This is a genomic window from Variovorax terrae (assembly GCF_022809125.1).
GTDB classification, from domain to species: domain Bacteria; phylum Pseudomonadota; class Gammaproteobacteria; order Burkholderiales; family Burkholderiaceae_C; genus Variovorax_A; species Variovorax_A terrae.
This window is the reverse complement of record NZ_JALGBI010000003.1, coordinates 438,093-495,122: the sequence shown is the minus strand read 5'-3', so window position 1 is coordinate 495,122 and position 57,030 is coordinate 438,093. Positions and strand designations below refer to the sequence as shown.

At 68.1% G+C, this 57,030-nt stretch carries 47 protein-coding genes (2 of these 47 running past the window's edge); 18 read left to right on the top strand and 29 right to left on the bottom strand.

The annotated features are described in order from the left end of the window. From MMF98_RS21725 to MMF98_RS21705, 5 genes are all read right to left on the bottom strand, one after another. Positions 1 to 776: the 5' portion of a DUF1631 family protein gene (locus MMF98_RS21725; RefSeq protein WP_243309433.1), read on the bottom strand. It extends 1,876 nt beyond the left edge of the window; only the first 776 of its 2,652 coding nucleotides appear in the window; it begins with the start codon at positions 774 to 776; its stop codon lies off the left edge, out of view. 12 nt (positions 777 to 788) lie between these two features. Beyond that, positions 789 to 1,742 (bottom strand): protein translocase subunit SecF, encoded by a 954-nt coding sequence (gene secF, locus MMF98_RS21720; RefSeq protein WP_243309432.1) that lies wholly within the window; start codon positions 1,740 to 1,742, stop codon positions 789 to 791. 11 nt (positions 1,743 to 1,753) lie between these two features. After that, on the bottom strand, positions 1,754 to 3,640 hold the full coding sequence (gene secD / locus MMF98_RS21715) for a protein translocase subunit SecD (protein ID WP_243309431.1): 1,887 nt from the start codon (positions 3,638 to 3,640) through the stop codon (positions 1,754 to 1,756). A gap of 55 nt (positions 3,641 to 3,695) precedes the next feature. Next, a complete protein-coding gene (gene yajC, locus MMF98_RS21710) occupies positions 3,696 to 4,028 on the bottom strand; it encodes a preprotein translocase subunit YajC (RefSeq protein ID WP_243309430.1) in 333 nt (110 codons plus the stop codon). 288 nt (positions 4,029 to 4,316) lie between these two features. After that, a complete protein-coding gene (locus MMF98_RS21705) occupies positions 4,317 to 7,880 on the bottom strand; it encodes an indolepyruvate ferredoxin oxidoreductase family protein (protein ID WP_243309429.1) in 3,564 nt (1,187 codons plus the stop codon). Positions 7,881 to 8,061: 181 nt separating this feature from the next. Between MMF98_RS21705 and MMF98_RS21700 the strand changes: the two genes are divergently transcribed. Then, on the top strand, positions 8,062 to 8,568 hold the full coding sequence (locus MMF98_RS21700) for an Lrp/AsnC family transcriptional regulator (RefSeq protein WP_243309428.1): 507 nt from the start codon (positions 8,062 to 8,064) through the stop codon (positions 8,566 to 8,568). Positions 8,569 to 8,689: 121 nt separating this feature from the next. Here the strand turns inward: MMF98_RS21700 and MMF98_RS21695 are convergent, their stop codons facing one another. From MMF98_RS21695 to mltA, 3 genes are all read right to left on the bottom strand, one after another. Beyond that, complete coding sequence (locus MMF98_RS21695; RefSeq protein WP_243309427.1) at positions 8,690 to 10,675, bottom strand: PhoX family protein; 1,986 nt, start codon at positions 10,673 to 10,675, stop codon at positions 8,690 to 8,692. A gap of 284 nt (positions 10,676 to 10,959) precedes the next feature. Beyond that, positions 10,960 to 11,268, bottom strand: a complete 309-nt coding sequence (locus MMF98_RS21690; protein ID WP_243309426.1) for a hypothetical protein — start codon at positions 11,266 to 11,268, stop codon at positions 10,960 to 10,962. 57 nt (positions 11,269 to 11,325) lie between these two features. Then, on the bottom strand, positions 11,326 to 12,531 hold the full coding sequence (mltA, locus tag MMF98_RS21685) for a murein transglycosylase A (protein ID WP_423837664.1): 1,206 nt from the start codon (positions 12,529 to 12,531) through the stop codon (positions 11,326 to 11,328). Here mltA and MMF98_RS21680 point away from each other — a divergent pair. Next, entirely contained in the window at positions 12,464 to 12,601 is a 138-nt protein-coding gene (locus tag MMF98_RS21680; protein ID WP_243309424.1) for a hypothetical protein, read from the top strand. The genes mltA and MMF98_RS21680 overlap by 68 nt on opposite strands. A gap of 13 nt (positions 12,602 to 12,614) precedes the next feature. On the opposite strand, the gene MMF98_RS21675 is transcribed toward MMF98_RS21680, so the two are convergent. The 4 genes from MMF98_RS21675 to MMF98_RS21660 all read right to left on the bottom strand — a co-directional run bounded on the left by MMF98_RS21675 (position 12,615) and on the right by MMF98_RS21660 (position 20,289). Beyond that, a complete protein-coding gene (locus tag MMF98_RS21675) occupies positions 12,615 to 13,241 on the bottom strand; it encodes a response regulator transcription factor (protein ID WP_243309423.1) in 627 nt (208 codons plus the stop codon). Next, positions 13,225 to 15,270: a two-component system sensor histidine kinase NtrB gene (locus tag MMF98_RS21670; RefSeq protein ID WP_243309422.1), complete on the bottom strand. Its 2,046-nt coding sequence runs from the start codon at positions 15,268 to 15,270 to the stop codon at positions 13,225 to 13,227. Before MMF98_RS21670 ends, MMF98_RS21675 begins: the two co-directional genes overlap by 17 nt. Continuing rightward, positions 15,267 to 16,073 carry a carbon-nitrogen hydrolase family protein gene (locus MMF98_RS21665; protein WP_243309421.1) on the bottom strand — a complete coding sequence of 269 codons (807 nt, stop codon included), beginning with the start codon at positions 16,071 to 16,073 and terminating at the stop codon, positions 15,267 to 15,269. Before MMF98_RS21665 ends, MMF98_RS21670 begins: the two co-directional genes overlap by 4 nt. Before the next feature lie 73 nt (positions 16,074 to 16,146). Next, the gene (locus MMF98_RS21660; protein ID WP_423837663.1) at positions 16,147 to 20,289 is read right to left on the bottom strand and encodes a YhdP family protein; all 4,143 of its coding nucleotides are present in this window, start codon (positions 20,287 to 20,289) and stop codon (positions 16,147 to 16,149) included. Positions 20,290 to 20,344: 55 nt separating this feature from the next. Between MMF98_RS21660 and glnE the strand changes: the two genes are divergently transcribed. The 8 genes from glnE to rrtA all read left to right on the top strand — a co-directional run bounded on the left by glnE (position 20,345) and on the right by rrtA (position 32,469). After that, positions 20,345 to 23,182: a bifunctional [glutamate--ammonia ligase]-adenylyl-L-tyrosine phosphorylase/[glutamate--ammonia-ligase] adenylyltransferase gene (glnE, locus tag MMF98_RS21655; protein ID WP_243309419.1), complete on the top strand. Its 2,838-nt coding sequence runs from the start codon at positions 20,345 to 20,347 to the stop codon at positions 23,180 to 23,182. 134 nt (positions 23,183 to 23,316) lie between these two features. Next, a complete protein-coding gene (locus MMF98_RS21650) occupies positions 23,317 to 23,559 on the top strand; it encodes a phosphopantetheine-binding protein (RefSeq protein WP_243309418.1) in 243 nt (80 codons plus the stop codon). Further along, entirely contained in the window at positions 23,556 to 24,806 is a 1,251-nt protein-coding gene (locus MMF98_RS23755) for a beta-ketoacyl-[acyl-carrier-protein] synthase family protein (protein WP_243309417.1), read from the top strand. The genes MMF98_RS21650 and MMF98_RS23755 overlap by 4 nt, the downstream gene beginning before the upstream one ends. Further along, complete coding sequence (locus MMF98_RS21640) at positions 24,806 to 25,909, top strand: SDR family oxidoreductase (RefSeq protein ID WP_243309416.1); 1,104 nt, start codon at positions 24,806 to 24,808, stop codon at positions 25,907 to 25,909. The genes MMF98_RS23755 and MMF98_RS21640 overlap by 1 nt, the downstream gene beginning before the upstream one ends. A 173-nt stretch (positions 25,910 to 26,082) precedes the next feature. Further along, on the top strand, positions 26,083 to 27,537 hold the full coding sequence (locus tag MMF98_RS21635; protein WP_243309415.1) for an efflux transporter outer membrane subunit: 1,455 nt from the start codon (positions 26,083 to 26,085) through the stop codon (positions 27,535 to 27,537). A gap of 7 nt (positions 27,538 to 27,544) precedes the next feature. Further along, positions 27,545 to 28,705, top strand: a complete 1,161-nt coding sequence (locus MMF98_RS21630) for an efflux RND transporter periplasmic adaptor subunit (RefSeq protein WP_243309414.1) — start codon at positions 27,545 to 27,547, stop codon at positions 28,703 to 28,705. 13 nt (positions 28,706 to 28,718) lie between these two features. Further along, positions 28,719 to 31,859 (top strand): efflux RND transporter permease subunit, encoded by a 3,141-nt coding sequence (locus tag MMF98_RS21625; protein WP_243309689.1) that lies wholly within the window; start codon positions 28,719 to 28,721, stop codon positions 31,857 to 31,859. Between the two features lies 1 nt (position 31,860). Beyond that, positions 31,861 to 32,469: a rhombosortase gene (rrtA, locus tag MMF98_RS21620; protein WP_243309413.1), complete on the top strand. Its 609-nt coding sequence runs from the start codon at positions 31,861 to 31,863 to the stop codon at positions 32,467 to 32,469. A gap of 16 nt (positions 32,470 to 32,485) precedes the next feature. On the opposite strand, the gene rfaE2 is transcribed toward rrtA, so the two are convergent. The 3 genes from rfaE2 to MMF98_RS21605 form a co-directional block, all read right to left on the bottom strand. Further along, positions 32,486 to 32,983: a D-glycero-beta-D-manno-heptose 1-phosphate adenylyltransferase gene (gene rfaE2 / locus MMF98_RS21615; protein WP_243309412.1), complete on the bottom strand. Its 498-nt coding sequence runs from the start codon at positions 32,981 to 32,983 to the stop codon at positions 32,486 to 32,488. Positions 32,984 to 33,014: 31 nt separating this feature from the next. Continuing rightward, positions 33,015 to 33,872: a ferritin family protein gene (locus MMF98_RS21610; RefSeq protein ID WP_243309411.1), complete on the bottom strand. Its 858-nt coding sequence runs from the start codon at positions 33,870 to 33,872 to the stop codon at positions 33,015 to 33,017. Positions 33,873 to 34,009: 137 nt separating this feature from the next. Continuing rightward, a complete protein-coding gene (locus tag MMF98_RS21605) occupies positions 34,010 to 34,951 on the bottom strand; it encodes a MerR family transcriptional regulator (protein ID WP_243309410.1) in 942 nt (313 codons plus the stop codon). A gap of 174 nt (positions 34,952 to 35,125) precedes the next feature. Here MMF98_RS21605 and MMF98_RS21600 point away from each other — a divergent pair, with 174 nt between their 5' ends. After that, positions 35,126 to 35,695: a glutathione peroxidase gene (locus MMF98_RS21600; protein ID WP_243309409.1), complete on the top strand. Its 570-nt coding sequence runs from the start codon at positions 35,126 to 35,128 to the stop codon at positions 35,693 to 35,695. Between the two features lie 424 nt (positions 35,696 to 36,119). Then, positions 36,120 to 36,866 carry an SDR family NAD(P)-dependent oxidoreductase gene (locus MMF98_RS21595; protein WP_243309408.1) on the top strand — a complete coding sequence of 249 codons (747 nt, stop codon included), beginning with the start codon at positions 36,120 to 36,122 and terminating at the stop codon, positions 36,864 to 36,866. Positions 36,867 to 36,981: 115 nt separating this feature from the next. Here the strand turns inward: MMF98_RS21595 and MMF98_RS21590 are convergent, their stop codons facing one another. Next, entirely contained in the window at positions 36,982 to 37,596 is a 615-nt protein-coding gene (locus tag MMF98_RS21590; RefSeq protein WP_243309407.1) for a glutathione S-transferase C-terminal domain-containing protein, read from the bottom strand. 107 nt (positions 37,597 to 37,703) lie between these two features. Here MMF98_RS21590 and purB point away from each other — a divergent pair, with 107 nt between their 5' ends. Together purB and MMF98_RS21580 are read left to right on the top strand one after the other, a co-directional pair. Continuing rightward, positions 37,704 to 39,083, top strand: coding sequence for an adenylosuccinate lyase (gene purB / locus MMF98_RS21585; protein ID WP_243309406.1), 1,380 nt, complete (start codon positions 37,704 to 37,706; stop codon positions 39,081 to 39,083). An 80-nt stretch (positions 39,084 to 39,163) separates the two neighbouring features. After that, positions 39,164 to 39,724, top strand: coding sequence for a YaeQ family protein (locus tag MMF98_RS21580; protein ID WP_243309405.1), 561 nt, complete (start codon positions 39,164 to 39,166; stop codon positions 39,722 to 39,724). 9 nt (positions 39,725 to 39,733) lie between these two features. Here the strand turns inward: MMF98_RS21580 and MMF98_RS21575 are convergent, their stop codons facing one another. The 3 genes from MMF98_RS21575 to MMF98_RS21565 form a co-directional block, all read right to left on the bottom strand. Further along, positions 39,734 to 40,372, bottom strand: a complete 639-nt coding sequence (locus MMF98_RS21575; RefSeq protein ID WP_243309404.1) for an N-acetyltransferase — start codon at positions 40,370 to 40,372, stop codon at positions 39,734 to 39,736. A 497-nt stretch (positions 40,373 to 40,869) separates the two neighbouring features. Then, complete coding sequence (locus tag MMF98_RS21570; protein ID WP_243309403.1) at positions 40,870 to 41,172, bottom strand: putative signal transducing protein; 303 nt, start codon at positions 41,170 to 41,172, stop codon at positions 40,870 to 40,872. A gap of 9 nt (positions 41,173 to 41,181) precedes the next feature. After that, complete coding sequence (locus MMF98_RS21565; RefSeq protein WP_243309402.1) at positions 41,182 to 41,610, bottom strand: DUF3717 domain-containing protein; 429 nt, start codon at positions 41,608 to 41,610, stop codon at positions 41,182 to 41,184. 484 nt (positions 41,611 to 42,094) lie between these two features. On the opposite strand from MMF98_RS21565, the gene MMF98_RS21560 reads away from it, so the two are divergent. From MMF98_RS21560 to MMF98_RS21550, 3 genes are all read left to right on the top strand, one after another. Next, the gene (locus tag MMF98_RS21560) at positions 42,095 to 42,808 is read left to right on the top strand and encodes a TerC family protein (RefSeq protein ID WP_243309401.1); all 714 of its coding nucleotides are present in this window, start codon (positions 42,095 to 42,097) and stop codon (positions 42,806 to 42,808) included. Positions 42,809 to 42,855: 47 nt separating this feature from the next. Beyond that, positions 42,856 to 43,302 (top strand): hypothetical protein, encoded by a 447-nt coding sequence (locus MMF98_RS21555; protein WP_243309400.1) that lies wholly within the window; start codon positions 42,856 to 42,858, stop codon positions 43,300 to 43,302. A gap of 90 nt (positions 43,303 to 43,392) precedes the next feature. Next, the gene (locus MMF98_RS21550) at positions 43,393 to 43,746 is read left to right on the top strand and encodes a phage holin family protein (RefSeq protein WP_243309399.1); all 354 of its coding nucleotides are present in this window, start codon (positions 43,393 to 43,395) and stop codon (positions 43,744 to 43,746) included. Here MMF98_RS21550 and MMF98_RS21545 read toward each other — a convergent pair. Together MMF98_RS21545 and tfpZ are read right to left on the bottom strand one after the other, a co-directional pair. Beyond that, a complete protein-coding gene (locus MMF98_RS21545; RefSeq protein WP_243309398.1) occupies positions 43,714 to 45,183 on the bottom strand; it encodes a M48 family metalloprotease in 1,470 nt (489 codons plus the stop codon). The genes MMF98_RS21550 and MMF98_RS21545 overlap by 33 nt on opposite strands. Positions 45,184 to 45,239: 56 nt before the next feature. Continuing rightward, positions 45,240 to 45,998, bottom strand: coding sequence for a TfpX/TfpZ family type IV pilin accessory protein (gene tfpZ, locus MMF98_RS21540; protein WP_243309397.1), 759 nt, complete (start codon positions 45,996 to 45,998; stop codon positions 45,240 to 45,242). Positions 45,999 to 46,062: 64 nt separating this feature from the next. On the opposite strand from tfpZ, the gene moaC reads away from it, so the two are divergent. After that, positions 46,063 to 46,551: a cyclic pyranopterin monophosphate synthase MoaC gene (moaC, locus tag MMF98_RS21535; protein ID WP_243309396.1), complete on the top strand. Its 489-nt coding sequence runs from the start codon at positions 46,063 to 46,065 to the stop codon at positions 46,549 to 46,551. Here moaC and MMF98_RS21530 read toward each other — a convergent pair. From MMF98_RS21530 to MMF98_RS21495, 8 genes are all read right to left on the bottom strand, one after another. After that, complete coding sequence (locus MMF98_RS21530; RefSeq protein WP_243309395.1) at positions 46,545 to 48,131, bottom strand: PglL family O-oligosaccharyltransferase; 1,587 nt, start codon at positions 48,129 to 48,131, stop codon at positions 46,545 to 46,547. The two genes, moaC and MMF98_RS21530, sit on opposite strands and share 7 nt — an antisense overlap. A gap of 52 nt (positions 48,132 to 48,183) precedes the next feature. Then, a complete protein-coding gene (locus MMF98_RS21525; RefSeq protein ID WP_243309394.1) occupies positions 48,184 to 49,965 on the bottom strand; it encodes a PglL family O-oligosaccharyltransferase in 1,782 nt (593 codons plus the stop codon). Between the two features lie 146 nt (positions 49,966 to 50,111). Further along, complete coding sequence (locus MMF98_RS21520) at positions 50,112 to 50,603, bottom strand: pilin (protein ID WP_243309393.1); 492 nt, start codon at positions 50,601 to 50,603, stop codon at positions 50,112 to 50,114. Positions 50,604 to 50,774: 171 nt separating this feature from the next. After that, positions 50,775 to 53,195 carry a GspE/PulE family protein gene (locus MMF98_RS21515; protein ID WP_243309392.1) on the bottom strand — a complete coding sequence of 807 codons (2,421 nt, stop codon included), beginning with the start codon at positions 53,193 to 53,195 and terminating at the stop codon, positions 50,775 to 50,777. Continuing rightward, a complete protein-coding gene (locus MMF98_RS21510) occupies positions 53,192 to 53,983 on the bottom strand; it encodes a 3',5'-cyclic-nucleotide phosphodiesterase (RefSeq protein WP_243309391.1) in 792 nt (263 codons plus the stop codon). The genes MMF98_RS21515 and MMF98_RS21510 overlap by 4 nt, the downstream gene beginning before the upstream one ends. Before the next feature lie 9 nt (positions 53,984 to 53,992). Further along, a complete protein-coding gene (locus MMF98_RS21505; RefSeq protein ID WP_243309390.1) occupies positions 53,993 to 56,242 on the bottom strand; it encodes a CHASE2 domain-containing protein in 2,250 nt (749 codons plus the stop codon). A 37-nt stretch (positions 56,243 to 56,279) separates the two neighbouring features. Beyond that, complete coding sequence (locus MMF98_RS21500; protein ID WP_243309389.1) at positions 56,280 to 56,933, bottom strand: FHA domain-containing protein; 654 nt, start codon at positions 56,931 to 56,933, stop codon at positions 56,280 to 56,282. Positions 56,934 to 56,983: 50 nt separating this feature from the next. Next, positions 56,984 to 57,030, bottom strand: partial view of a Stp1/IreP family PP2C-type Ser/Thr phosphatase gene (locus MMF98_RS21495; RefSeq protein WP_243309688.1) — the 3' end only. 739 nt of this gene lie beyond the right edge of the window; only the last 47 of its 786 coding nucleotides appear in the window; its start codon lies beyond the right edge, outside the window — the gene reads right to left on this strand; it ends in the stop codon at positions 56,984 to 56,986.

Below are 57,030 nucleotides of genomic sequence, written 5' to 3'. Positions count from 1 at the left end.
CCGCCACCGCCACCGCCACCGCCACCAGCGTATCCATGGCCATGGCCGCCTGACGCGGTTGGTGCCGGCCCCGCATCGGGGCCCGTGACGGGGGCATCGTCAGGGGCCTTGTTGCGCCCCCCGAGGGCGCCCGGCGCCGTGCGCTTGACCAGGGGCTTGAGGTCGATCTCGGGCATCACGCCCTGGGCGATCAGGAACTCATTGGTGTGGTGATAGGTTTCGACCAGGCGCTGCACCAGCCCCTGCTGGATCACGTCCTGCACCAGGACCCAGACTTCGCGCGTCAGGCCGGCGGCAAACCACTGTTCCACCAGCAGCTGCGAGGTGACCTCCGGTCGCAGCACGTCGTGGCCGGCCAGTTCCTGCGTGCCTTCGAGCTGCTGGATGCGCAGCCGCAGGTCATTGAGCTCCCAGCTTGCCTTGTCCAGCACCGACAGCGCCAGGCGCGAGGACAGGATCTTGTTCTCCACCACTTCGTCGCCGATCAGCTCGAAGCTCGCGGCTTCGAGCCGGACGCGGGCGGTGGCGGTGGGCGGCGTCAGTGCGCCGCGCCAGGCCTTCTGCGTGCCGTCGGCCCAGGTGCCGCGCAGCTGCTGGAACGCCAGCATGGCATCGCGGCGCTCCTGCATTTCGCGGGTGCTGCCGCTCTGGTCCAGCAGGCCGCCCAGACGGCCCTGCACGGCCGTGACCAGCTCGGCCGTGACCCCTTCCACTTTCGCCACAAATTGCTGGCGCGCCTGGCGCGCCAGTTGCATGCCGGACGTCTGGGGCTGCATCAAGCCCGCTCCCTAGACCACGGCCCCTGCATTGGGGTCGTTCGGGTCTTCGTCCTTCTTCGCCGAGCTCTTGACCAGGTCTTCGCGCTTCACGCCCAGCCACATGGCGATGGCGGCGGCCACGAACACCGAGGAGTAGATGCCGAACAGGATGCCGATGGTCAGCGCCAGCGCAAAGTAGTGCAGGCTGGGGCCGCCGAAGAAGAACATCGACAGCACCATGGCCTCGGTCGAGGCGTGGGTGATGATGGTCCGGCTCATGGTGCTGGTGATGGCGTGGTCGATCACCTCGTGCGTGTTCATCTTGCGGTAGCGCCGGAAGGCCTCGCGGATCCGGTCGAAGATCACCACCGATTCGTTCACCGAGTAGCCCAGCACCGCCAGCACCGCCGCCAGCACCGAGAGCGAGAACTCCCACTGGAAGAAGGCGAAGAAGCCCAGGATGATGACCACGTCGTGCAGGTTGGCGATGATGGCCGCCACCCCGAACTTCCACTCGAAGCGGAAGGCCAGGTAGAGCACGATGCCGATCACCACCATGGCCAGCGCCATCAGGCCGCCGTGCACCAGCTCGTCGCCCACCTGCGGGCCGACGAACTCGGTGCGGCGCAGCGCCGCGTCGGCGTTCGCGGCCTGCAGCGCGGTCAGCACGCGCTCGCTCTGCTGGGCCGAGGTCACGCCCTTTTGCACGGGCAGGCGGATGATCACGTCGCGCGAGGTGCCGAAGTTCTGCACCTGCACGTCGGCATAGCCCAGGCCCGCCACCGTGTCGCGCACCTTGCCGAGGTCGGCCGGCTGGCTGTAGGCCACTTCCATGACCGTGCCGCCGGTGAACTCCACCGACAGGTGCAGGCCGCGGCTGAACAGGAAGAACACCGCCAGCGCGAAGGTGATGAAGGAGATCGCGTTGAAGATCAACGCGTGCTTCATGAAGGGAATGTCTTTTTTGATCCGAAAAAATTCCATGGTCCGTCCCCTCAGTTCGTCTTGGCCACGGCCGTGGCGTCGGCATCCGGCTTCCAGATCTGGCCGATGGAGACGCTCTTGAGCTTCTTCTGGCGACCGTACCAGAGATTGGCCAGCCCGCGCGAGAAGAACACGGCCGAGAACATCGAGGTCAGGATCCCGATGCAGTGCACCACCGCGAAGCCGCGCACCGGGCCGGAGCCGAAGGCCAGCAGCGCCACGCCCGCGATCAGGGTGGTGACGTTGGAGTCCAGGATGGTGGCCCAGGCGCGCTCATAGCCGGCATAGATGGCGGCCTGCGGCGCCGCGCCGGCGCGCAGCTCCTCGCGCACGCGCTCGTTGATCAGCACGTTGGAGTCGATGGCCACGCCCAACGCCAGCGCCATGGCGGCGATGCCGGGCAGGGTCAGCGTGGCCTGCAGCATGGACAACACGGCCACCAGCATCAGCATGTTCACGGCCAGCGCGACGGCGGAGAACACGCCGAACAGCATGTAGTAGGCGCACATGAAGACCGTGATCGCCACGAAGCCCCAGATCACGCTGTGGAAGCCGCGCGAGATGTTCTCGGCGCCCAGGCTCGGGCCGATGGTGCGCTCCTCGATGATTTCCATCGGCGCGGCCAGCGAGCCGGCGCGCAGCAGCAGCGCCGTGTCGTTGGCTTCCACCGTGCTCATGCGGCCCGAGATCTGCACCCGGCCGCCGGCGATCTCGGTGCGGATCACCGGCGCGGTGACCACTTCGCCCTTGCCCTTTTCGAACAGGATGATGGCCATGCGCTTGCCAACGTTCTCGCGCGTCACGTCCTTGAAGATGCGCGAGCCCTTGGCGTCGAGCGTGAGGTTGACGGTCGGCTCCTGGGTCTGGCCATCGAAGCCGGGCTGGGCGTCGGTCAGGTTCTCGCCGGTCAGGATGACCTGCTTCTTCACGATCACGGCCTGGCCATTGCGGTCCAGGTAGCGTTCGTCGCCGAAGGGCACAGCGCCGCTGCCGGCCTCGGCCGCGCGGGCCTCGGTGCTCTCGTCCACCAGGCGCACCTCCAGCGTGGCGGTGCGGCCCAGGATGTCCTTGGCCTTGGCCGTGTCCTGCACGCCGGGCAGCTGCACGACGATGCGGTCCAGGCCCTGCTGCTGGATCACCGGTTCGGTCACGCCGAGTTCGTTGATGCGGTTGTGCAGCGTGGTGATGTTCTGCTTGAGCGCCAGCTCCTGCACCTTGCGCGCCGCCTCGGGCTTGATGGTGGCGGTCAGCCGGTACTCGATGCCGTCGGGCGCGTCCACGGTCTGCAGGTCGGGGAACTGGTCGGCGATGATGCGCTTGGCCGCCTCCAGCGTCTGCGCGTCGCGAAAGCGCACCTCGATCGTCTGGCCGTTGCGGTTGATGCCGCTGTGGCGCACGTTCTTTTCGCGCAGCGAGCTGCGGATGTCGCCCGACAGCGATTCGGCCTTCTTGTCCAGCGCCGCGGCCATGTCCACCTGCAGCATGAAGTGCACGCCGCCGCGCAGGTCCAGCCCCAGGTACATCGGCTCGGCGCGCAGCGCCGTGAGCCACGCGGGCGAGCGCGACAGCAGGTTCAGCGCCACCACGTAGGGCGGGTCGGACGGGTCGGGGATCAGCGCCTTCTGGATCGCGTCCTTGGCCTTGAGCTGGGTGTCGGTGGTGTCGAAGCGGGCCTTGATCGAGTTGCCGTCGTAGGTGATGGCATCGGCCGTGATGCCGGCGGCCTTGAGGGCGTCCTCGACCCGGGTGTGCGTGGTGCTGTCGATCTTGACCGACGACTTGACGGCCGACACCTGCACCGCAGGCGCCTCGCCAAAGAAATTGGGCAGGGTATAGAGGGCCCCCACCAGGAGCGCGATCACGATGATCGCGTACTTCCAGACCGGATAACGGTTCATGATCTCGCTTCTTCTGATGCCGGCAGACGCGGCGGATGGCTGGAACAGCCGGTTGTTACTTCATCGTGCCCTTGGGCAGCACCTGGACCACGGCGCTGCGCTGCACCTGGACCTCCACGCCGGAAGCGATTTCCACCGACAGGTAGCCGTCGCCCAGCTTGGTGACCTTGCCCAGCAGGCCGCCGGCCGTGACCACCTCGTCGCCCTTGGCGAGCGCCTCGATCATGGAGCGGTGCTCCTTCTGCTTCTTCATCTGCGGGCGGATCATCACGAAGTACAGCACCACGAACATCAGCACCAGCGGCAGCATGCTCATGAGCGACGACGACATGTCGCCCCCGGCGGCTGCGGCGGGTGCGGTCTGGGCAAAGGCGGAAGAAATAAACACGGGCTACTCCACAACGGATGGTCGATACGGGACACCTCCCGGCCTGGGCGGGCACCTGACTGTGCCGCATGGGGAAGGATGGAGGATTGTATTCGGGGGGCTCGTGAGTAAGAAGTTGTAACCCCACGCCGCGCCCGGTCAGGCGGGCCGCGGGCCTGGCGGATGGCGCCGGGGCTGCCGCAGCCACGGCCAGCCGGGTCCGCGCCAGCGCGCGTCGCGTCTCCCGGTTGCTACCAATTCAATAGCTACAAAGCACCGCTGCACGCGGACATCTGGCCTGTTTGAGGCTCAAGCCGCCTGTTGCAGCGGCTTCGGGCTGCGCCAGGCCGCCAGCAGCTGCGTCCACTTCACGCGGGCCTCGGCCAGATGGCGTTCCTTGACGTGGCCATACCCCTTGATCTGCTCGGGAATGCGCGCGATCTCGACCGCGGCCGCGTGGTTGCCGGCCTCCAGCGTTTGCAGCAGCTCCTCGATGCTGGCGCGGTATTCGCCGATCAGCGCGCGCTCGGTCTTGCGCTCTGCGGTCCTGCCGAAGAGGTCAAGCGCGGTGCCGCGCAGGCCCTTGAGCCGGGCCAGCAGCCTGAAGCCCGTCAGCATGGCCGGGCCGAACTGCTGCTTCTGCAGCTCGCCCTTGGCATTCTTCTTGGCGATGATCGGCGGCGCGAGGTGGTAGTTGAGCTTGAAGTCGCCCTCGAACATGGCGTTGACCTTGGCCAGGAAGGCGGTGTCGGTGTGCAGGCGCGCCACCTCGTACTCGTCCTTGTAGGCCATCAGCTTGAACAGGTAGCGCGCCACGGACTCGGCCAGCGTGGTCTTGCCCAGGCGTGCCTCGGCCTGGCGCACCCGGTCGACGAACTGCCGGTACTGCTCGGCATAGGCCGCATTCTGGTAGCCGGTGAGGAACTCGACGCGGCGCGCCACCAGGCCGTCCAGCGTTTCGCGCTTCTTGAACGTCACCACCTGGGCCGGGGTGAACAGTTTCTCGACCGCCGCCCAGTCGTGCGCCGCATGGCGGCCCCAGGCGAACGCCGCCTTGTTGTTGTCCACCGCCACGGCGTTGAGCTCGATGGCGCGCAGCAGCGATTCGAGCGACAGCGGCACCCAGCCCTTCTGCCAGGCATAGCCCAGCATCATCGGGTTGGCGTACAGGCTGTCGCCCATCAGCCGGGTGGCGGCGGTGTCGGCGTCGAAGGTGCCGACGGCGGAAGCGCCCACGGCCTTCGCGATCTCGGCGGCGCAGGCCTCGGCCGGGTTCTGCCAGTCGGCGTTGTGCACGAAGGCCGCGGTGGGCGCGCTGTGCGAGTTGAGCGCCACATGGGTGCGGCCTTCGCGCATGCGCATCGCGGTCTCCTTGCCGGCGGCGACGATGGGGTCGCAGCCGAGGATCAGGTCCGCCGCCGCCATGCTCACGCGCGTGGTGCGGATGTCATCCTGCCGCTCGCCGATCAGCACGTGGCTCCAGGTGGCGCCGCCCTTTTGCGCGAGGCCCGCCGCGTCCTGCGTGACGATGCCCTTGCCCTCGATGTGCGCGGCCATGCCCAGCAGCTGGCCGATGGTGATGACGCCGGTGCCGCCGACGCCGGCCACCACGATCCCATAGGCACCATGGATGACGGGCAGCTGCGGCTCGGGCAGCGCACCGAGCTGGAGCGGCGACGCGGCCTGGTCCTTGGCTTTCTTCTTGAAACTCCCACCTTCGACCGTGACGAAGCTCGGGCAGAAACCCTTGAGGCAGCTCATGTCCTTGTTGCAGGTGCTCTGGTTGATCTGGCGCTTGCGGCCGAACTCGGTTTCCAGCGGCTCCACCGACAGGCAGTTGGACTGCTCGCCGCAGTCGCCGCAGCCCTCGCAGACCAGCTCGTTGATGACCACGCGCTTGGCCGGATCCACCATCGTGCCGCGCTTGCGGCGCCGGCGCTTCTCGGTGGCGCAGGTCTGGTCGTAGATGATGACCGTGGTGCCCTTGAGCTCGCGGAACTCGCGCTGCACCGCGTCCAGCGTGTCGCGGTGCTGGATCGCGATGCCCTCGGGCAGGCCGTGGATGCTGTCGTACTTCTCGGGCTCGTCGGTGACGATGGTGATCTTCGCCGCGCCTTCGGCCCGCATGCTCTGCGCGATCTGCACCACGCTGTGGCCCTCGGGCCGCTCGCCGACCTGCTGGCCGCCGGTCATGGCCACCGCGTCGTTGTAGAGGATCTTGTAGGTGATGTTCACGCCTGAGGCGATGGCCTGGCGGATCGCCAGCAGGCCGCTGTGGAAGTAGGTGCCGTCGCCCAGGTTGGCGAAGATGTGCTGGTCGGTGGTGAAGGGCTGCTGGCCGACCCAGGGCACGCCCTCGCCGCCCATCTGCGTGAAGCCGATGGTGCTGCGGTCCATCCAGGTGGCCATGAAGTGGCAGCCGATGCCGGCCATGGCGCGCGAGCCCTCGGGCACCACGGTGCTGGTGTTGTGCGGGCAGCCCGAGCAGAACCAGGGCGCGCGGTCGGCCTTCACTTCCAGCACCTGCAGCGCGCGCTCCTTGGCGCCCAGGATGGCGAGCTGCGCGTCGATGCGCGCGGCCATGTCGCCGTCCACACCGAGCTTCTTGAGGCGCTGCGCGATGGAGCGCGCGATCAGCGCGGGCGACAGGTCGGCGTTGGCGCGCAGCAGGGTGTTGGCCGTGGGGTTGGGCTGCGACCATTCGCCGCCGGAAAAGTCGCCTTCGACTTCGCTGAACTTGCCCAGCACATTGGGCCGCACGTCGGGCCGCCAGTTGTACAGCTCTTCCTTGAGCTGGTACTCGATGACCTGGCGCTTCTCCTCGATCACCAGGATTTCCTGCAGGCCGGTGGCGAACTCGCGCGTGAGCTGCGCCTCCAGCGGCCAGACCACGCCGACCTTGTGCAGGCGGATGCCGAGCTGGCGGCAGGCTGCGTCGTCCAGGCCGAGGTCGATCAGGGCCTGGCGGGTGTCGTTGTAGGCCTTGCCCGAGGCGATCAGGCCGATGCGGTCGTTCGGGCCCTCGATCACGTTGTAGTTCAGGCGGTTGGCGCGGATGTAGGCCAGCGCGGCATACCACTTGTAGTCGAACAGGCGCGCCTCCTGCTCCAGCGCGTGGTCGGGCCAGCGGATGTGCACGCCGCCGGGCGGCATCTGGAAATCGGTAGGAATCTTGATGTCCACGCGCTCGGGGTCGATCATCGCGGTGGCGCTGGACTCGACGATCTCCTGGATCGTCTTCATGCCGGCCCACACGCCCGAGAAGCGGCTCATCGCGAAGGCGTGGATGCCCAGGTCCAGGATCTCCTGCACCGTGGCCGGGAAGAACACCGGCAGGCCGCAGGCCTTGAAGATATGGTCGCTCTGGTGCGCGGCGGTGCTGCTCTTGGCCACGTGGTCGTCGCCGGCCACCGCGATCACGCCGCCCCAGGGCGTGGTGCCGGCCATGTTGGCGTGCTTGAACACATCGGAGCAGCGGTCCACGCCCGGGCCCTTGCCGTACCAGATGCCGAACACGCCGTCGAAGCGGTTGGTGCCCGGCGGCGAGAAGCCCAGCATCTGCGTGCCCCACAGCGCAGTGGCGGCCAGCTCCTCGTTGACGCCAGGCTGGAACACGATGTTCTGGCCCTTCAGGTACTTGGCCGCCTTGACCAGCGCCTGGTCGTAGCCGCCCAGCGGCGAGCCGCGGTAGCCGCTGATGAAGCCCGCGGTGTTCTTGCCCTGCTGCGCATCGCGCAGGCGCTGCAGCATCGGCAGCTTGACCAGGGCCTGCACGCCGCTCATGAAGGCGCGGCCGTAGTCGAGGGAATACTTGTCGTCGAGCGTGACCGTTTCGAGGGCCTTGCGGATGTGCTCGGGTAGCGGGGCGTTCATTTTTCGTGGGTCTCCAGTGCCTTGTGGGAATCACTGCCTTGTGGGCAGGTCACGATGGCGCCCGGGTAGGGCGCAGCCTCTAGTGCATTACAAAGTGTATGCCCGATGCGCTGATATGTCTTTGCGTTCTATGCCCGATAAATATTGATACAAGAAAGATTCTTTCTTATATTCCCTGTTTATGGAAACACTAGACAAGTTTGATCTCGCCATCCTGACCGAATTGCAGGCCGACGCGCGGCTGACCAACACCGAGCTGGCGCAGCGCGTGGGCCTGTCGGCCGCACCCTGCTGGCGCCGCGTGCGCGCGCTGGAGGAAGCCGGCTTCATCAAGGGCTACCGCGCCGAGATCGACCGCCACAAGATCGGCCTGGGCGTGCTGGCCTTCGTGCGGCTGGATGCCGAGCGCAACACGGGCGGAGTCACGCGCGAACTCGAGGAGGCGATCCGCAAGATCCCCGAGATCATCTCCTGCCACTACATCAGCGGCGCGGGCACGTTCGAATTGCAGGTGGTGTCGCGCGACCTCGACAGCTTCTCGCTGTTCATGCGCCAGGTGCTGATCAACCTGCCCAACGTGAAGGACCTGCACACCAGCTTCTCGCTGGGCGAGGTCAAGGCCAGCAGCGCGCTGCCGCTCGGACATCTGGCCAGAATCGGCCAGGAGTCCGCATCCAGCGGTCGTTGACAGCTATCAAATCAATAGCGCTGGGTTGCTGCGACCCTTGTGAAAAAGCCCGGCCCCCTCGCGGGGACCGGGCAACCGGCTGGGGCCTGTTCACCCTGGCCGGGTGGCTCACTGTGGGTGATCAGGCTTTCGCCGTGGCTGCGGCCTTGAGGTCGACGGTGAGGTAGCCCACCGCCGCGCCGAACTTGTCCTTGTAGTTCGCGCGCACCAGCGGATCGAGCGTGGCCTTCACGGTGCTGTGGATGCCGAGCCAGTCGCCGGCGTGCTGGAAGTTGCTCATGATGTAGGTCCAGCCGTTGATCTCGTCCACGGCGTGCAGGCCGGTGGATTCGCCGCCCGAGGGAATCGACATGAGGCGCGACAGCTTCTTGGTGTCGATGTTGTAGGCCCACAGGAAGTTGTTGACGTGCTGGCTGCTGTCCTCGCCGATGAACAGGGTGCGCAGCTTCTCGGAGAACTTCAGGTTGTCGGGGTTGGCGATCTTGTCGGGGTTGGCGGTGTTGCCCAGGGCGTCGGCGGTGATGTCCTCGCCCATCAGCAGCGCCTTGGTGTCCACCGGCATCCATTCGCTGTTGATCGCGGCGCCCTTGTCGTCCTTGACGCCGCTCTTGAGGGCCAGCGCCATCACGCCGCCGGCCACCAGCTGCTTGTCCACCGAGATGCCGTTGCCCGGCACGTTGGCGACGTTGCCGGCCACCATCGAGGCCTGGATGTTCTGCAGCGCGGAGTAGGCCACCTTGTCCTTGATGTTGACCGTCGTGCCTTCCATCTTGGTGAAGCCCATGCTGGCGCCGACGAAGGCCGCGTAGCGGTGGGTTTCGAGAAAGGCGGCGGCCTTCTCCATGCCTGGCTTGATCTTGATCCACTCGATCTTGCCGTTGGCCACGATCTTGGTGAACGTCGCGTCGGCCGGATCGGCCTTGACCACGGTCATGATGTCGGCGGGCAGCAGCGTGTTGGCGAGGTTCTCGATCTCGGCGCTGGTGGCGCTGCCGAGCTTGATCCAGGTCAGCGGGGCAGCGGCGTCGCCGGGCTTGATGGAGAAGCCGGCGCCGACCTTGGCGACATACAGCGAGCCCGAGGACAGGTCCTTCTCCTTGTCGGCCACGAACACGAAGTAGCCGCTGTTGGTGGCGTCGTCGCCCATGAAGGCCGTCCGGTTGTCGGGCATCACCTGCACCAGCTCGTGCGAGATGCGGCCCATGCAGTAGTGCTTCTTGATCGAGGCCGTGCCGTCGGTCTTCACCGTCACTTCGGGCATGTGGCCGTAGTGGTAGGGGTTGGCCTTGGCGGCGTCGCCGTACAGGTTCAGGCTAAAGGCCTGGAGCTGGGCATTGGCCGCGTTGAAGGCATCGGGTTCGTACTCTTCGCTCGACAGGTGCGTGCCCCAGGGCGACAGGCTGGCGCCGCAGGTGATCCACAGGCCGCGCACGCCCGAGGTGTCGACGTTGTGGTACTTGACCAGCGACAGCTTGCCGGTGGCCGGGTCCTGGTCGAGCGTGAGCACGGCAATCGGCGACGGCAGCTTGCCGTACATGTCGGTCTTGCCGTCCTGGGCCCAGGTGGTGTACTCGAACTGCACCACGGCGAACACGGCATTGCCCTTGACGCCGTCCACCTTGGCGCCAGGCACCGTCAGCAGCGAGGTGCCGTCCGGCGAATCCGAGAAGTACTGGCGTTCCTTGCCCGGCACCGTCTTGTCGATGATCTTGTTGTTGTAGATGTCGAAGTAGCCGCCGGCCAGGATCTGGCCGCCCTTGCCGTCGGTCACCAGCTCGCCGGTCACGAAGAAGGGCTGGTAGGCCAGCTTGAAGGTCTGGCTGGTGCTGTTGCTGAAGTTCACCTTGAGGCTGGAGCTCACGGCGGTGGTGGCCATGTCGGCCGCCTTGGTGAGGTTGGGCGCGTCCATGCCGACGAATTCGGCCGAGACGAAGCTCGGCGCCACGGCGCTCGGGCCGGCCGGTGCGGCCACCAGCGAGCCGTCGCCGCCGCCGCAGGCGGCCAGCGAGGTCATGGCGGCCAGGCCGCCGGCACTCAGCGGCAGCATGGGTGCGCCAGCCAGGAATTTCAGCGCCTGCCGGCGCGAGGTTTGGGGCAGATCGGACATTTTTCTAGCTTTCAGAAGTTTCAGGTGGGGGGAGGGCTGCATGAGCGTCTGCGCGCTCGACTTCGCGTGAACAACGCGCACGTCGAGTCAGGCGGGATCGTAGGAATGCCATGTGACAACTCTTTGACATCCCGCAGCCGCGCCCGGGAATGGCGCAGGCCCGCGCCAGGCCGCGCGCGCGACGGCCTGACTCGCGTCAACCTCTCGGGTCATCAGGAAGAAAGCAAGCCGGCGTGGCGCCGGGCACGGCGGCGGCAGGACGCCGCCGCGCTGCGGGCTGCGGACTACTCGCGCGCGCAGCGCGCCACCAGCGGCAGCAGCGGATAGCGCAGGATGGCCTCGCGCCCGCTGGCGCCAAGGCCGAACTCGGCCTTCATGCGCAGGTTGCTGTAGACCGACTGGCCCGGGCCTTCGCCGCCGGCGTCGCGGTACAGCACGTCGTAGCCGCGCGAACCGCTGAGCACGGCCGTGTCGTCCACGAATTTCGCGGTGAACTCGATGCCGTGCTCGCAGCGGTACAGCGGACCCGGCGACCGGTCCATGCCCGCGCAGCCGGCCAGCAGCGCCAGCACGCCAATGCTCAAAGCTCTCATTGCACCCTCCGCTACAAAATCAATAGCACGAAAGCACCACTGCACCTGGACCTCTGGCTATTTTGGCCACAAAACCCAGAGCCGGAGCGGTTGTTTGAGGCGGCCGGCCAGTTCGCCGGCCTCGGCGCCCCAGCCGGCGAAGTAGTCGGCCCGCACGGCGCCCACGATGGCGCTGCCCGTGTCCTGCGCCAGCACCAGGCGCTGCAGGTTGAGCTGCGGGCCGCTGGAGGCCAGCCACACCGGCGTGCCGTAGGGAATGCTCTCGCGGTCCACCGCGATCGAGCGGCCCGGCGTCAGCGCCACGCCCTGCGCGCCGCGCGGGCCGAAGGCGGCGTCCAGCTCGGGCAACGCCTCCTCGCGGAAGAACACGGTGCGCGGATTGCTCCACAGCATGTCGTTGACGCGCTGCGGGTTCTGCGCCACCCAGGCCTTGATGGCGGGCCAGGAGCCGTCGCGGATCGCGCCCTGGTCGAGCAGCCAGCGGCCCACGCTCTTGTAGGGCTGGTCGTTGGAGCCGGCGAAGGCCAGCCGCACCAGGCGCTGCGAGCCGTCGGCCTCGGTCACGCGCACGCGGCCCGAGCCCTGGATCTGCAGCACCAGCGCATCGACCGGGTCGGCGAGGTAGGCGATCTCGCGCCCGCGCAGCGCGGCGCGCGCCTCGGGCAGGGTGTCGATCTCCTGGCGCGAGTACCAGGGGCGGCGCTGGCCCAGCGTCGCGGGCGGCCGGTACAGCGGCACCTGGAAGCCCGGGCGCGGCGTGCGCGAGGCCTCCAGCAGCGGCTCGTAGTAGCCGGTCAGCAGGCCGTCGGCGCCGCCCTGCAGCGGCTCGACGCGGTAGGGCTGCAGCCGCGCCATCATCCAGGCGCGCTGCTCGTCACCCGAGGCGATGCTCAGGCGGCGCACCTCGGCGCACAGCGGGGCGAAGGTGGGGCCCGGGCGTTCGCAGCTCTTGATCCAGGCGTTCCAGGCCTCGAACAGCGCGTCTTCGCCGAAGCCCGGCAGCTCGGCCCAGCGCACCGGCTGCCAGCGGCTCTTGCCCTGCGTCAGGGCCGCGGGCAGCGGGCCGCTGTCGCCGGGGTAGGCGGGCTCGCCGGCAGAAGGCCGGGCCGGCTCGGGGGCTTGTGGCGGCGCGCTGGCGCAGCCGGCCAGGATTCCTACAATCGCGAGGGTCGAAACAAGCCACAGGAGTCGGTTCATGGGTCTGATTTTGCTTGAAGCGCTGGGGGCCTTGTTACTGCTCGTGCTGATCGTGTGGTGGACCATGTTCTCGGGCCGCAAGAACGGCGAGCCGCCCGCCGCCGAAGAAAAGAAGGAGCCGCCCGCCCGGGATTGACGCGCGCGGGGCGCTACAGGTTGCGCAGCAGATTGGCCAGCTCCACGGCCGACTTCACTTCCATCTTGTCGAACACGCGGGCGCGGTGCACTTCCACCGTGCGCACGCTGATGTCGAGCTGGTCGGCGATCAGCTTGTTGGGCAGGCCCTCGACCACCAGCCGCATCACGTCGCGCTCGCGCTCGGTCAGCTCGGCCAGCTTGGCCTGCAGGCTGAGCTTCTCGCGGCGCGCCTGCACGACCTGCGCCGAGCGCCTGAGCGCCTGCTCGATGCGGTCCACCAGGGCGTTGTCGGAAAAGGGCTTCTCGCAGAAGTCGAAGGCGCCGCGCTTGACCATGTCCACGGCCGTCGGCACATCGGCGTGGCCGGTCAGGAAGATCACCGGCATGGCCTCGGACAGGCCGCGCTCGACCAGCTTGTCGAACAGGGCCAGCCCGCTCATGCCAGGCATGCGCACGTCCAGCAGCAGGCAGCACGGCTGGGACGGCACGAAGCCGCGCTGCAGGATGCGCTCGAAGGCCTCGGCGCTGTCGTAGGCCTCGCTCAGCAGGCGGCGCGAGCGCAGCAGCCAAGCCAGGGCCTCGCGCACGCCGGCGTCGTCGTCGACGATGAAAACCGTTGCATCAAGCGTTCGTTCCATAGGGGCTTGCCGCCTTCCTGGCGGGCAGGGTGAATTTGAAGATGGTACCCGTGGGCTGGTTCGGCTGGAACCCGAGAAACCCCCCATGCTGTTCCACCACCGTGCGGCACATGCTCAGGCCCAGGCCCATGCCCTCGGCCTTGGTGGTGAAGAACGGCGTGAACAGCCGCTGCGCCACCTCGTCCGGGATGCCCGGGCCGATGTCGGCGACCGAGAATTCGAGCCAGCGGTTGTTGCCGCTGGAGGCGGCGTGGCGCACCTGGATCAGCAGCACGCGCTCGGCGATCTCGGGCCGGTCCATGGACTGCATGGCGTTGCGCGCCAGGTTGAGCAGCACCTGCTCGACCATGGTGCGGTCGCACAGCACGGCGGGCAGGCCGTCGTCGAGCCGGGTCTGCACCCGCACGTAGAGCTTGCGCGCCTGCAGGTACACCAGCGGCATGATGGCGTCGAGCAGGGCCTGCGGCGCCACCGCCTCGCGCTCCTGCTCGCGCCGGCGCACGAAGTCGTGCACGCTCTTGATGACCTTGCCGGCGCGCTCGGCCTGCTCGGCGATGCGCCGCATCGCCAGCCCCAGGTCGGCCATGACGGGCGTGGCGCCGGGCGGCTCGTGCTGCAGCAGGTTCATCGAGCCGGTGGCGTAGCTCGAGATGGCGGCCAGCGGCTGGTTGAGCTCGTGGCTGAGCAGCGAGGCCATCTCGCCCACGGTGGCCAGCCGGGCCGTCGCCTGCAGCCGCTCCTGCGAGGCGCGCGACAGCTCTTCCACGCGGCGCTGCTCGCTGATGTCCAGGAAGGCGCTCATCCAGCCGGTCTGCATGCCCTGAGCATTGATCAGCGGCGCCTCGATGATGAGCACGGGAAAACGGCTGCCGTTCTTGCGCATGAACACCGACTCCGCCCCTTCGCGCGGCGGCGAATGCTGGCCCGCCAGCCGCACGGCCTGGCGCTCCTGGTACTCGCTCACGCGCTCGGGCGGCCAGTAGGGCGCGGGCAGGCTCTGGCCCAGCAGCTCCTCCGCGGAAAAGCCCACCATCTGGCAGAACGCGGGATTGACGTAGGTGATGCGGCCCTGCAGGTCGCGCGCGCGCAGGCCGGTGACCAGCGAGTCCTCCATCGCCTTGCGGAACGCCAGCGCGTCGGCCAGGTCGCGCTCCACGCGCTGGCGCCGGCGCATGTCCTTGCCCAGCAGCACCAGCACCGACACCAGCGCGATCGACATCGCCGTCACGAGCGCGGTCAGCACGTTGGGGAACAGGTCGGGCGCGGCGCGCCAGTTGTCCATGCGCAGCACCAGGGTGTGGCCCGGCAGGTCGAGCAGCTGCTGCGCCGTGAAGACGCGCGAGCCGCGCCGCGACGAGCCGTACAGCGCCAGCCGCGTGCCGTCGGCCTCGGTGAACGAGACCTCCTGGCTGCGCGTGATCTGCCGCCCCACCAGGTCGCCCAGCACCTCCTGCAGCGAGTAGGTGGCGAGCACGTAGCCCGTGAGCTTGCCCGCGTTGGCCAGCGGCAGGCACAGCTCCATCACCTCCATGCCCAGCCCGTCGGGCTGGGGCAGGAAGTAGGAGCTGGAATAGGCCGGGCCGCTGAAACGGCGCGCCGAGGCGCAGGCCAGGCCGATATCGGTCTGCGCGTTGTCGCGGCCCAGGCGCGAGAACACCGGCGCGCGAAACGGCGTGTCGGCATAGGCCAGCAGGTTCAGGGCGTTGTCGCGCCATTCGAGGCGAACCCATTCCCGGTGCTCGCGCAGCAGCGTGGAGGCCTCGAGCGCCCACGAGCCCGGCGTCGGGGTGTTCGACTGCAGGGCCTGCAGGCTCTGCACGTTGCGCGTCAGCGCGGCGCGGATGTCGCTGATGGCGTCGGCGGTGTCGCGCTCGAGCCGGGTCTGCACCTGGCTGGCCTCGTAGCGGCCGGCCAGCCACACCAGCGTCACCAGCAGGGCGGCCACCAGCACCACCAGCAGGGTCCACAGCGTCCAGCGCCGCCAGGGCCTCAGCCAGCCCGACGGCGGCTTGCTCAGCAGGGCCTTCACAGCGTGCGGTGCTCCAGCGCGGGCAGCTGCAGGCGGCATTGCGCCAGGCGCCCGGCCTCGAGCTCGCCCGGCACCAGCCCCGCGCCCTCGGCGCGCTCGGCCAGCACCGTGCCCCAGGGGTCCACCAGCATGGAGTGGCCCCAGGTGCGGCGGCCGTTCTCATGCAGCCCGCCTTGCGCCGGCGCCAGCACGTAGGCCAGGTTCTCCACGGCACGCGCGCGCAGCAGCACCTCCCAGTGAGCCTGGCCCGTCGTGTGGGTGAAGGCGCTGGGCACCAGCAGCAGATCGGCACGAAGCGCCCGGTACAGCTCGGGAAAGCGCAGGTCGTAGCACACGCTCAGGCCGACGCGCCAGGTGCGGCCGCTGCGCGAGGGCAGATCGAACGCCACGGGCTCGCCGCCGCGCTCGATCACGCGCGCCTCGTCGTAGTGCTCGCGCCCGCTGTCGAAGCGGAACAGGTGGATCTTGTCGTAGCGCGCGACGCAGTCGCCGCCAGGCGAAAACACCAGCGAGCTATTGCGCACCCGCGCGGCGTCGCTGCCGGCCAGGGGCAGCGTGCCGCCGACGATCCACAGCCCGAGTTCGCGCGCCGCGTCGGCCAGGAACTGCTGGATCGGGCCGCGGCCATAAGTCTCCTGGAACGCCAGCTTGTCGGTGTCCCGCAGCCCCATGGCGCAGAAGTATTCGGGCAGCACGGCCAGCTCGGCGCCGCCCTGCGCCGCCTCGCGCAGCAGGGTGTGCGCAGCCTGCAGATTGGCGGCGACGCTGGTGGCCGAGACCATCTGGAGGGCGGCGACTTTCATGATGTGCTCCTGGGCAAGGCGCTGATGGAGGCGCTTGTGGGACGGCCTGGGCTTCGGGAAACGATGCGGCGGCTCATGGCGGGGTTCCGGTCTTGCCGTCGGTGGCGGGCTGGCGTTCGACCTTGGTGATCTTGGGGTCGGCCCAGGTGCCGTCGATGTGGAATTCCTGCGTGGCCGCCTGGATCAGCGGGCGCCGCAGGAACAGCTGCGCCAGGAAGCTGCCCAGGCCCACGGCCGGGTTGATGACGGTGGCCACCAGCGAGGCCGTGCCGGCATTGATCTCGGGCACCACCACCACCTTGATGTCCTGCGTTTCCTTGGCGATGTCGGCCCGCCCGTCCATCAGCACGGCCGCGTTCACGCCCTTCATCTGGAGGTTGTTGGTGGAGGCAATGCCGTGGTCGATCTTCACGTCGCCGCGGATGAAGTCGAACGCGAAGCCCTCGCTGAACACGTCGCGGAAATCCAGCGTGAGCCGGCGCGGCAGCGACTGCAGGCTCAGCACGCCCAGCAGCTTGGCCAGGCCCGGGTCGGCCTTGAGGAACTGCCCGTTCTCCACGTTCACGTTGAATTGCCCGCTCATGCTGGGGTAGTCGAGCGAGAGCGGCGAGCCGGCCCAGGCCACCTGGCCTTCGAGCCGGCCCTTGCCGCTGCGGATCACGCCCTTGGTGCCGAAGCGCCCGAGCAGATCGCCCGAGTCGCTGATGTCGAGCCGGAAGTTCATCACGGTGCGGCGCTGCTCGTGCGCATTGCGCGGCCCCGGCCGGGGCCCTCCCGGTGCAACGCCCTGCGCATTGATGGCCGCCCAGTTGCCGGTTGCCGTGAAGACCGCCTCGGGCAGGGTCACGTTGAGCTTGTTCAGGCGCCATTCGCGCACGCCGCCGTCGCGCACCACGGCGCCCGCGCCGCGGTTGACGGCGTCGATCTCGACGCGCCCCAGCTTCTTGCCGCGCAGCTCCATGTCCTCCACCACCACGTCCAGCGCAGGAATGTTGGCGGGCTGCTCGTCGAGCAGGGCCTCCATGTCGTTGGCCGCGCCCTGCGCGATGTTCAGGCGCGCGAGGCGCGCATAGACCCGGCCCGCGCCGGCGCCCGAGGGCTGGCGGTACTCGACATAGCCGTTGAGCTCGGTGGCATCGAGGTTGGCGCGCCAGGTCAGGCCGTCGCGCGAGCCTCCGATCACCACGTTGTGGAGCTGGCGGCCCTCGAAGCTCAGCTCCTTGGCGCGTATCGCCATGCTGGTGGGCAGATAGCCCAGCGCGGCGCTGGGGCCGGCCGCCGCCGCGGACGCGGTGCCGCCCGCGACGCTGGTGCCGGCCGCACCGGACAGCAGGGCCTCCCAGGCATCCAGGTCCACGCTGGCGAGGTTGATGTTGGCCACCACGCCGTCCTCGGGCATGGGCGCCGACTCGCCCGCGGCCAGCCCCACGCCGATGCCGCCGCGGATCACGCGGGCTTCCGGCCCGCTGCTGAGGTCGCGCACATAGGCGATGGAGGCCACGCGCCCCAGGTCGAGCAGCAGCTGGTCCTGCAGCCGCGGCTGGCCGTTCGGGCCCGGCTGCAGCGATTCGCGCACCAGCGTGTTCTCGTAGCGCAGCGGCAGGGCCGCATCAGCGCTCTTGTTCAGGGGTTGCGGCAGGTTGAGCCCCAGCCCCTGCAGGTTGCTGGAGATGGACAGTTCCGCCACGCCGCGCCGGAACCCGAGCGTCGCGACATAGGCCGCGCTGCCGCTGGCGTTTTGCGCCAGGCGCGACAGGAAGCCCAGTTCGCGCGCCTGGCGCAGGCCCTCGGCCGTCGCCACCCCCTGGGCACGGAACTGGGTCAGCGCCTCGGCGCCGGCCGCCCCGGCTGCTGCCGGCGCGGCGCGCATGCCGCCCTCCACGCGCATGTCGCCGCCGAGCACGCGCGCCTGCGCGCCACTGAGCGAGAAGCCGCTCTCTGAAAAAACCACGACCCCGCGCGCGCGCGACAGCACCGGGCTGGCGGGGGTGATCTGCAGGTCGTTGCCGGCCAGCGTGACGCTGCCCTGCACCTTCGACTGCTGGATGGCGTGCACCGGCAGCGTCAGCAGCAGCTTCACATCGGCGTTGCCGGTGGCCGTGGCGCGGTCGAGCGCATGGCCGGTCATGGCCGACAGCGGCGAGGCCGCCACCACGCCCAGGGCATCGCCCAGCGAGCCCTGCACCTGCGCGTTGACCACCACCGTGGTGGCATGCTCCAGATCGGGAATGCGCGCATCGGCCCGGGTGATCTGCAGGCCGGGCGCGCCCGTGAACCGGCCCGTGGCGCCGTTGATCTGCATCGTGGCGCGCTCGAACACCAGCTCGCCCGACAGCTGCGTCAGCGCCGGCCAGGTGGCGCTGTATTGGCTCGCCAGGGTGCTGGGCGCGAAGGCGAACGTGGTGTCCTGCACGTTGGCCGAAATGCGGAACTCCCCGCGCTTGGGATCGGTGAACGGCAGCTCGTGCAGGTCGCCCTTGACGCGGAACTTGACGCCCGAGGCCTTGCCCTGCACGACGGCGGCGCGCACATAGTCGCGCACCGCCAGCGGCAGCGCCGAGGGCAGGTAGCGGTGCACCCGCGCACCCTCCGCGCGGCTGAGCGTGCCCTGCAGATCGAGCACGCCGGGAAAGCGCGAGCGGCTCGCGCTGCGGGCCGGGTCGCTGGTGCGCCAGCTGAGCTGGGCCTCGCCCTGCGCATCCGCATTGGCGAACTTCAGGTTCGACACCGTGGCGTTGATCTGCCCGTCGCGGACCTGCCATTGGGCGTCGGTCGACAACTGGTCGAACGGCACCACCGGGTCGTCGAACACGCCCGGCAACACCAGCGCGCCGCTCTGGATCGCCAGCCTGAGCTTGCCGCCGGCCTGGGTCAGATCGAAATCGATGCTGGCGCCGCGCACCCCGGGAATACCGGCCGCCTCATGGGTTGCGGTGGTGCCGGGAACCGAATCGGCCGGCCGGGCGGCCAGTTCGAGCTGGCTCGCGCGGCCCTTGGCCGTGAACTTGTCCGGCGCGTCCAGCGAGCCTTCCCAGCTCGCCTGCACCGTCTCCACCAGGCCCTTGGGCGCATAAGCCGTCAGCGCCGCATGGGTGGCCGTGCCCAGCGGCAGGCGATGGGCGATCTGGGAAATGGCGGCCAGGTCGAGCTTGTCGGCGCGGAGCTGCCCCTGCGCCGCCACCCGGCCTTCGCCCTGCAGATAGGACGCCGCCACATTGCCGCCGGGCCAGCGCAGGCCCTCCTGGGTCTGGAACTGCAGCCCCTCGGTCGAGAACTCGAAGCCGGTGGCCAGCAGGCGCCCGCTGAAGCGCCCCACCACCGAGGTCAGGGCCAGCGGCTCCAGTTGCGGGCCGAGCCTGACGTTCACCTCATTCAAGGCCACGTCGGCCGTGCCGCCGTCCAGCCGCCCCTTGCTGACCTGGGTCCAGGCGCGCAGGGCGCCATCGCCCTCGCTGACCTCGATCAGGCCGAGGTCGGCATAGCGCCGCAGCTGGGAGACATCGACGCGGGCGAAGTCGGCATAGACCTGTCCATCCCAGTCCTGCCAGCGCCCCTCGTGCCCCGACAGCAGCGGCTGGCGGAACAGGCCGACCAGGCTGAAGCGTTCTCCCCAGCCGGCCGGCGGGGTGGCGTCGAGCCGCAGGTTGTGGCGCCTCGCACTGTTGCGCATCACGAAATCGACCTGGCTCAAGGTCAGCGGCGGCGCGGCGCGCTGCTCGTCGGTCCAGCGCACAGTGCCGCCATGGATCACGAACTCGGTCTGGGAAAAGAACCAGTCGGCGGCGCGGCCGTCGTCGCGGCTGCCGAGGGACAGGTCCAGCCCCGCCACCCAGACCCGGCCGTCGGCCGCCCGGCGGATGTCCAGTTCGGGACGGTCGATGTAGAGCTGCTCGAAGCCGAGGCGCCACATCGAGCGCGGCGAGAGCGCCGCCAGCACGCGCGGCAGCTTCAGGGCTTCGCGCCCCTGCGGGTCGAGCAGGGCCACGTCGCGCAGTTCGAACGCCGGGATCAGCCCCGCCGACTGCGCCGTGATCGCGCCGATGCGCACTGGCACGCCCAGCACCCGCGTCGCCTCGATTTCCAGTCTTGGGCGAAGTTCGCCGATTCGCGGCACAATCCAGCCATGGAGCGCCCCCCAGGCCACTGCGAACAGCAGCCCTGCGCCCAGCAGCAGCCACAATAGCCATTGCGCGGCAGCGGCGGACGCCTTCAGCATGCGTGAGGGGTGCGGCGTCGATTCATTCATTGTGTACTTGGATGTGACAGGAATTATGACCCGCAGTGGTCCCGAGGGCTTTGAGCAGAACAGTGAAGTTTTGTTAAACGGCGCGGCCCTCGCCACGTCCGATCCCGCGTCCCCGGCGCCGGCAGACCAACCGCTTTCCTCCCATTCGCGCTTCGCCCAGCGGCTGCGCCGCCGCTATGGCGCGCAGCTGCCCTTGCTGCCCGAAGGAGCGCCGGTGCGCGCCACCCTGGAACAGGCTTTCCAGGCGCTGCGCCGGGACGTCGCCGATGCCGGCACCGCCCTGCGCATCCTGCGCCAGCTCGTGATGGAGCGGCTGATCCATCTGGACTGCGATGCGCAGGCCTCGCTGCAGGTCGTGACCCGCGCCGTCACCGAATTGGCCGAGTTCGCGCTCGACGTGGCCTGCACCCAGGCCTGGCAGGAGCTCGACGCCCAACATGGCGCGCCGCGCACGCCGGAGGGCGAACGGGCCCAGCTGTGGGTGGTCGGCATGGGCAAGCTCGGTGCGCGCGAGCTCAACGTGTCCAGCGACATCGACCTGATCTATGTCTACGACCACGGCGGGGACACCGCGGGCACGGCCGACGGCCGCGGCCGCATCTCCAACCATGAATACTTCGCCAAGGCCGTGCGGATCATCTACGGCCTGATCGGCGACACCACCGAGCATGGCTTCGTGTTCCGCGTCGACCTGGCGCTGCGGCCCCATGGCAACTCCGGGCCGCCGGCGGTGTCCCTGGGAGCGCTGGAAGAATATTTCCAGGTGCAGGGCCGCGAGTGGGAGCGCTTCGCCTGGCTCAAGAGCCGGGTGGTGGCGCCGCTGGCCTGCGTGGCCGGTTCGGCGCAGGCCCTGCGCGGCGCGGTGCTGCCCTTCGTGTTCAGGCGTTATCTCGACTACAACGTGTTCGACGCGCTGCGCACGCTGCACCGGCAGATCCGCGAGCACGCCTCGCGCCGCAGCGCGGGCCGTCCCGAGCGTGCCAACGATGTCAAGCTGTCGCGCGGCGGCATCCGCGAGATCGAGTTCATCGTGCAGCTGCTGCAGGTGGTGCGCGGCGGCCAGTTCCCCGAGCTGCGCACCCGCCCCACGCTGGATGCGCTGCAGCGCCTGGCGCGGGCCGGCCTCATGCCGCAGGATACGGCGCAGGCGCTAGCCCGGGCCTATGAATTCCTGCGCCGCGTGGAGCACCGCATCCAGTACCTGGACGACCAGCAGACCCATGTCCTGCCCACGCAGGACGACGACCTGGCCTGGATCGCGCAGGCCATGGGCTATGCCGATTGCTGCGCCTTCCTGCACGAGCTCGATGCGCACCGCGAGTTCGTGGCGCAGGAGTTCGACACCCTGCTGGGCAACGGCACGCCGGCCACCGACCCGGACTGCAAGAAGAGCTGCGGCTGCAACGGCCCGAAGGGCGGCCGGGCCGCCGCGCCGGAGCTCGACGACCTGCTGGAGCAACTGCCCGGCCAGTTCCGCGACCGCGTGCTGCTGTGGCGCGAACATCCGCGCGTGCGGGCCTTGCGCGAGGATGCGCGCGCACGCCTGGCGCGGCTGGTCCAGCGCACCGCGCAGTGGCTGCGCGAAGGCAAGGTCAGCGAAGACGCAGCGGTGCGCCTGGCCGACTGGATCGAGCCGCTGCTGCGGCGCGAAAGCTACCTGGCCCTGCTGCTGGAGCGGCCCTCCGTGCACCTGCGCCTGCTGCGCCTGCTGGGCGCGGCCCGCTGGCCGGCGCGCTACCTGCTGCTGCACCCCGGCGTGATCGACGAGCTGGCCAGCGATGCCATGCTGTCTGAGCGCTTCGTCGCGGCCGACTTCGAGCGCGAGCTCGAACAGCGCCGCGGCGCGCTGAAGTCCACCGGCGAGGACGACGACGAAACCCTGCTCAACCTGCTGCGCCGCGCCCACCACGCCGAGGTGTTCCGTACTCTGTCGCGCGACGTCGAGGGCCGCCTCAGCGTCGAGCAGGTGGCCGACGACCTGAGCGCGCTGGCCGATGCCGTGCTGCGCGTCACGGCGCGCTGGTGCTGGCAGCGCCTGAAGAGCAAGCATCATGACGAGCCCCGCTTCGCCATCATCGGCTACGGCAAGCTCGGCGGCAAGGAGCTCGGCTACGGCAGCGACCTGGACATCGTGTTCGTCTACGAGGACGAGGACGAGCGCGCGCCCGAGGTCTATGCCGCCTTCGTGCGCAAGCTGATCAACTGGCTCACGGTCAAGACCGCCGAGGGCGACCTGTTCGAGATCGACACCGCGCTGCGGCCCAACGGCAACTCCGGCCTGCTGATCACCACCTTCCAGGCCTACGCCAACTACCAGCAGCAACGCGGCAGCAATACCGCCTGGACCTGGGAGCATCAGGCCATGACGCGCGCGCGCTTCGTGCTGGGCGGAGCGGAAGCCCCCGCGCCCGGCGCCGGGCAGTCGCTGCGCGAGCGCTTCGACGCCGTGCGCCGGGCCGTCATCACCGCGCCGCGCGACGTGGCCGCCCTGCGCGGCGAGATCGTCGCGATGCGCGACAAGGTGCGGGCCGCGCGGCCCGTCAAGGACGACCGGTTCGACGTCAAGCACAGCCCCGGCGGCATGGTGGACGCCGAGTTCGCGGTGCAGTTCCTGGTGCTGTCGCAGTCCGCCCGCCACCCGGAGCTGATCGACAACGTCGGCAACATCGCGCTGCTGCTGCGCTCGGAGGAGCAGGGCCTGCTGCCCGCCGGCGTGGGCCAGGCGGCGGCCAGCGCCTACCGCGAACTGCGCCGGGTGCAGCACCAGGCGCGCCTGAACGAGGAGCCGACCCAGGTCGAGCCGCCGGCCCTGCAGGCCGAGCGCGAGGCCGTGCTGGCCCTCTGGGCCGCCGTGTTCGGCTGACCGGCTGCGGCGGCCAGCCGGCCCGCCTTGGTCAGGTGGCGGTCATGCTTGTACGGCAAACTACGGATGCGTGTTCGACACTGCGCCTTTACATTTCCTTTACAGTATGGCTCCCGTCGAATGAGAGATTTTTCTTGGCTAACACCTTTGAGCGACTGATTCAGCTCATCAACACCCAACACCATCTGGACACCAGCGCCGTCACGCCCGAGACCGGGCTGGCCGACGTGGGGCTGGATTCACTGGCCGTGGCCGAACTGCTCTTCTCCATCGAAGAAGAATTCGGCGTCGACCTGGGCAATGTCGCGCCTGACGCCGTACCCGCCACCGTTGGCGAGATCGTCACCCTGATCGACAGCAGCCGCGCCGCATCGTGAGCAGCGCCTCTCCCGCGGCCTGGATCACGGGCATTGGCACGATCGGTCCGCAAGGCAGCGGCTGGCAGGCTCTGTGCGACGCCCTGCAGCAGCCCACCGCCTGCTTTTCCCATGTTCCCGAGAGCTGGCTCCAGTACCCCGGCGCGCCGGATGCCTTCATCGCCTCGCTGAACGCCGAGTCCGAGCAGGAGCTGCGCCAGTTCGAATCGGTCAGCACCGACCGCGCCTGCGCCCTGGCGCTGCGCGCGGCCAGCGAGGCCTGGGCGCAAGCGGCGCCGGCCGTCGACCCGCGCCGGGCCGGCGTCTACTGGGGCACCGGCATGGGCGGCCTGCACACCACGGAATCCGGCTATCACCGGCTGCTGGTGGACCACGCGCCGCTGCGCCCCATGACCGTAGTGCGCATCATGGGCAATTCGGCCGCGGCGCAACTGGCCATCCAGTACAAGCTGCAGGGCCCCAACCACACCTACAGCGTGGCCTGCGCGTCCTCGGCCTCGGCCCTGGGCGAAGCCCTGCTGGCGCTGCGCGCCGGCCGCATCGACCTGGCCCTGGTGGGCGGCAGCGAAGCCATGCTGGCGCCCGGCGTGATGGCCGCCTGGGGCGCGCTGCGGGTGCTGAGCACGCGCAAGACGGTGGAATCGGCCGAACTCGCCTGCCGGCCGTTCTCCAGCAAGCGCAGCGGCCTCGTGATCGGCGAGGGCGCCGCCGCCTTCGTGCTGGAGAGCCCGCGCCACGCCATGGCGCGCGGCGCGCGGCCGCTGGCCGAGCTGGTGGGCTACGGCACGAGTTGCGACGCCGCCTCGCTGGTGCATCCGCAGACCGCCGGCCAGGTGTACGCCATCCGCCAGGCGCTCGACGACGCCGGGCTGCAGCCCCAGGACATCGGCACTGTCAACGCCCACGCCACCGGCACCGATGCCGGCGACGTGGCCGAGGCCCAGGCGCTGGAGCAGGTGTTCGGCGCGGCGATCCCGCCCGTCAGCGCCACCAAGTCGCAGCACGGCCACCTGCTGGGCGCCGCCGGCGCGCTGGAGGCCGCGGTCTGCGTCGCCAGCCTGCAGCAGCAGCTGATCCCCGCCACCCTGGGCTCCGAACCTCGCGACGAGCGCTGCGCCCGCCTCGATGTGAGCGCGCACCCCCGCACGGCCTCCCTGGAGTACGTGCTGTCCAATTCCTTTGCGTTCGGCGGCTCCAACGTGTCGCTGATCTTCAAACGCGCCCCTTCCTCCCAGGACACCGACTGATGCGCATCCTGCTGACAGGCGGCACCGGCTTTGTAGGGGGGGCGGCTGCGGCCGATCTCGCCCAGCGCGGCCTGCTGCCGCAAACCATTTTTCTGGTGCGCGCCGCCAGCCCCGAGCAGGGCTGCGAGCGCCTTCGCGACAACCTGCTGCGGTTTGGCGCCACGGCCGCCCAGGCGCAGGCGGTCACGCCCGCCCAGGTGATCTGCGGCGACCTCACGGGCATCGACGCCTTCGCCGAATCGCCGCTGCTGGCCGGCCTCACGCATGTGATCCACTGCGCGGCGCTGGCCACCTTCTCCAGCAACCCCAAGATCTGGGCCAGCAACGTGGACGGTACGCTGGCGCTGGCACGCGCGGTGATCGCGCGCTCCCAGCTCACGCGCTGGCTGCAAGTGGGCACCGCCATGTGCTGCGGGCCGGGCCTGGCCTCGCCGGTGCACGAGTCGTGGGAGGCCGGCCTGCAGGACGACACCCACCTGGTGCCCTACACCCGCTCCAAGGTGGCGGTGGAGCATGCGCTGCGCGCGCTGCCCGGCCTGCCGCTGGTGGTGGCGCGGCCCTCCATCGTGGTCGGCCACAGCACGCTGGGCTGCGCGCCCTCGCCCAGCATCTTCTGGGTGTTCCGCATGGCGTTCGCGCTGGAGCGCTTCACCTGCGCGCCCGACGAGCGCATCGACATCATCCCGGCCGACTGGTGTGCGCGCGCGCTGGTCTCGCTGTGCCTCAAGCCCACGCTGGCGCACGACCTGTACCACGTCTCGGCCGGCCTGGGCAGCAACCGCTTCACCGAGATCGACGCGGCCTATGCCGCGGCGCGCGGCACCGAGCCGATCGCGCCGCGCTACCAGCAGGTCGAGGTCGACCGGCTGCGCGAGCTGGTGCCGCTGTTCGAGCAGCGCCTGGGCAAGGTCAACCGCCTGCTGATCCTGCGCGCGCTGATGCTGTACGGCGCCTTCGCCGAACTCAACTACGTGTTCGACAACAGCCGCCTGCTGGCCGAGGGCATCGACGCCGCGCCGCCGCTGGCCGGCTACATCGCCGAATGCGTGCGCACCAGCGAATCGGTCCCCATGACCGAGCAGATGGCGCACGACTTCAAATGACCCGTGGCGGCCACGGCCTTTGCGTGCGCCGCCATGTTTGTATGCTGTAATTTCCCGCAAGAATCGGAGCACGCCGGCCGCCCCGCCCGGGCCGTCACGCCAGCTCCGGGCTGGTCACCGGGCCAGGCCCGCCGTCGCGGCCTGCACCGTGCCGCCGCCCCCGAGGGAACGACATGAAGAAGGTTTGTGCAACTGGCCACCTGGGCGGCCGGCGGAGATGGCCCCTGCTGGTGCTGCCGCTGTGGCTCGCGGCCTGCGCCGTGCCCACGCCGCCCGCCGCCGTGCCGTCCGCGGCCCCCGTGCAGTGGCAGGCGCCGCTGCCGCACAACGGCCGGCTGGCAGACCTGACCCAGTGGTGGCAGCAGTTCAACGACCCGCTGCTGGTGCAGTTGATCGAGGCCGCCCAGGCCGCCAGCCCGAACGTCGCCTCGGCGCGCGCCACCCTCGAGCAGGCCCGCGCCACCCGCGTGTCGGCCGGCGCCGCGCTGCTGCCCAGCGCGCAGGCGGTGCTCAACACCACACGGCAGAACGACGTTGCCACCACGCGCCAGCTCACCATCAGCGACAGCCAGCAGCAGCTGCAGTTCAGCTGGGAGATCGACGTGTTCGGCCACGCCCGCGCGGCGCGCAACGCCGCCCAGGCGCGGCTGGAAGGCGCCCAGGCCCTGTGGCACGACGCGCGCGTGTCGGTGGCCGCCGAGGTGGCCAACCAGTACATCGGCTACCGCAGCTGCGAGCAGTTGCTGGCCACGGCGCGGGCCGACGCGCAATCGCGCGCCGAGACCGCGCGGCTGACCGAGCTCAGCACCCGCGCCGGCTTCGAGTCGTCCGCGTCGGCCGCCCTGGCCCGCGCCAGCGCCGCCCAGGGCGCCAGCCAGGCCCGGCAGCAGCAAGCCGAATGCGACGTGGCCGTCAAGGTGCTGGTGGAACTGGCGGCGCTGGACGAGCCCGCGCTGCGCCGCCAGCTGGCGCAGGCCGGCGATGGCGCCGCCCTGCCGCAGCCGGCGACGCTGCAGGTGGCGGACGTGCCGGCCCAGGTGCTGGCGCAGCGCCCCGACATGCTGGCCGCCGAGCGCGAGGTGGTGGCCAGCAGTGCCGACGTGGGGGCGTCGCTGGCCAACCGCTATCCCAGCCTGTCGCTCACCGGCGCGATCGGCCGCGAACGCTACAACTCCGGCGCCCGCGGCGCGCACACGCTGGAGGGCTCGACCTGGACCCTGGGCCCGCTCGCGCTCACGCTGCCGCTGTTCGACGGCGGCGCACGTGCGGCGCAGACCGGGGCCGCCCGCGCACGCTACACCGAGGCCGTCAACAGCTACCGCGCCAAGGTGCGCACCGCCGTGCGCGAGGTCGAGGAGGCGCTGGTGCGGCTGGACAGCACGGGCGCGCGGGCCGAGGACGCGCAGCACGCCGTCGACGGCTACCGCAGCTCGCTCGCGGCCAGCCAGGCGCGCTACCAGGGCGGCCTGGGCAACCTGTTCGAGCTCGAAGAAGCGCGCCGCCTGGCGCTGCAGGCTGAAACCGCATGGATCGCGCTGCAGCGCGAGCGCGTCGGCGCCTGGATCGCCCTGTACCGCGCCGTGGGCGGCGGCTGGAGCCGCCCCACGGATGACCTGGCCAAGAACTGAACCGATGATGCAGCACCTTCGAATCCTCCCGTTCGCTCCTCTTTTGATAGCAGCATGTGTCCTGGGGACGGGGACCTTCGCGCTGTTTGCCACAAAATCCCGGGCCGCGGACGAGAAAACGCCCACGGCCCGGCCCGCACTCACCATCACGGTGGTCCAGCCGCAGCGCACGCACCTGCCGCTCAAGCTGGCGGCCAACGGCAGCATCGCCGCCTGGCAGGAAGCCAGCGTCGGCTCCGAGGCCAACGGCCTGCGGCTGAGCGAGGTCCACGTCAACGTGGGCGACGTGGTGAAGAAGGGGCAGCTGCTGGCCCGCTTCGCGGACGAGGCGGTGCAGGCCGACCTGGCCCAGGCGCGCGCCGGGCTGCTGGAGGCCGAGGCCCAGGCCGCCGAGGCCGCGGCCAACGCCGAGCGCGCGCGCACACTGCAGGCCACGGGCGCCCTGAGCGCGCAGCAGATCAGCCAGTACGCCACGGCCGAGCAGACCGCCAAGGCACGCGTCGAGGCGGCGCGCGCCACGCTCACCACGCAGCAGCTGCGCCTGAAATACACCCAGGTGCCGGCGCCCGACAGCGGCGTGATCTCGGCCCGCCTGGCCACCGTGGGTGCGGTGGTCGGCGCGGGCACCGAGCTGTTCCGCCTGATCCGCCAGGGCCGGCTCGAATGGCGCGCCGAGGTGGTCTCGGCCGAGATCGGCCGGCTGCCGCCCGGCACCCAGGCCACCGTCACGGCCGCCAGCGGCGCGCGGCTCACCGGGCGGGTGCGCAAGATCGCGCCCACGGTCGACCCGCAGACCCGCTCGGGGCTGGTCTATGTCGATCTGCCTCCGCTCGGCGCGCAGACGCCGGGCACGGCCGGCGCCGCGCTGCCCGGCATGTTCGCGCGCGGCGAGTTCGAGCTGGGCGGCAGCGATGCGCTCACCGTGCCGCAGCAGGCCGTGGTGCTGCGCGACGGCTTCAGCTACGTGTTCCGGCTCAACCCCGACCTGCGCGTGACGCGGCTCAAGGTGCAGACCGGCCGGCTCGCCGGCGAGCGCGTGGAGATCCTCACGGGCCTGCCGGCCGACGCGCGCGTGGTAGCCAGCGGCGCCGGCTTCCTCAACGACGGCGACCTGGTGCGCCTGGCCGACGCGGCGGCGCCCGCCGCGGCCGCGGCTGCGGCCCGCTGAGGAGCGCCCGATGATCAACGTCTCGTCCTGGTCGATCCGCAACCCGATTCCGGCGGTGATGCTGTTCGTGCTGCTCACCTTCGGCGGCCTGCTGTCGTTCAAGGCCATGAAGGTGCAGAACTTCCCCGACATCGAGCTGCCGATGGTGAACGTGGCGGTGTCGCTGCCGGGCGCCTCGCCGACCCAGCTCGAGAACGACGTGGCGCGCAAGCTCGAGAACTCGATCGCCACGGTGCAGGGCCTCAAGCACATGTACACCAAGGTGCAGGACGGCGGCGTGCTCATCAGCGTCGAGTTCCGCCTGGAGAAGCCGCTGCAGGAGGCGGTGGACGACGTGCGCTCGGCGGTGGCGCGCGTGCGCGCCGAACTGCCGGGCAACGTGCGCGACCCCATCGTCACCAAGATGGACCTGGCCTCGCAGCCAATGCTGGCCTTCACCATCCGCTCGCCGCGCATGGACGAGGAGGCGCTGAGCTGGTTCGTCGAATACGACGTGGCGCGCAAGCTGCTCGCGGTGCGCGGCGTGGGCGCCGTCAACCGCGTGGGCGGCGTGAGCCGCGAGGTGCGCGTGGCGCTCGATCCGGCGCGGCTGCAGGCGCTGGGCGTGACGGCGGCCGACGTGTCGCACCAGCTGCGCGACGTGCAGCTCGAAATCGCGGGCGGGCGCACCGACCTGGGCGGCAGCGAGCAGCCGGTGCGCACGCTGGCCACTGTGCGCTCGGCGCAGGAGGTGGCGGCGCTGGAGCTGGCCCTGCCCGACGGCCGCCACCTGCGGCTCGACCAGGTGGCCACCGTGAGCGACACCGTGGCCGAGCAGCGCGCGGCCGCGCTGCTGGACGGCCAGCCGGTGGTGGGCTTCGAGGTCGCGCGCAGCCGCGGCGAGAGCGAGGTGGCCGTGGGCAACGCCGTGCGCCGCGCGCTCGACGAGCTCAAGGCCCAGCATCCCGACATCGAACTCACCGAGGCCTTCGACTTCGTGACGCCGGTGCAGGACGAGTACGAAGGCTCGCTGCACCTGCTGTACGAGGGCGCGCTGCTGGCGGTGCTGGTGGTGTGGCTGTTCCTGCGCGACGGGCGCGCCACCTTCGTCTCGGCCATCGCGCTGCCGATGTCGGTGATCCCGGCCTTCGCCGGCATGTATTTCCTGGGCTTCACCGTCAATGTCATCACGCTGCTGGCACTGTCGCTGGTGGTGGGCATCCTGGTGGACGACGCCATCGTGGAGGTGGAGAACATCGTGCGCCACCTGCGCATGGGCAAGACGCCCTACCAGGCCGCGATGGAAGCGGCCGACGAGATCGGCCTGGCCGTGATCGCCACCACCTTCACGCTGATCGCGGTGTTCCTGCCCACGGCCTTCATGAGCGGCGTGGCCGGGCGCTTCTTCAAGCAGTTCGGCTGGACCGCCGCGCTCGCGGTGTTCGCCTCGCTGGTGGTGGCGCGCGTGCTCACGCCGATGATGGCGGCCTACCTGCTCAAGCCCATCGCGGCGGCCGAGGCCGAGCCGCGCTGGATGGCGCTGTACATGCGCTGCGCACGCTGGTGCCTGCAGCACCGCCTCAAGACCATGGTGGCGGCCACGCTGTTCTTCCTTGGCTCGGTGGCGCTGATCCCGCTGCTGCCCACCGGCTTCATCCCGCCCGACGACTACTCGCAGACCCAGGTCAACCTCGAGCTGCCGCCGGGCAGCACGCTGGCGCAGACCCGCGCCACGGCCGAGCAGGCGCGCGGGCTGCTGGCCAAGGTGCCGCACGTGCGGCGCGTCTACACCACCATCGGCACCGGCACCGCCGGCAGCGACCCGTTCACGCCCGCCGGCGCGGCCGAGACGCGCAAGGCCACGCTCACCATCCTGCTCGACGAGCGCGCCCAGCGCCCGGGCAAGCAGGTGATCGAGAACCAGATCCGCGCCGCGCTGGAGCAGCTGCCCGGCGCGCGCAGCAAGGTCGGCCTCGGCGGCTCGGGCGAGAAATACGTGCTGGTGCTCACCGGCGACGACCCGCAGGCGCTGCGCGAAGCCGCGCTGGCCGTCGAGAAGGACCTGCGCACCATCCCCGGCCTGGGGCAGGTGGCGTCCAGCGCCAGCCTGATCCGCCCCGAGATCGCGGTACGGCCCGACTTCGCGCGCGCCGCCGACCTGGGCGTGACCAGCGCGGCCATCGGCGACACGCTGCGCGTGGCCACGCTGGGCGACTACGACGTGATGCTGCCCAAGCTCAACCTGTCGCAGCGCCAGGTGCCGATCATGGTGCGGCTGGACGACGCCGCGCGGCGCGACCTCGCGGTGCTGGAGCGGCTGGCCGTGCCCGGCGCGCGCGGGCCCGTGATGCTGGGCCAGGTGGCGCACCTGGAGCTCGCCAGCGGCCCGGCCGTGATCGACCGCTACGACCGCGCCCGCAACATCAACTTCGAGATCGAGCTGTCGGGCCTGCCGCTGGGCCAGGTGGCGCAGGCCGTGCAGCAGCTGCCCGCCGTGCGCAACCTGCCGCCGGGCGTGAAGGTGGTGGAGATCGGCGATGCCGAGGTCATGGGCGAGCTGTTCGCCAGCTTCGGCCTGGCCATGCTGACCGGCGTGCTGTGCATCTACATCGTGCTGGTGCTGCTGTTCAAGGACTTCCTGCACCCGGTCACCATCCTGTGCGCGCTGCCGCTGGCGCTGGGCGGCGCCTTCGTGGGGCTGCTGATGGCGCGCATGAGCTTCTCCATGCCCTCGCTGATCGGGCTGATCATGCTGATGGGCATTGCCACCAAGAACTCGATCCTGCTGGTGGAGTACGCCATCGTGGCGCGGCGCGGACACGACGGCAGCGACGGCCGGCCGGCCGTCGCGGGCCTGAGCCGCTTCGACGCGCTGCTGGACGCCTGCCACAAGCGCGCGCGCCCCATCATCATGACCACCATCGCGATGGGCGCGGGCATGCTGCCGATCGCGATGGGCTTCGGCGCGGCCGACCCGACCTTCCGCTCGCCGATGGCGATCGCGGTGATCGGCGGACTGATCACCTCCACGGTGCTGAGCCTGCTGGTGGTGCCCGCGGTGTTCACCTACATCGACGACCTCGAACTGCTGCTGCGGCGCCTCGGGCGCTGGCTGCGCAGCCCGGCGTCCCGCCGCGCCAACACTCCCCCGGCCGAACCGGCCGCCAAGAGCTGACATGAAGGCCTGGCCGGCCCTGTGCCTGGCGCTGGCGGTCGCCAGCCTCGCCGTCTGGCTGGCCGGCGGCCCGGTGACGTCGGCCGCGCACCCGCTGGCGCCGCTGGTGTGGGATGCCGCCCGCTGGCCCCACCAGCCCTGGACCCTGTGGACCGCCAGCCTGGTGCACCTGTCGGGCGGACATCTGCTGGCCAACCTGCTGGCGCTGGGCGCGCTGGCCGTGCTCGGCTGTGCGCTGCGCGCGGGCCGGGCCGCCACGCTGGCCCTGCTGCTGGCCTGGCCGCTGGGCACGCTGTCGCTGCTGCTGTGGCCGCAAATCACCCGCTACAGCGGGCTTTCGGGGTTGATTCACGCCATGGTCGGCGTGCTGTGGGCATCGGTTGCTATCAAATCAGGAGCAAAATCCTGGACCGTCCTGCTCTTCGCCGGGCTGTTCCTCAAGCTCGCCAGCGAGCATGCCTGGTCCAACCCGATCGGCTTTTCGCCGGAGTGGGGCTTCAACGTGGTCTATGCGGCACACCTGGGCGGTGCGCTGGCGGGCACGCTGTGCGGCTTGCTGGCCGGCGGGCTGGCGCAGTGGCGCCAGTCACAACCCGCGGCCGGCGCCTGAGGCGCCGAGGAACGTCTCAGGACGCGGCCCGGATGCGGGCCACCAGCGCCGTGGTCGAATAGCCGTCCACGAACGGGATCGCCAGCGCCCGGCCGCCGTACTGCTCCACCACCCGGGTTTCGGCCAGCCGGCTCATGTCGTAGTCGCCGCCCTTCACCAGCACTTGCGGCCTGAGCTCGGTGATCAGCTCCAGCGGCGTGTCTTCGTCGAACCAGGTCACCAGGCTCACCGACTCCAGCGCCGCCATCATGATGGCGCGGTCCTGTTCGTTGTTGAGCGGGCGCTCGGGGCCCTTGCCCAGCCGCCGGGCCGAGGCGTCGCTGTTGAGCGCCACCACCAGGCTGGCGCCCAGCGCGCGGGCCTGCGCCAGGTAGGTGACGTGGCCGCGGTGCAGCACGTCGAACACGCCGTTGGTAAAGACCACGGGCTGCGGCAGGCCCGCCACGCGGCGAGCCGCCTCGGCGCGCGCCGTGATCTTGCCGAGAAAGCCCGGGGGCGGAATGGCGGTTGGCATCAGGCGACGGCCGGGGCCCGTCTTTCGCGGATCAGACGGCCTGGGGTTCGGCGGGATGGGTCAGGGACGCCGCCATTTCCTTGCGGAAGCGGTTGAGCTCCTGCACGCTCTTGAAGCTGCGGTCCATCAGCAGGCTCAGGTTGTGCAGGATGCGCTCGACCACCTTGCTCTCCCAGACCGAATCGAACTTGATCTGGGTGTCCAGCCAGTGCTCCAGCCACTCGGGGTTGGGCAGGCGGCTCTGGATGGTGTCGCGCGGGAACAGGTCCTTGTTGACGTGCAGGTTGGTCGGGTGCAGCGCCTGCGCGGTGCGCCGCGCGCTGGCCATCAGCACGCCGACCTTGGTGAAGGCGGCCTTGGCCTCGTTGCCGAAGTTGTTGATGGCGCGCTTCATGTAGCGCAGGTAGGCGCCGCCGTGGCGGGCCTCGTCCTGGGAAAGCGTGGTGTAGATGTGCTTGATGACCGGCTCGGTGTGCCATTCGCTGGCGCGGCGGTACCAGTGGTTGAGGCGGATTTCGCCGCAGAAGTGCAGCATCAGCGTTTCCAGCGCAGGCGCCGGGTCGAACTCGAAGCGCACCTCGTGCAGCTCCTGCTCGGTGGGTGCCAGCTCGGGGCGGAAGCGCTTGAGGTATTCCATCAGCACCAGGGAGTGCTTCTGCTCCTCGAAGAACCAGATCGACATGAAGGCCGAGAAGTCGCTGTCGTCCTTGTTGTCGCGCAGGAACATCTCGGTGGCCGGCAGCGCCGACCACTCGGTGATGGCGTTCATCTTGATCGTCTGGGCCTGTTCATCCGACAGCCTGGACGCGTCAAACGACTGCCAGGGGATGTCCTTGTCCATGTCCCAGCGGACGGACTCGAGTTGCTTGAACAGTTCGGGGTAAAGCATTGCAATCTTTCGTAACTGGACCGATTTTAAACGGTCAATGTGAAAAACCCCTTACAAATCATCAAGGTTGGGAAGGTCATCGGCCCCGAAAGAGGCCCGGGACGGGGGGTTGCCCGCCCTGCAGTGGCCTGCACACCTCAGAGATGCGCGCCCTGCCAGCGCGCGACATGCTCGAACAGGACCGCCAGGTCGGGCACGGCCAGGATGCCGGGCAGCGGCCGGTGCTGCAGCGCCGGGCAAGGCCCGCCGGCCCAGAGCTCGGTCGGCTCGGGCAGCATCTGGCGCAACTCCTGCAGGCCGCTGCGCAGCCGCTGCGGGTTCTGGCCGGCGCTCAGGCTCAGCACCACGATGTCGGCCCGGTGGGCGGCGGCGGCCCGCCCGATGTCGCGCACCGGCGTCTGCGGCCCGAGCGACAGGCAGTGGCAGCCGGCCAGCGCCAGCAGGGCCTCGGCCATCGCCAGGCCCAGCACCTCGGGCTCCTGCACCAGCGTGGCCAGCAGCGCGCGCGGCGCCCCGCTGGCGGCCGCTCCCTCCGTGCCGCCGAGGCTGTCCAGGGCGCCGTGCAGCACCCGGTGCACGCATTCGGCGTAGAGGCGCTGCTCGAACGCCTCCATCTGCCCGCGCAGGCCATCGTCGTTCACCATGGCATTCAACGGCGCCACCAGGTGGGTGACGAAGCGCGCCAGCCCCAGTTCGCGGCAGGCCTGGCCCAGGGCGCGGCGCAGCGCCGGCGCGTCGTGGTCCTGGATCAGCTCCCGGTAGGCGAACAGGTCGGCGCCCGCCCCGGCCTCGGGGTAGGGCGGCACGCTGCACAGCCCTTCGCCCAGGCGCTGCAGCTCGTCCATGGCGAGCGGCACCACCCGGCCAGGGCGGTGCCCGTTGTCGAGCAGGCGCCGGATCAGGCGCAGCCGGTCGACCTGTGCCACCGGATACACCCGCTCGCCGAACGCGTCGCGCCCGGGGCGCGGAAAACCGTAGCGGCGCTCCCAGATCCGCAGGGTGTCCTTGGACAGCCCGGTGTCGCGCTCCACGGCGGAGATCGGCACGGTCATGACGCCTGGAGCGACGCGATCGTTCATGGTGCTGGTTCTGGGTATTGACTCCAAAGGGCGATTGCGTGCGTACTGGCAGGGCAGCCCCGGATGGGCGCAGAGTATGAGCGATGGCGGCCCGGATTGCCACTGGGGAACACCAGGGCCGGCCCGCCCTCCAACACAGACTGCCCCCGGCCGCGCTGCCCCAAGGAGACCCCGATGCCCGTACCCGCAACCCTGATTCGACTGGCCGCTTCGGCCGGCTGGCTGCTGGCCAGCGGCCTGGCCCAGGCCGCCGACGGCGGCGCCTGCCCGGCCACGCTGCAGTACAGCTTCCCGAGGCTGCAGGACGAGAAACCGCAGGCGCTCTGCCAGTACGCCGGCAAGGTGCTGCTGGTGGTCAACACCGCCAGCTACTGCGGCTTCACGCCGCAGTACAAGGGCCTGGAGGCACTCTACGCGAAGTACAAGGACCGCGGGCTGGTGGTGCTGGGCTTCCCGTCCAACGATTTCTCGCAGGAGCCGGGGGCGAACAAGCAGATCGCCGATTTCTGCGAGAACACCTTTGGCGTGAAGTTTCCGATGTTCGCCAAGACCAGCGTGAGCGGCGGCCAGACCAATGCCTTCTACAGGCTGCTGGCCGAGAAGTCGGGCCAGCGGCCCCTGTGGAACTTCCACAAGTACCTGCTGGGGCGCGACGGCCAGGTCGTCGCCAGCTACTCCAGCCTGACCACGCCCGAGGACCGCACCCTGCTCAAGGACATCGAAAAGCAGCTCCAGGCCCCATAAAACCCGCCAGAGTGCCAAAAAACACCCCATGTTCACAAAAATTTACCATCCGGAACAACCCGCCACGGGGAACTGTGGATACGCTGGAGCACTCCATCAGGGCAAGGAGCTGGAATCCGAACCGACCCATTTACTGCTGCGAAGCCTCCCAGGAGCTGTTAGCCTGGTTGCAATCCTGAAGCGTTTCTCCTCCTCCTCCCTCCCTCCCTCCTTCGCTTCAGGGCGCTTCGCGGCATTTTTATTCCCCGCCAGCTGATGATGGTCTCACCCATGAAGGTGACCGTCGTCGGCTTTGGCGTGTCCGGCCCGTTTGCCGCCCGCGCGCGCCTGGGCCTCGGCGGCCGCTACACTGGGCCGGCAAGGCGCAGATGGACGACTGGATGGACCTGATGACCGACAAGGTGACGCTGAACGAGGCCCGGGCATGAGCCTCAACCCCCGCCTCACCGACTGGCGCGATCAGGTCGTGTGGCTGGTCGGCGCCTCGCGCGGCATCGGCCGCGCCACCGCCTCGGCCCTGCATGCGCGCGGCGCCCGGGTGTTCGTCTCGGCGCGCCAGGCGCCGGCGCTGGACGAGTTCACCGCGCAGCACCCGGGCGCCGTCGCGCTGCCGCTGGACGTGACGGACGCCGCCGCCGTGCGCCAGGCGGCGCGCACGCTGCTCGACCTGGGCCGGCTCGACGCCGTGATGTACTGCGCCGGCCACGCCCGTGCGCTGCGCGCCAGCGGCTTCAGCCTGGACGAGATGTTGCGGCACCAGCAGGTCAACTACGTCGGCGCGCTGCATGTGCTGGACGCGGCGCTGCCGCATTTCCTGGCGCAGCGCGCGGGCCATCTCTGCCTGCTCGGCGGCGCGGCCGGCTACGGCGGCCTGCCCCAGGGCCTGGCCGACGGCCCGACCCGGGCGGCGCTGATCAACCTGGCCGAGGCGCTGTACGCCGACCTGCAGGCCCGCGGCATCGGCGTGAGCCTGGTGAACCCGGGCTGCGCCGGCACGCCGCCGGCCGTGCCGGTCACGCCCGAGCAGGCGGCGCAGGAGATCCTGCGCGGCTGGGCGCGCGGCGCGTTCGAGATCGACGTTCCGCGCCGCGTCACGCGCTGGATCAAGCTGCGGCGCCTGCTGCCCTACGGCGCCTACTTCGCCGCCGTGCGCCGGGCCGCCGGACGCTGATCCGCGCCTCCGGACTGGGAATTCAGGTGCCGCCTCAGGCGTCGATTGCTATCAAAAAAGTAGCGCTCCAGGTGCGCGGCACCTGGACCTCCGGCCGATTTCTCTGGAAAACGGCTCAGGCCGGCACGCTGTCGATGAAACTCGGGCGCAGCGCCAGTTTCTCGTACAGCTTGGCCAGGTTGGGGTGGGCGCCTCGCCAGTCGATCTCGGGGAAGCGGAAATCCAGGTAGCCCAGGGCGCAGCCCACGGCGATGTCGGCCAGGCTCAGGTGGATGCCGGTGCAGAACGGCTTGTCGGCCAGGCCATGGCTCATGGCCTTCAGGCTGGCGGTGATCTTGGCAAGCTGGCGGTCGATCCAGGCCTGGCTGCGCTGGGCCTTGGTGCGCTCGGGCCAGGTGGCTTCGAGCCGCGCCAGCACGGCGGCGTCGAGCAGGCCGTCGGCCAGCGCCTCCCAGGTCTTGACCTCGGCGCGCTCGCGGCCCAGGCCCGGGATCAGCTTGCCTACGGGCGACAGCGTGTCCAGGTACTCGACGATCACGCGCGAATCGAACAGCGCCTCGCCGCCTTCCATCACCAGGCAGGGCACCTTGCCCAGCGGGTTGGATTCGGCGATGGTGGTGCCGGCGGCCCAGACGTCCTCGGTCGAGAACTGGTAGTCCAGTTTCTTCTCGGCCATGACGATGCGCACCTTGCGCACGTAGGGACTGCTGGTCGATCCGATGAGTTTCATGAGGCCTCTGGCTGTTCGAGTTCTATGGGTCTTCATTCTAGGGGAAGGCCTGTGGCGCCGTGGCCCCGGCACAACGCCGGGACAGGGGCGGCGCCTACAATTGAGGCATGACTTCCTCCACGATCACGGCGCTGTCGCCGCTCGACGGGCGCTATGCCGCCCGACTCAGCCACCTGCGCCCGCTGATGAGCGAACAGGGCTACATGCACCGCCGCGTCCAGGTCGAAGTGGCCTGGTTCGTCGCGCTCAGCGATGCCGGCTTTGCCGAATTCAAGCCGCTCACCCCGGGAGCGCGTACTTACTTGATGGGTCTCGTGAAAAATTTCACGCCGGCCGATGCCAGCGCCATCAAGGAGATCGAGAAGACCACCAACCACGACGTCAAGGCCGTGGAGTACTGGATCAAGTCCAAGTTCGAGGCGCGGCCCGAGCTGCAGGCCGCCAGCGAGTTCGTGCACTTCGCCTGCACCAGCGAGGACATCAACAACACCAGCCATGCGCTGCAGCTCAAGGGCGCGCGCGACCAGGTGATCCTGCCGGGGCTCGACGCCCTGATCGTCAAGCTGCGCGTCATGGCCCACGAGTACGCCGCCGTGCCCATGCTCAGCCGCACCCACGGCCAGACCGCCAGCCCCACGACGGTGGGCAAGGAGATCGCCAACGTGCTGGTGCGCCTGGCCGCCGCGCGCGAGAAGATCGCCGCCGTCCGGCTGCTGGCCAAGATGAACGGCGCCGTGGGCAACTACAACGCCCACCTGAGCGCCTGGCCCGACTTCGACTGGGAGGCCTTCTCCGCCAAGGTCATCGAGACGCCGGAGCCGCTGGGCCTGGGCCTCGCGTTCCAGCCCTACAGCATCCAGATCGAGCCGCACGACTACATGGCCGAGCTGTTCGACGCCGTGGCGCGCGCCAACACCATCCTGATCGACTGGGCGCGCGACGTCTGGGGCTATGTGAGCCTGGGCTACTTCAAGCAGCGGCTCAAGGAAGGCGAGATCGGCTCCTCGACCATGCCGCACAAGGTCAACCCGATCGACTTCGAGAACGCCGAGGGCAACTTCGGCCTGGCCAACGCCCTGCTGCGCCACCTCAGCGAGAAGCTGCCGATCAGCCGCTGGCAGCGCGACCTGACCGACTCCACCGTGCTGCGCAACATGGGCGTGGCGCTGGGCTACGCGGCGCTGGGCTACCACGCGCTGAGCGTCGGCCTGAACAAGCTCGAACTCAACGAGGAGGCGCTGGCCGCCGACCTCGACGCCTCGTGGGAAGTGCTGGCCGAGCCGATCCAGACCGTGATGCGGCGCTTCGGCGTGCCGGGCGCCTACGAGCGGCTCAAGGAAGTCACGCGCGGCAAGACGGTGACGGCCGAGGCGCTGCACGGCCTGATCCGCTCGCTGGAGATCCCGCAGGCCGAGAAAGACCGCCTGCTGGCCCTCACGCCCGCCAGCTACGTGGGCAAGGCGGCCGAGCTGGCGCGGCGCGCCTGATTTTCCCAAAAAAACAAGTCAAATACGGCTGATGTCCGCGTCCCACGGACATCAGTCGCTACCAAAACAATAGCAACGGCATGGCCCTCAAATCCACCATCTTCAAGGCCGGCCTGGCCATCGCCGACATCGACCACGGCTACTACGCCGACCACGCGCTGACGCTGGCGCGGCACCCGAGCGAGACCGACGAGCGCATGATGATCCGCCTGGTGGCGCTGGCGCTGAACGCGCACCAGCTGCAGACCGTGTGCGGCGGCGACGGCACGCTGGCGTTCGGCGCCGGCCTGTCCAGCCCCGACGAGCCCGACGTCGCCCTGACCGACTTCACCGGCCAGACCCGGCTCTGGGTGGAGGTGGGCCAGCCCGAGGACAAGCCGCTGGTCAAGGCCTGCGGCAAGGCCGACCAGGTGATGGTCTACTGCTTCCACCACGCGGCCGAAGTCTGGTGGCGCGGCATCGAGAACAAGCTCTCGCGGCTGGACCGGCTGCAGGTCTGGCGCGTGCCCACCGAGGCCGCCCAGGCGCTCAGCGGCCTGGCCCAGCGCAGCATGCAGCTGCAGGCCACGATCCAGGAAGGCGCGCTGATGATGAGCGACGGCAAGACCACCGTCGACATCGAGCCGCTTCGCTGGAAGTAGGCCCCGGCCTCACAGGGCCATGTCCGCAACCTCGGCCAGGCGGCCGATCGTCCAGCCCTCGCCCAGCAGCAGCATGCGGGTGTGCAGGTCGTCCAGCACGGGCGCCGGCACGGCCTGCCCCAGGTAGCTCAGGCGCTTGTCGCGCAACTCCACATAGCCCCAGGCGTGGCGCCGCGCCAGCGACTGCCACAGCGCATGCGCGCCGGGCGACTGGCGCGCGCCCGTGACGAGGCACAGCCCCGTTCCCAGGGCCCGCCGGTAGACCGCGCTCGCCAGGCCGCGCCGCTGGTACGGCAGGCCGTACTTGGAGTGCGGCGCCCGCAGGTGGCGGTCGGCCCGGCGCCCCAGCTCGATCAGGCGGTTGAAGACGGTGTAGCCGGCCAGCCGCCGGCGCCGCAGGTCTTCCACATAGACGTAGAACTCGCCGTCGGCCTCGCGCTGGCGCAGCGCAAACTCCGGCTCGCCGTCCAGCAGCTCCGAAGGAAGCCCGTAAAGGCGGTCGCCCGGGGTCTGCAGGCGCTCGTAGAGGCCGTCGAGCTCCTCCTCGATGGGTTTCTCGGGCCGCTGGCCCACGTCGATGCGCAGTTCCAGGGGACGGGTGAGCCAGGGCGGCAGGCCGGGCAGGCAGGGGGGCAGGGTAAGGACCACGGCAGAAAGCTCCACACGTGCACGGACGCGGCCCGGGGCCGGCAGCCGTGCGACAACCTTCGGCGCGCCGCCAGGGCGGGCGGCCGAAACAAGGGTGAGGTGTGTGTGAGGGCGGGGCCTGGGCCGCGCGCGCGGCCCCTCGGGCGCCCGATGCGCCGGCCTGTCACACCCAGGCCGGCGCCGGACTACCGTGCGGCCTGGCGGCGGTCGATGTTGCGGGGCGCCGCGGCGCGGTCCGGGGCCAGTGCCGGCCCGCGCCGCGCCAGCCGGCGCGCAGGCACCGGCAACCCGGCCCCGGACGGGCCTCGGATGGCGGTGAGCGGCGGGCGGGACATGCGTGAAAACCTCGGCACGGGCCCACGCCTTCGTCCGCACCCGATGTGCGGCCCGGCAAGCGGGGCCCAACTCGCGATGGTAGGACGCACCCGATACCGCACGTCTTCAGTGCGGTACTGCGTGCGGCGCCGCGCCGGCGCTGGGCCCGCGCCCGGCCGGGGTCAGGCCGGCATGGGCCGGCCGCAGGCCCAGCACTGCTCGAAGCCGCCCTCCACGGTTTCGCCGCAGGCGCACAGCCAGCGCCGCTGCGGCAGGTGCTGCAGCGCGTGCAGCAGCGCGCGGGCCTCGGCCTCCTGCGCGTCATGGCGCAGCCAGATCTCGGGCAGGCACTGGTCGGGCGGCAGGTCGCCGGCCACCGAGCTCAGGAAGTAGCGCTGCACCGAGGCCTCGATGCCGGCCTCGCGCAGCAGGTCCACCCACAGCGCAGCCACGGCGATGTTGGGGGCCCGGGTCAGCCGCAGCATGGCCGCTCCTCAGGCCCCGGCGGGCGGGTCCTTGGCCTCGGCGGCGCGCTCGGCGTACTTGTTGAAGCGCCAGGCCTCGTCCAGCAGCGTGATGCGGCGCCAGGTCTGGCGCTTCTCGGCCGGGCTCATGGCCGGCCAGTGCTGCACCTCGTCGAAGCTGCGGCCGCAGCCCTTGCACTGCTCGTCGCCCTGGCTGGTGGAGCAGATCGCGATGCAGGGCGTGTCGGGCGTGGTGTCGTACCAGGCCTTCCAGGCGGCGTAGGCCTTGGCCGGGAAGCCATGCTCGTCGGCCTCGTCCTCATGGTGGTAGATCATCAGCGCATAGACCTCGGCCAGCGCGCGCAGCTCGGGCGCCAGCGTCACGCCGTCGGGCGAGGGCTTCCTGTCGCGCCAGTAGTTGATGGCGGCTTCGATATCGGTGATGTGGATTCCGGCCATGATCTGCAATGCAAGGGAGGGCGATGATAGCGCTCCGCCCCTGTCCCTGGCGCCGGCAGGTGGAAGCGCCGGCCGCGAAGCCGCCGCAATCGCTATTGAATTGATAGCAAACAAAGACCGCAGCACCTGGACCTCCGCCCCAAAAGGCTTGAAAGATGGCGAAAGGCGGTGCGAAATCCGGCTTGCCAAAGCCATCTTGCAATGCTTTAATACTCAGCACGAAGGGGAGTAGCTCCCGCTTGGTGCAGCACAGGGAGGCGTCCACAGGATGCCGCTGCAGCAGGTATCAGCAAGTCGTCAATACGAAGAATTTCTTCCGGCTTGTTGGGCACATTTCGCATGACTCCATGCCGAGCAAGACCTTCGATTGGAACCTGGAACCAGGTTTGGTCGAAGTGCGTCTTGTGATTCGCGGCAATCACACACGTTCTGCACACCTCCTGTTTCCGGTTGTTGATCGATTGCAACTCGGAGAATTTTTGTCATGGAGTTTTTATCCACCGCCTGGTGGTCGGCGCTGCTGGCCATCATCCTGATCGACCTCGTGCTCGCCGGCGACAACGCCATCGTGATCGCCCTGGCCGCACGCAACGTTCCCAAGCACCTGCAGCGCAAGGCCATCGTCTGGGGCACCGTCGGCGCCATCGTCATGCGCTCCGCCATGACCGTGGGCGTGGTCTGGCTGCTCAAGATCCCCGGCCTGATGCTGGTCGGCGGCCTGGGCCTGGTCTGGATCGCCTGGAAACTGCTGGCCGACCAGGGCGGCGGCGAACACAGCAGCGCCGGCGCCACCACCTTCTGGGGTGCGATGAAGACCATCATCGTGGCCGACGCGCTGATGGGCGTCGACAACGTGCTGGGCGTGGCCGGCGCGGCCCACGGCTCGTTCGACCTCGTGGTGATCGGCCTGCTGATCAGCGTGCCGATCGTGGTGTTCGGCAGCTCGGTGGTGCTCAAGCTGGTGGAGCGCTTTCCCATCATCATCCAGCTCGGCGCTGCCGTGCTGGCCTTCACCGCCGCCAAGATGATCGTGGCCGAGCCGCTGCTGGACGCGCTGTTCGATTCGTCCGAGCCGCTGAACATCGCCGCGCGCTGGGCCACCTATGTGCTGGCCGTCGCCGGCGTGCTGGGCGCCGGCTGGTGGTCCACGCGCAAGTCGTCGGCCGCCGGCGAAGTGCCGCAGAACCAGCCGGTCTGACCCCACCCCTTCCCCCTGTCCTCACGACCCTTTGAAAGGAAAAAACCATGGACAAGATCATTGTGTATGTGGACGACGCCACCTATGCGCAGCAGCAGCTCCAGCCCATGCTGGTGGGCGGCGGGCGCACGCAGTGGCTGCTGGTGGCCTGCGCGCCGCGCATGACGCACCGCATCAGCAAGTGGGTGAGCCACAGCGCGCGCGAGAACTGGCGCGCCAAGTGGGCCGAGAAGCTGTTCGCGCAGGTGATGCCCGCCCTGCTGGCGCGCGGCGACAGCGCCACGCCGGTGCTGGCCAAGGGCCCGCTGGCCGAACTGACCGAGCGCCTGATCGCCGAGCACGGCCCGGCCCGCGTGCTGGATGCGCGGCGCCCCAAGTTCGGCCAGGACCTGCAGCCCGTCACGGCCGACCAGCCCGCCTCCACCGAGGGCCGCTGGACGGTGCCGGGCGCGGTGGCCGGCCTCGGTGCCGCGCTGGTGCTGGCGGCGGAGTAACGCGCCCGCGGCGCCTCTGCCTCAAGAGGGCGGGGCGCCGCCGCCAGCCCCCTGCCCCCAGCGGCCTTCGGGGTGTTAAGCTCCCAGGCCATGAAGCTCATCTTCAAATGGCTGCTCAGCGCCGCCTCGCTGCTGTTCGTGGCCTACCTGTACAGCGGCGTCGAGGTCAAGAACTTCACCTCGGCGCTGATCGCGGCCTTCGTGATCGGCCTGCTCAACACCGTCGTGCGCCCCGTGCTGGTGGTGCTGACGCTGCCGGTGACGCTGGTCACGCTGGGGCTGTTCCTGTTCGTCATCAACGCCCTGATGTTCTGGGCCGCCGCGAGCGTGCTCGACGGCTTCCATGTGCGCGGCTTCGGCGCGGCGCTGCTGGGCTCGCTGCTCTACTCGGCGCTGTCCATCGTCATCGAATCAGCGCTCGAGGGCCTGTTCTCGAAGAAGTGATTCGAGCTGGCGCGCCCGGCTGTCGATGATCGACGCCTCGATGTGGTCTGCGCCGGCGCCGCCCCGGCGCACCAGCTCCTGGGCTGCCTTGAAACGATCCACCGCCGCCGCGTAGTCGAGGCGGGCCGCATGCGCTTCGGCCTCGGCCCGGATGGCGCGCAGCGTCTTGCCCTCTGCCGCGTAGGCGCTGGACAGCAGTTGCCAGGCGGAAGCGTCGCGCGGGTGCGTGGCCACCCAGGCCTGCAGGCGCTGCGAGGCCTCCTCCGCGTGGCCGCTGCCGATGCGCGCCTGCGAGGACAGCATCAGCTCCGGGCGGGCCGGCGCGGCGCCATCCACCAGCGAGGCGGCGCGCGCGGCGTCGCCGGCGGCCCACTCGATCTCTGCCCTCAGCAGGCTGGCAAGGCGGGCCGCCCGCGGGTCGGCACTGGCCGGCGCCACCAGCCGGGCGGCCAGGCTGCGCGCCTGCGCATAGTCGCGCAGGCTGCTGTTGGCCAGCGCCGCGGTATAGAGCACGACGGCCTGCTGCAGCGGCGTGGCGCTGGCCGCCAGCCCCTGGGCCTGCGCCACCCAGGAGCGCAGGGCGTCGACGCCGGGGTTGGTGAGCACGCGCGCGCGCGCCGCCATCATGCTCTGCTCCATGTCCGGCTTTTCGGCCACGCCGGACTTGGCATCGAGTTGCTGGCGGGCCTGCATGTCGGCAATGCGCTCGGTGGTCAGCGGGTGCGTGCGCAGGTAGGGAAAGGAGCCGTTGTCGTTCAGGCGCGAGGCCTGCTGCAGCTTGTCGAACATGGTGACGAAGCCTTGCGGCGCGAAACCGGCCTGCGTCATCACGCCATAGCCGATGCGGTCGGCCTCGCGCTCCATGTCGCGCGAGAAGTTGAGCTGGCTCTGCGCCGCCATCGCCTGGCCGCCCGTGATCAGCGCGCCGGCGGCGTCCGGGCTCTTGCTGGCGGCCAGCGCGCCCAGCACCATGGCGCCGATCATCACGGGCGTCATGCGGTTCTGCTGCGTCATCAGGCGCGAGATGTGGCGCTGCGTCACGTGGCTGAGCTCGTGCGCCAGCACCGAGGCCAGTTCGTCGCGGCTGCTCACGAGGCTGATCAGGCCCAGGTTCACGCCGAGGTAGCCGCCGGGCAGGGCAAAGGCGTTCACGGTGCGGTCGCGCCCGAGCATGACCTCCCAGGCAAAGCGCTCGTCAAGCTCGGGCGTGAGCTCGCCGCGGGCGCGCGCGGCGGCCAGCAGCGGCTGCCAGATGCTTTGCACGTACTCGGCCAGCAGCGGGTCGTCGATGTAGTCGGGATCGCGGTAGATCTCGCGCGCGATGCGCTCGCCCAGCTTGCGCTCGGCTCCCAGCGCCATCTCGCCGCTGTCGCCCAGCGCCGGCAACTGGGCCAGCGACAGCGAGGGCGACAACGACAGGGGCGCTACCAAAAGCATAGCTAGCAAGGTCCGCTTGGCGAGGACCTTGGCTTGTTTTGGCTTGAAAAGAAGGCTCAAAAGGAATCCAGCGGCATGAAGGCCACCACCTGGGCGGTGGCGGGGTCCAGGAACGCCGTCCAGGCGAGTTGCCGGCCGGCGAGCGGCAGGTACACCAGGGCGTCGGGCTGCCGGCCCGCGGCGCGTATCACCTGGTCGATCTCGGCCGACCGGGGCTCGAAGCGCCTCTTGAGCTCGCTCACCGGCTTGGCGGCCTTCAGCACGGCCGGCTTGCCCGCCTCATAGGACTGCCAGAGCTCCGGGCGCGCGCTCAACGACAGCCCCTGCAGGGCCGCCATGGTGCTGTCGAACTGCTCCTTGCTGTCCTTGAAGGCCCGCAGCGACAGCAGGGTGGGCCCGGTCAGCGGCAGGGCGTCCAGACCGGGCGGCGCCTGGTTCAGCAGCGACGGCGGAATATCGACGGCATGCACCACGCGGAAGCGGTCGTACTCGAACACCAGGTGCACCGGCCGCGCCAGGAAGACCGTCCACAGGCCGTAGCTCAGCGCCGCCAGCTGGACCAGCCCGATCACGGAAAAATCCAGCTGCAGCGACCGGCGCGACTTGGTGCGGTTGAAGATGGTGAACGTGATCAGGGGCCCCAGGATCACGTCCACCGACACCACCAGCAGAAACAGATCGCGCCCGCCCGAAATGTCCCGGTAGGGATAGGGATACCAGAGGCCGAACACCAGCGCTGCGCTGAGCGCGGCGACGACGAGGCTGATGCCGAAGTGGATGCCAGCCGCCTTGAGGCGGTCTTTCCAGTTGAACATGATCGTATGATGCTTGAGTGACATGAATCTTCTGTAAATGGTTTTTACCACCGGTGTTCAAGGCATGAGCAAACTCACCCACTTCGATGCGCAAGGCCAGGCCCACATGGTGGACGTGGCAGGCAAGCCCAGCACGCATCGCGTGGCGGTGGCCGGCGGGCGCATCGAGATGCGGCCCGAAACCCTGGCCATTATCCAGGGCGGCACGGCCAAGAAAGGCGATGTGCTGGGGATCGCGCGCATCGCGGGCATCCAGGCCGCCAAGAAGACCAGCGATCTGATTCCGCTGTGCCATCCGCTGGCGCTGACGCGGGTGGCTCTCGAATTTGCAGCGGCCGATGCCGCGCCCCCGAACGCCGCAGCCATCCGCTGCACCGCCGTGGTGGAAACCCTGGGCCCCACCGGCGTGGAGATGGAGGCGCTGACCGCCGTGCAGGTGGCGCTGCTCACGATCTACGACATGTGCAAGGCGGTGGACCGAGGCATGACCATCACCGACGTGAAGCTGCAGGAAAAGCGCGGTGGCAAGTCAGGGGATTTCGTTAATCACTGAGTCCCGCGCCAGGGCGGCTCTTTCGCGACATCGGCGTTGAGCTGCGCCCAGCGCGCATACTCCGCCGGAAACGCCTTTTGATAGCGCACGAGGTGGAACAAGGCCTCATCGTCGAGCCCCAGCATGACCGCGCTTTCAATCAATCGCTCGATGACCTTTGGCTCCGGCGAATAGTGCAGCAGCTCTTTGGCCAATGCATGCTGCTGGGCCGCGTTCTCGCGCGTCAGCGAGGTCACCGACAGTTCGGCAAAGCGCACCTGGTTCTGGAAAAACCACGAGTTCTGCAGCTTTCTCAGCGTGTCATCGCGATAGGCGGGATCGCGCGCTTCGGGCGGCAGATAGATCTGGCTGATGCGGCTGTAGTCCCCATAGACAGCGGCACAGGCGGCGAGCAACAGCGCGGCGCAAACCCGCTGCGCTGTCCTGGCCCCCGGTGGCCAGGAATCTCCGGCCGCTGCCCCTGCCGGCCGGAGCAGGAGCCCGAGGCTCAGCCCGAAGGCCATTTGGAAGGGCGTGTACCACAGGGGGTACTCCAGGAAACTGTGCAACATGATGACGGCGAGCACGCTCCAGGCCAGTTGGCGCGTGGCCTGGGTCTCGCGCCACGGTCTGGCCCGAAGCACCAGCCAGACAAGCCCCCCGCAGATGAGCAGCGCCGCGGGAACCCCCAACTCGACGGCCATGTGCAATGGCAGGTTGTGGGCGTTGTCCAGGATGCTGCAAAAGCGCTCGCCAGGATAGAGGGTGATGTAATGGGCGTAGTCGAGCTCCCCCACGCCCCAGCCCCAGACAGGCCGCTGGCCGATCAGATCGAGGACGTTGCGCCAGAGCACCAGGCGGCTGGCACAACCTTCTGACTGCAGGTCGAAGCGCATGAATGCGCCTCCGGGCGCATCGAGGATCCATTGCAGCAGCAGCCAGACCGCCAGGTACATCGGCACGGTGGCGGCCAGCAGGGTACGGCATGGTTTGGGCAGGGATGCGCGCCAGCACCATGCCAGTACCAGCAGCAACACGATCTGGAACAGGCCGGTACGCGAGGCCGACACGACATTGCCCGCGACGAGCAAAAGCACCATCCACCCGGCGTGCAGCGCCAGCTGCCCCCGCACACGAAACCAGAGCACGGCGGCCAGTCCGATCACCGTCAGCGTCGCAAACTGGTTGCGCTGCCGCAGATTGGCAAAGGCTTCCCTGGGTTGCGCATGATTGACCCACCCCGCCAAGCCTTGCTCCAGACCGAAATACTGAAGCAGCCCTGCACAGGCGCTGAGCAGAGCCGCCAACAGCAAACCCGCCACCAAGGGCTCGAGAACCTGCTGCCCGCGCCTCGCTCCGGTGAGGCCGAATCCAGCGAACACCAGTAGCATCGCCAGGCCCGCGACGGTAGCCAGCACCTCCACACTGAGCCCATGCAGAACGACCACCAGCGCGCAAGCCAGCAGCCATTTTGCAGTCAGCCACGGCGTGCTCCAGGGCACCAGGAAAAGCAGGCAGGCGGCACAGGCCCACGCCACACAAAGCCCCAGCACGGCGGGAGACGGGCCGGGCGCGAACGGGTTGAGCCAGGGCACGGCCATCAGGGCAATGACCACTCCAGCGGCGGCCCATGCCCCCAGGCTTGGTCGGCCCTCAGGGAGAGCTGCCACGCCCGAAACACGCCTGTTCGAAGAATGCCAGCGCCGGGCGCACCGGCTCGGGCTTCTCCAGATAGCGCAGCAGTTCAGCAGCCAAGGGCAGGTTGCTGCTCTCGAGCGCTCGCTTGAAATGCTCGACCTTGCCTCCGGACAGCTGCCCATAGAGGTACATGATCCATTTGGCTTCGTCGGCTCTGCCGGCATAGGCCAGCGCCAGCACGGTTCCGCCCTGGATCCAGGGTTCGTGCATCAGGCACCCCACATTTCCCAGGCTGTCCAGGTAGGCCTGGTAGTTGGCCGGAGTGACCGTCTCCATCGGAAGCTTGGGGAATTCGGCAAAGTGATGAAACCAGAAGACGCTGTCCGCTTCGTGCATGCGATCCGGCAGCGTGGCCGTCAAACCCGGCATATAGATGGGCGTCAGCTTGTAGTAGTCGCGATTCATCCAAATCGCCACGCTGATGACCGAGACACCAGCCAGGGCGCTGATCGCCGCACGCTGCCTGATGCGGGCCGACCTCTTGGCGGCCGAAAGGCCATCCACATCGCTTTGCAGCGTCTGGCCACCTTCGGCGGCAGGGCATGTCAACCACCCCAGAAAAAAGCTGGCCGGAAGCAAGAAATAGGCGTACCAGAGCGGAAACTCAAACATCGAGTGGATCAGGATGCAACCGAGGCAGCCCCATGCCAAGAACCCCGTATCCGCCATGAAGCGATGCCGCACGCGCCACAACACCCACAGGACCGCTGACGTGAATGCCAGTGCAATGGGAATTCCATAACTGAACGCCAGCTGCAACAGCAAATTGTGCGAATGCGACATCAGCACCCCAATGCCCAGTACCGCGCCACTGAGAAAAATGACGGCAGGGTAACTCGCGACCCCGTTACCCGCCCAAGGATGTTGCAGGATCAGAGCCGCTGTCTGACGCCACATCTCGCTTCTGATGCCCAGGCCCTCGGTGGAGGTTTGGCTCAGCTTCGCATTTCCGTAGAACTCTGAACCATCGGTCTGGCTGACCAGCCAGAGCGCGCCCCAAACCCCCAATGCGAGCACGACCGGCCACAGCCCCTTGAGCACACTCGCCCCGTCGTGGCGGCATACGAGCATCATGCAGAGGGAGACAAAGACCAGCTGAAGCAAGGCGGTACGCGATGCGGTGGTCACAATGCCAAAAATCAGCACGGCGCTCAGTGCGTACCACATCAACGAGCGCCAGCCATTTTTTCGCTGTAGCACCAGCAAGGCCACCAGCCCCAGGTTCAGGAATGTTCCTTGGTGATTCGGCTGCCTGACAAATCCGAAAGTTCTTCCAGCATCTCGCGCAGGAGACAAGACCAGCCATTGAGCGTCAACCTTGAAGTATTGCGCGATGGATGCCAGCGCAGCCAACAGGCTACCCGCCAGCAATCCCATGGCGATGGCTCGACGCCATTGCGAAGCCTGTGGCCCCAAGCACGCGGCGTACCCGATCCAGGCCGACAGAGCAGCGCATGCCAGATAGCCAAACACAGCCATGCTGGCCTCAGCATTTTTCAGCCCAAACGACACATACTGCGCGACAACACCGCAAGCGAGCACACCAAAAGCGGCGAGCATCACTTTCAGTTCGCGTGGCATGCGCTGCAGTGGAACCGGGCTTTGCCCCACCATGATCAGCATGATGGCCATACCAACCGTGCACAAGACTTCGGCCGCAAAGTTGGTCAAAGGCAGCGTGCCATACCCCACCAGGAAAGGAAGCCCGAAAACGGCGAAGCACACGAGATAGGCCACGCGGTGGAGCTCCACCCCTGCCGCTCCGAACACTCGTTCTTTTCCGATGCCTTCAACCCGCATAACCCATCCGTCTCACGTGCATTTTCAATTTGCCATATGGAAAAGGCACCCGGAGGTGCCTTTTCTACTGAAAAAGAAATATCTTAAATACCGCGGCACGAACCCGGCAGATACTTGAGGGGCACGTCCGACCCGGCTGCGGAACCCGGGCCGCACACCCACATTGAAACCGCAGAACCGGCTGCGAGCGTTCCGGTCGACGGCGTGCCATAGGGGGTCAACGTGATCCACTTGCTATTGATCGTAGTGTCAGCAAAAGTGTCCGACGCTTGCACGCTGACCGATCCGCCTGCGCTGGTCGTGATGCTGTTGACATACTTGCTGGGAGACGGCTGACCAATGGCCGCACCACCTTCACAGCCCCACGAATTGGCGGTCGGCAGATTCGTGGCTGACTGGAAGATTTCCGTGATGCTGGTCCGGCAGGCCGAAGCCGCCAGAATCACTTCCGACATCTTGGCACGCTTGGTGTAGTCCTGGTATGCAGGCAGCGCCACGGCGGCCAGGATACCGATGATCGCGACCACGATCATCAATTCGATCAGGGTAAAACCCTTTTGTAGCTGACGCTTCATGAATAACCTCCGGAGTTAGAAAAAGAGAAGCGAGTCTAAACAGCAATTGGCATGCCATAGCCGCCCATGCGCGCCTTGACGATTGTTTCCCTTAAATACAACAAAGAGTGACAAAACCGGTGCGCACGCTCTGCACCAAATCGGCAGTAGTTGACAATTTTGTCTTCCCTTTCATTTGATGCACACGGAGCGAACCTGCTTCAGGTCGGTCATGCCCAGCATGGTTTTTTCCATTCCATCCATCTTGAGCGTGCGCATGCCCCCCTCCACCGCCGCCGCAAAGATCTCGGCCACACGGGCGCGCTCCTGCACCAGCCTCTTGACGGTGTCATCGGCAATCAGCAGTTCGTGCAGGCCGATGCGCCCCTTGTAGCCCGTCTTGTTGCACTTGTCGCAGCCCACTGCGCGGTAGAACCTCAGCCGGTCATTCTCCCCGTAGGCCTTGATCCACTCCTCGTAGAGCTTGTTGGCCTCCCCGGCATAGCCCGCTTTCCATGCGGCCGTATGGCGCAATTCCTCGGCATATTCAGCAACGAAGGCCTTGACCTCTTCCGAATCAGGTGTGTAGGTTTCCTTGCAGTCGCACAATTTCTTGGCCAGCCGCTGCGCCAGGATGCCCAGCAGCGCATCAGCAAAATTGAAGGGGTCCATGCCCATGTCCAGCAACCGGGTGATGGACTCCGGCGCAGAGTTGGTGTGCAGGGTCGAGAACACCAGATGTCCCGTGAGCGATGCTTCCACGCCCATCGAGACGGTTTCCTTGTCCCGTGATTCGCCGACCATGATGATGTCTGGATCGGCTCGCAGGAAGGCGCGCATTACCAGCGCAAAGTCGATGCCGGCCTTCTTGTTGATCTGGACCTGGCGCAACCCTCTCTGCGTGATTTCCACCGGGTCTTCCGCCGTCCAGATCTTCGTGTCGGGGGTGTTCAGGAATTTTAGGATGGAGTGCAATGTGGTGGTTTTCCCCGAGCCGGTGGGGCCGCACACATAGAACAGGCCATAGGGCTTGCTGACGGTTTTCTCGAGCCGCTCCTTGTTGTGCGGCGTCAGCCCCAGCTTCTCTAGGGGAATGGGTTCGCCCGCAGCCAGGATACGCATGACCACGTCTTCCACGCCGCCAGCCGAAGGAATGGTGGCCACGCGAAGCTCGATGTCCAGCGGGCCGAATTTCTTGAACTTGATCTTTCCATCCTGCGGCTTGCGTTTCTCGGAAATATCGAGATCGCACATGATCTTCAGCCGCGTGACCATGGCCTGGCGAAAGTGCGCGGGCACCTCGATGTAGGGCACCAGCGAACCATCGATGCGAAAGCGGATGCCGGTCTTGGCCTTCCCCGGCAAGGGCTCGATGTGGATATCCGACACCTTCTGGTTGTAGGCGTCGATGATCACCTTGTTGACGAACTTGACCAGTTCATTGTCGGCTGCCGCGGACTCCAGCGACGAATCGTCTGCACCTTCTTCATCAGCGGGTGCATTCAGATCTGCCAGCAACTGGTCGATCGAGCCACTCTCGACCCCCGCGCCATAGAGCTGACCCAGGGTTTCTTCAAACTCCGTTTGCGTGGTCACGCGGTAGGCAAACTTGCCCATGCGGGGAAACACTTGCGGCACCACGCGCGAGCCACGAACGGCCTCGGGATCCACGCACATGACGACCAGGCCGTCCCTCGAGTCTTCCAGAGGAATCCAGCCCTGCTCCTCGATGAATTCACGCTTGAGCGGGCCATGCAGCAATTCGGAACGGATCCGCCCCGAATTGAAAGGCTCGTACGGCACCCCGAAGAATTTCGACAGAGAGGGGCCGATCTGTGAGGGGCGAATCTGGTACTCCGCCATCAACATGTGCTCGACGGAGCGGACTTCCTCGCGCGCCTTCTGCATGCACAGGTGCAGCTCATCCGCCGTCAGAACGCCATCAGCCACCAGACCATCGTATTTGGTGGCTTTGCGGCGCGAGCCCTCTTCCGCTCGCCGCATACGCTGGCGAATGGCCGTGGCCAATGTCTTGCACAGCTGAGACGCGCCTTCGATTTCCAGCTCACCGAAGGGCTGGTCGCTTTTGTTGTTGATAACCTGCAGCACGCCATGCAGCGTGTCGCCGTCGAGAATCGGCACCACCAGCATCTGCTTGGTCCGGTAGCCGGAGCGCTTGTCGACTTCCTTGAGAAAGCTGAGCGTCGGATGGATCCGCTTGAGCGCCTCGTCATCATAGACATCGGCAATGTTGACCAGTTGCTTGCTCAGCGCCACATAGCCTGCGATGCTCTGCGCGCTGATCGGCAGCTTCAGGTCCTTGGCGGTATTGAGCCCGGTCTTGAACTTGGAAACGATGGCCGCGTGGTCTTCGCTCACCGCATACAGGGTCAGACGATCGGCGTTGAACAGCTTGCAGATGTCCTGGCTGGACTCCAGCATGATCTGGTCGATGTTCTCCGTTTCATGAATCCGCGTGCTGACCTGCTGCAGTTGCCGGTAAAACAGAACCTCAAAGGTCATGCCCCGTTTTTCGGGGGGAAGCATCTGGGAGTCAAAGAAAGCCTGCTCGGAATCCTTGCCGGACAGGGCGGGCTTCAGCACTGCGCTCATAGTTCGAACTCCTGACCTGCCCGCAGCCAGCGGATGTCATGGGTCACATTGGGCCCAAACGGCTGGGTCTGATCAAACCGCTGGATCTCGGCCATGATCAGTTCGGTCTCCGCAGGCTTGGTGTGGGTGATGTAGATAGGGTAGTTCTTCCCCTTGCCAATCAAATCGAGCTCATCTGCCAGGGCATGCGGAGACAGGTGCAGGCTGCGGTGCGCGAGCTCCTGCTCCCTGTTGCTGAACGCCGTCTCGATGACCAGCATGGCCACGTTGAGCTGGTTGACCCGCCGCCAGAACGCCGGATTGCGCTCGGTATCCCCAGTGAAAACCCAGCAGCCTCGCCCCTGGGTCACGGCGTAGCCGACGGCGGGCACGGTATGGACGGCCGGCAGCACCTCGAACAGTTTGCCCTTGAGCTGCAGGATCTGTCCGACTTGAATTTCGTGGAAGCTGATGAACGGTGCCTCCGGGGTCGGAATGCGGCTGAAATCAGGCCAGATGATGTTGTTGAATATGTGGGCCTTGAGGGCCGCGATCGTGCCCGCCAAGGCATGGATCTGCAGCGGTGTGGTGCGTTGCGCGGCGATCGCGTCCACCATCAGGGGCAGCGCGGCCACATGGTCGAGATGAGAGTGCGTGAGCATGACATGGTCGATGCCGCGCATTTCGTCGAGCGTGAGATCGCCAACGCCCGTGCCGGCATCGACCAGAACCTCGCCATCAATCAGGAAAGAGGTGGTTCGGCAACCTTTGGCAATAGCACCGGAGCAGCCCAGCACGCGCACTTTCATTGCAGCCCCTCACTTGGTTTCAAAGTTGGTCGCACCGTCCCACCCAGGATCAAACGGCAACAACCTCATCGAGGCTACTCGCTCTGAATAGAGCTGGTAAAGGTATTTTTTCGCATTCATGCGCTGCAGATTGAGCAATTGCACGTCGCACGGATCCCAATCCTGGGCGCGGTAGGACTTGAGCGCCCCGGCCCAGGTCCTGAGTTCCGCTGCATGCTCCTTGTCCAGGCGGTCTGCCGGCGCCATGGGCCAGAAAATAGCCACGGCCTGCTCCTTGCCCTTGACACGCACCTTGTCCAGTTCCTGCCAGGCAAAATCAGGCGCCAGCTTGCGCGTGGATTCGCTCACCACGATATCGACACCATACGCCTTCGACAGCCCCTCCAGCCGCGATCCGAGGTTGACCGAATCACCGATCACCGTATAGCTGCGGCGGATGTCCGACCCCATGTCGCCGACACACATGGTGCCCGTGTTCAGGCCGATGCCGATACCGATTTCGGGAATACCGGCCGCGCGATGCTCTTCATTGATCTTGCGGACCGCCTGGGCCATCTCCATCGCCGTCTTGACGGCCAGATGCGCATGATTCGGCGTATCCACCGGGGCGCCCCAGAAAGCCATCACGCAATCGCCCATGTATTTGTCAATGGTGCCTCGATTGGCCCGGATCAGGTCCGTCAGGCGGCTGAACACACCATTCAGCAGTTCCTGAAGCTGCGTCGGCTCCATCTGCTCGGACATCTTGGTGAAGCCACGCATGTCGCAGAACATGACGGTCAACTCCTTGTTGGCCGCTTTCATGCTGTAGCTGTCGGGGTCCTTCACCATTTCATCGACGAGTTCCGGCGGTACATAGGTGCCGAACAGGTTCGCGAGTTCACGTTTGGAGCGGCTTTCTACAAAATAGCCGTAACTCATGTTCAATGCAAACGCGGTCAGCGCCATCAGCAACGCCGAGGCCAGCGGCAGAACAAGGCCATACCCCAGATACAACCAGAAATTCAACCCCACTTGGGCGGCAATAACGGCCGCACTCAGCATGACGGCCCGGGGGGCTGAAAGCTGTGGCAAGGTGAAGGCCAGTATCAGGCCGGCCAGCACCAGGGTGACCACCTCGAAGCCGACGGCATAGTCGGGCTTGACGAAAATCTTTCCATCGAGCAGCCCCGAGATCACATTGGCGTGCGTCTCGACGCCGGGGTAGGTCTCCCCCACGGGCGTGACGCGCAAATCCAATAAACCGGGCGCGGTCGTACCCAGCAGGACGATCCTGTCTTTGAGGCTCGCCTCGGGCAAGCGCCCGGACAGCACATCGGCCGCTGAGATATACCTGTAGGAGCCGCCGCTGGCCCCTCCACTCCCCCGAAATGGCACCAGGGTGGCCACCCGATCGTCCACCGGGATGGCCAGCGTCTTGCCCCCCTGCTTGAGCAGAATGCTCTCCAGCCCCTGATAGGTGCGGCTGAGAAAACGCTCCTTCGGAAAACCCGGCTCGACTTGCGGGGAGCCCACCAGCATGCGAAACATGGCCAGGGACAGCGATTCGTAGTACTGCCCGTCGTATTCCGCAATCAAGGGAATGGAGCGCACCACCCCATCGCCATCCGTGATGGAATTGAAGAAGCCCGCCACCGGTGCCGCCCGGGCCAGCGGTTCAATATTGGCACCATACCCATTCCAGGACGTGAAGCGGATCGGCCGGCCCTGCAGGGCTTCACGCTGCATGACCGGCGCGGGCAGGACGCCCTTGGTCCGGCCATCCCGGTCGCTCGTAAAGTAGTAGCCCAGAACAACGGGCCGCTTTTCCAGCGCCTTGGCAAACAAGGCGTCGTAGTCCAGGCCGGCCTGCAGCCGGCTCAGCCGCTCGGCGAAGCCCGGCTGATCGCGCAGTTCCCCTTGCGCCAATTGCTGAAGGCTCTTCAACCCCGAACTTTCGTCGGCTTCGGCAAACAGAACGTCGAGACCGAGAATGGCCGCTTTCTGTCGTGCAAACAGCTCATGGGTCAGGTTCGCCAGCTTGTCGCGGCCCCAGGGCCAATGCCCGACCTCGGCCAAGCTCTTCTCGTCGACATCGACAATCACCACCCTGTCATCCAGGGTTCGAGGCATGGTGACCCGCAACCGGCCGTCGTAAATGATGTCATCCAGGCGCTGCAGCACGCCGATTTTCAGCACCCCGCTGGCATGGAGCAGAACAAAAACCAGTGGAAGCAGCGTGACCGCGATCCGGGGCCAATGCTTGAACAGAGATCCCATGGGGCCCCGAGACGCTCAGTGATCGCGCACGGCTTGCTCAGGCCTGCACGAACTGCATTTGTGTTCCTGCCAGCTCCAGCAGATCTCCATTTTTCAAGGTCACCGGCTCGGCTCCGATCGGCGCGCCATTGAGCGTCGGCTTGTTGACGCCCTCGACGTGAGCCACCACAAAACCGTGCGGCCGCTTGGTGATGGCCGCCACAGCGACGCCGGGCTTGCCGATGGTGGTAACCACCTTGACCAGGGGCACTTCGCGCCCCGCGGCGGCGCCTGACAACACCTTGATGGCAGCATTGCTGGCGGCACCATCGACCGGCGCCGCCGGCGCGGCAGCGGGCTGGGCCGGTGCAACGCCTGCAGCCCCCGCCTTGATGACCATCGTCTTCTCGAAAGTCGGCCCGGCGGCCTCGTTCATGAACTTGATCTTGTACTTGCCGATTTCAACGGTGTCGTTGTTCTGCAGCAGTTGCTTCTTGACGGCCTTGCCATTGATGTAGGTGCCATTGGTGCTGTTGAGGTCTTCCAGATAGACCTCGTTGCCCATCATCTGCATGACGGCGTGCTCCCCGCTGACAGCCAGGTTGTCGATCACGATGTCGTTGTAAGGCCGCCGACCCAGCGTCGTACGGTCTTTGGTCAACTGCACTTCTTTGATGACGACACCGTCGATCGAAACGATCATTTTCGGCATGGTCGACTCCTGTTTCTGTAACTTGTTTTTGGAAACATGATCCCGGGCTGCTAGTTGCCTAGCAGCCTGGAGATCAAACCGCGCTTCTGCGACCCCA

What these genes read in the sequence shown, in the direction of transcription:
- MMF98_RS21570 (WP_243309403.1), bottom strand. Translation starts at nt 41,172, where the DNA reads ATGCTGCGGCTGACCCGGGCCCCCAACATCGCCGTGGCTGCGCTGTGG.
- rfaE2 (WP_243309412.1), bottom strand. Translation starts at nt 32,983, where the DNA reads ATGCCAACCGCCATTCCGCCCCCGGGCTTTCTCGGCAAGATCACGGCG.
- MMF98_RS21705 (WP_243309429.1), bottom strand. Translation starts at nt 7,880, where the DNA reads ATGAACGCCCCGCTACCCGAGCACATCCGCAAGGCCCTCGAAACGGTC.
- moaC (WP_243309396.1), top strand. Translation starts at nt 46,063, where the DNA reads ATGAGCAAACTCACCCACTTCGATGCGCAAGGCCAGGCCCACATGGTG.
- purB (WP_243309406.1), top strand. Translation starts at nt 37,704, where the DNA reads ATGACTTCCTCCACGATCACGGCGCTGTCGCCGCTCGACGGGCGCTAT.
- MMF98_RS21630 (WP_243309414.1), top strand. Translation starts at nt 27,545, where the DNA reads ATGCAGCACCTTCGAATCCTCCCGTTCGCTCCTCTTTTGATAGCAGCA.
- MMF98_RS21605 (WP_243309410.1), bottom strand. Translation starts at nt 34,951, where the DNA reads ATGAACGATCGCGTCGCTCCAGGCGTCATGACCGTGCCGATCTCCGCC.
- MMF98_RS21660 (WP_423837663.1), bottom strand. Translation starts at nt 20,289, where the DNA reads ATGCTGAAGGCGTCCGCCGCTGCCGCGCAATGGCTATTGTGGCTGCTG.
- MMF98_RS21500 (WP_243309389.1), bottom strand. Translation starts at nt 56,933, where the DNA reads ATGCCGAAAATGATCGTTTCGATCGACGGTGTCGTCATCAAAGAAGTG.
- secD (WP_243309431.1), bottom strand. Translation starts at nt 3,640, where the DNA reads ATGAACCGTTATCCGGTCTGGAAGTACGCGATCATCGTGATCGCGCTC.
- MMF98_RS21695 (WP_243309427.1), bottom strand. Translation starts at nt 10,675, where the DNA reads ATGTCCGATCTGCCCCAAACCTCGCGCCGGCAGGCGCTGAAATTCCTG.
- MMF98_RS21640 (WP_243309416.1), top strand. Translation starts at nt 24,806, where the DNA reads ATGCGCATCCTGCTGACAGGCGGCACCGGCTTTGTAGGGGGGGCGGCT.
- MMF98_RS21560 (WP_243309401.1), top strand. Translation starts at nt 42,095, where the DNA reads ATGGAGTTTTTATCCACCGCCTGGTGGTCGGCGCTGCTGGCCATCATC.
- MMF98_RS21675 (WP_243309423.1), bottom strand. Translation starts at nt 13,241, where the DNA reads ATGGAACGAACGCTTGATGCAACGGTTTTCATCGTCGACGACGACGCC.
- MMF98_RS21580 (WP_243309405.1), top strand. Translation starts at nt 39,164, where the DNA reads ATGGCCCTCAAATCCACCATCTTCAAGGCCGGCCTGGCCATCGCCGAC.
- MMF98_RS21665 (WP_243309421.1), bottom strand. Translation starts at nt 16,073, where the DNA reads ATGAAAGTCGCCGCCCTCCAGATGGTCTCGGCCACCAGCGTCGCCGCC.
- secF (WP_243309432.1), bottom strand. Translation starts at nt 1,742, where the DNA reads ATGGAATTTTTTCGGATCAAAAAAGACATTCCCTTCATGAAGCACGCG.
- rrtA (WP_243309413.1), top strand. Translation starts at nt 31,861, where the DNA reads ATGAAGGCCTGGCCGGCCCTGTGCCTGGCGCTGGCGGTCGCCAGCCTC.
- mltA (WP_423837664.1), bottom strand. Translation starts at nt 12,531, where the DNA reads ATGGTCCACCACACGATCAGCACGAGCAGTAACAAGGCCCCCAGCGCT.
- MMF98_RS21515 (WP_243309392.1), bottom strand. Translation starts at nt 53,195, where the DNA reads ATGAGCGCAGTGCTGAAGCCCGCCCTGTCCGGCAAGGATTCCGAGCAG.
- MMF98_RS21690 (WP_243309426.1), bottom strand. Translation starts at nt 11,268, where the DNA reads ATGAGAGCTTTGAGCATTGGCGTGCTGGCGCTGCTGGCCGGCTGCGCG.
- MMF98_RS21680 (WP_243309424.1), top strand. Translation starts at nt 12,464, where the DNA reads ATGGGTCTGATTTTGCTTGAAGCGCTGGGGGCCTTGTTACTGCTCGTG.
- tfpZ (WP_243309397.1), bottom strand. Translation starts at nt 45,998, where the DNA reads ATGTTCAACTGGAAAGACCGCCTCAAGGCGGCTGGCATCCACTTCGGC.
- MMF98_RS21610 (WP_243309411.1), bottom strand. Translation starts at nt 33,872, where the DNA reads ATGCTTTACCCCGAACTGTTCAAGCAACTCGAGTCCGTCCGCTGGGAC.
- MMF98_RS21595 (WP_243309408.1), top strand. Translation starts at nt 36,120, where the DNA reads ATGAGCCTCAACCCCCGCCTCACCGACTGGCGCGATCAGGTCGTGTGG.
- glnE (WP_243309419.1), top strand. Translation starts at nt 20,345, where the DNA reads ATGACCCGCAGTGGTCCCGAGGGCTTTGAGCAGAACAGTGAAGTTTTG.
- MMF98_RS21550 (WP_243309399.1), top strand. Translation starts at nt 43,393, where the DNA reads ATGAAGCTCATCTTCAAATGGCTGCTCAGCGCCGCCTCGCTGCTGTTC.
- MMF98_RS21530 (WP_243309395.1), bottom strand. Translation starts at nt 48,131, where the DNA reads ATGGCCGTGCCCTGGCTCAACCCGTTCGCGCCCGGCCCGTCTCCCGCC.
- MMF98_RS21590 (WP_243309407.1), bottom strand. Translation starts at nt 37,596, where the DNA reads ATGAAACTCATCGGATCGACCAGCAGTCCCTACGTGCGCAAGGTGCGC.
- MMF98_RS21510 (WP_243309391.1), bottom strand. Translation starts at nt 53,983, where the DNA reads ATGAAAGTGCGCGTGCTGGGCTGCTCCGGTGCTATTGCCAAAGGTTGC.
- MMF98_RS21700 (WP_243309428.1), top strand. Translation starts at nt 8,062, where the DNA reads ATGGAAACACTAGACAAGTTTGATCTCGCCATCCTGACCGAATTGCAG.
- MMF98_RS21600 (WP_243309409.1), top strand. Translation starts at nt 35,126, where the DNA reads ATGCCCGTACCCGCAACCCTGATTCGACTGGCCGCTTCGGCCGGCTGG.
- MMF98_RS21520 (WP_243309393.1), bottom strand. Translation starts at nt 50,603, where the DNA reads ATGAAGCGTCAGCTACAAAAGGGTTTTACCCTGATCGAATTGATGATC.
- MMF98_RS21545 (WP_243309398.1), bottom strand. Translation starts at nt 45,183, where the DNA reads ATGCTTTTGGTAGCGCCCCTGTCGTTGTCGCCCTCGCTGTCGCTGGCC.
- MMF98_RS21505 (WP_243309390.1), bottom strand. Translation starts at nt 56,242, where the DNA reads ATGGGATCTCTGTTCAAGCATTGGCCCCGGATCGCGGTCACGCTGCTT.
- MMF98_RS21565 (WP_243309402.1), bottom strand. Translation starts at nt 41,610, where the DNA reads ATGGCCGGAATCCACATCACCGATATCGAAGCCGCCATCAACTACTGG.
- MMF98_RS21555 (WP_243309400.1), top strand. Translation starts at nt 42,856, where the DNA reads ATGGACAAGATCATTGTGTATGTGGACGACGCCACCTATGCGCAGCAG.
- MMF98_RS21635 (WP_243309415.1), top strand. Translation starts at nt 26,083, where the DNA reads ATGAAGAAGGTTTGTGCAACTGGCCACCTGGGCGGCCGGCGGAGATGG.